General features: G+C 69.0%; 54 protein-coding genes and 1 tRNA gene (2 of these 55 only partly in view). 30 read left to right on the forward strand and 25 right to left on the reverse strand.

Annotated features, from left to right (window positions below; all coding sequences use genetic code 11):
• From ACYVIO_RS04610 to ACYVIO_RS04625, 4 genes are all read left to right on the forward strand, one after another.
• Positions 1-80: the end of a M36 family metallopeptidase gene (locus ACYVIO_RS04610; RefSeq protein ID WP_460649374.1), read on the forward strand. The gene continues 2779 nt to the left of window position 1, outside the view; only the last 80 of its 2859 coding nucleotides appear in the window; its start codon lies off the left edge, out of view; it ends in the stop codon at positions 78-80.
• Positions 81-314: 234 nt separating this feature from the next.
• Positions 315-653: a DUF6204 family protein gene (locus ACYVIO_RS04615; protein ID WP_460649375.1), complete on the forward strand. Its 339-nt coding sequence runs from the start codon at positions 315-317 to the stop codon at positions 651-653.
• A 72-nt stretch (positions 654-725) separates the two neighbouring features.
• Positions 726-2876, forward strand: a complete 2151-nt coding sequence (locus ACYVIO_RS04620) for a (Fe-S)-binding protein (protein ID WP_460649376.1) — start codon at positions 726-728, stop codon at positions 2874-2876.
• A gap of 88 nt (positions 2877-2964) precedes the next feature.
• The gene (locus ACYVIO_RS04625; protein ID WP_460649377.1) at positions 2965-3777 is read left to right on the forward strand and encodes a LolA-like protein; all 813 of its coding nucleotides are present in this window, start codon (positions 2965-2967) and stop codon (positions 3775-3777) included.
• A 46-nt stretch (positions 3778-3823) separates the two neighbouring features.
• Here ACYVIO_RS04625 and ACYVIO_RS04630 read toward each other — a convergent pair whose 3' ends face one another.
• Positions 3824-4618 (reverse strand): SDR family NAD(P)-dependent oxidoreductase, encoded by a 795-nt coding sequence (locus tag ACYVIO_RS04630; RefSeq protein ID WP_460649378.1) that lies wholly within the window; start codon positions 4616-4618, stop codon positions 3824-3826.
• A 110-nt stretch (positions 4619-4728) separates the two neighbouring features.
• Between ACYVIO_RS04630 and ACYVIO_RS04635 the strand changes: the two genes are divergently transcribed.
• The 5 genes from ACYVIO_RS04635 (at position 4729) to ACYVIO_RS04655 (ending at position 9774) form a co-directional block, all read left to right on the forward strand.
• Entirely contained in the window at positions 4729-5514 is a 786-nt protein-coding gene (locus tag ACYVIO_RS04635) for a hypothetical protein (RefSeq protein ID WP_460649379.1), read from the forward strand.
• The gene (locus ACYVIO_RS04640; RefSeq protein WP_460649380.1) at positions 5511-6341 is read left to right on the forward strand and encodes a DUF4097 family beta strand repeat-containing protein; all 831 of its coding nucleotides are present in this window, start codon (positions 5511-5513) and stop codon (positions 6339-6341) included. Before ACYVIO_RS04635 ends, ACYVIO_RS04640 begins: the two co-directional genes overlap by 4 nt.
• Before the next feature lie 48 nt (positions 6342-6389).
• Positions 6390-6608 (forward strand): hypothetical protein, encoded by a 219-nt coding sequence (locus tag ACYVIO_RS04645; RefSeq protein ID WP_460649381.1) that lies wholly within the window; start codon positions 6390-6392, stop codon positions 6606-6608.
• A 146-nt stretch (positions 6609-6754) separates the two neighbouring features.
• The gene (locus tag ACYVIO_RS04650) at positions 6755-8284 is read left to right on the forward strand and encodes a hypothetical protein (protein WP_460649382.1); all 1530 of its coding nucleotides are present in this window, start codon (positions 6755-6757) and stop codon (positions 8282-8284) included.
• A gap of 20 nt (positions 8285-8304) precedes the next feature.
• Entirely contained in the window at positions 8305-9774 is a 1470-nt protein-coding gene (locus ACYVIO_RS04655; RefSeq protein WP_460649383.1) for a hypothetical protein, read from the forward strand.
• A gap of 61 nt (positions 9775-9835) precedes the next feature.
• Here the strand turns inward: ACYVIO_RS04655 and dcd are convergent, their stop codons facing one another.
• A complete protein-coding gene (dcd, locus tag ACYVIO_RS04660; protein WP_460649384.1) occupies positions 9836-10411 on the reverse strand; it encodes a dCTP deaminase in 576 nt (191 codons plus the stop codon).
• A 208-nt stretch (positions 10412-10619) separates the two neighbouring features.
• Positions 10620-11057 (reverse strand): MarR family winged helix-turn-helix transcriptional regulator, encoded by a 438-nt coding sequence (locus ACYVIO_RS04665; protein WP_337925927.1) that lies wholly within the window; start codon positions 11055-11057, stop codon positions 10620-10622.
• 224 nt (positions 11058-11281) lie between these two features.
• Between ACYVIO_RS04665 and ACYVIO_RS04670 the strand changes: the two genes are divergently transcribed.
• Both ACYVIO_RS04670 and ACYVIO_RS04675 read left to right on the forward strand, forming a co-directional pair.
• Positions 11282-11355, forward strand: a tRNA-Gly gene (locus tag ACYVIO_RS04670).
• A gap of 230 nt (positions 11356-11585) precedes the next feature.
• Positions 11586-12803: a hypothetical protein gene (locus ACYVIO_RS04675; protein WP_460649385.1), complete on the forward strand. Its 1218-nt coding sequence runs from the start codon at positions 11586-11588 to the stop codon at positions 12801-12803.
• On the opposite strand, the gene ACYVIO_RS04680 is transcribed toward ACYVIO_RS04675, so the two are convergent.
• Positions 12804-13490 (reverse strand): SDR family oxidoreductase, encoded by a 687-nt coding sequence (locus ACYVIO_RS04680; protein WP_460649386.1) that lies wholly within the window; start codon positions 13488-13490, stop codon positions 12804-12806.
• A 208-nt stretch (positions 13491-13698) separates the two neighbouring features.
• Here ACYVIO_RS04680 and ACYVIO_RS04685 point away from each other — a divergent pair, with 208 nt between their 5' ends.
• Positions 13699-16188, forward strand: coding sequence for a polysaccharide lyase family 8 super-sandwich domain-containing protein (locus ACYVIO_RS04685; protein WP_460649387.1), 2490 nt, complete (start codon positions 13699-13701; stop codon positions 16186-16188).
• Here the strand turns inward: ACYVIO_RS04685 and ACYVIO_RS04690 are convergent.
• A complete protein-coding gene (locus ACYVIO_RS04690; protein WP_460649388.1) occupies positions 16185-16790 on the reverse strand; it encodes a G5 domain-containing protein in 606 nt (201 codons plus the stop codon). The genes ACYVIO_RS04685 and ACYVIO_RS04690 overlap by 4 nt on opposite strands.
• Before the next feature lie 101 nt (positions 16791-16891).
• On the reverse strand, positions 16892-18727 hold the full coding sequence (locus ACYVIO_RS04695) for a hypothetical protein (RefSeq protein WP_460649389.1): 1836 nt from the start codon (positions 18725-18727) through the stop codon (positions 16892-16894).
• Between the two features lie 172 nt (positions 18728-18899).
• Here ACYVIO_RS04695 and ACYVIO_RS04700 point away from each other — a divergent pair, with 172 nt between their 5' ends.
• Genes ACYVIO_RS04700 through ACYVIO_RS04710 form a run of 3 tightly spaced genes read left to right on the forward strand, consistent with a single transcriptional unit; the run spans position 18900 to position 20483 of the window.
• The gene (locus tag ACYVIO_RS04700) at positions 18900-19490 is read left to right on the forward strand and encodes a TetR/AcrR family transcriptional regulator (protein WP_460649390.1); all 591 of its coding nucleotides are present in this window, start codon (positions 18900-18902) and stop codon (positions 19488-19490) included.
• Position 19491: 1 nt separating this feature from the next.
• Entirely contained in the window at positions 19492-20232 is a 741-nt protein-coding gene (locus ACYVIO_RS04705) for a CPBP family intramembrane glutamic endopeptidase (RefSeq protein WP_460649391.1), read from the forward strand.
• 8 nt (positions 20233-20240) lie between these two features.
• The gene (locus tag ACYVIO_RS04710) at positions 20241-20483 is read left to right on the forward strand and encodes a GNAT family N-acetyltransferase (protein WP_460652060.1); all 243 of its coding nucleotides are present in this window, start codon (positions 20241-20243) and stop codon (positions 20481-20483) included.
• Here ACYVIO_RS04710 and ACYVIO_RS04715 read toward each other — a convergent pair.
• The gene (locus ACYVIO_RS04715; protein WP_460649392.1) at positions 20480-21652 is read right to left on the reverse strand and encodes a DNA polymerase III subunit beta family protein; all 1173 of its coding nucleotides are present in this window, start codon (positions 21650-21652) and stop codon (positions 20480-20482) included. The genes ACYVIO_RS04710 and ACYVIO_RS04715 overlap by 4 nt on opposite strands.
• A 95-nt stretch (positions 21653-21747) precedes the next feature.
• Here ACYVIO_RS04715 and ACYVIO_RS04720 point away from each other — a divergent pair, with 95 nt between their 5' ends.
• The gene (locus tag ACYVIO_RS04720; RefSeq protein WP_460649393.1) at positions 21748-22221 is read left to right on the forward strand and encodes an AAA family ATPase; all 474 of its coding nucleotides are present in this window, start codon (positions 21748-21750) and stop codon (positions 22219-22221) included.
• Positions 22222-22342: 121 nt separating this feature from the next.
• On the opposite strand, the gene ACYVIO_RS04725 is transcribed toward ACYVIO_RS04720, so the two are convergent.
• From ACYVIO_RS04725 to ACYVIO_RS04745, 5 genes are all read right to left on the reverse strand, one after another.
• Positions 22343-23095 (reverse strand): hypothetical protein, encoded by a 753-nt coding sequence (locus tag ACYVIO_RS04725; protein WP_460649394.1) that lies wholly within the window; start codon positions 23093-23095, stop codon positions 22343-22345.
• Positions 23096-23113: 18 nt separating this feature from the next.
• Positions 23114-23608 carry a SigE family RNA polymerase sigma factor gene (locus ACYVIO_RS04730; RefSeq protein ID WP_460649395.1) on the reverse strand — a complete coding sequence of 165 codons (495 nt, stop codon included), beginning with the start codon at positions 23606-23608 and terminating at the stop codon, positions 23114-23116.
• Positions 23609-23686: 78 nt separating this feature from the next.
• Positions 23687-24568, reverse strand: a complete 882-nt coding sequence (locus ACYVIO_RS04735) for an alpha/beta hydrolase family protein (RefSeq protein ID WP_460649396.1) — start codon at positions 24566-24568, stop codon at positions 23687-23689.
• A gap of 302 nt (positions 24569-24870) precedes the next feature.
• Positions 24871-26076, reverse strand: a complete 1206-nt coding sequence (locus ACYVIO_RS04740; RefSeq protein WP_460649397.1) for an anhydro-N-acetylmuramic acid kinase — start codon at positions 26074-26076, stop codon at positions 24871-24873.
• A complete protein-coding gene (locus ACYVIO_RS04745; protein WP_460649398.1) occupies positions 26048-27340 on the reverse strand; it encodes an MFS transporter in 1293 nt (430 codons plus the stop codon). The genes ACYVIO_RS04740 and ACYVIO_RS04745 overlap by 29 nt, the downstream gene beginning before the upstream one ends.
• 200 nt (positions 27341-27540) lie before the next feature.
• On the opposite strand from ACYVIO_RS04745, the gene ACYVIO_RS04750 reads away from it, so the two are divergent.
• Positions 27541-28446, forward strand: a complete 906-nt coding sequence (locus ACYVIO_RS04750) for an endo-beta-N-acetylglucosaminidase H (RefSeq protein WP_460649399.1) — start codon at positions 27541-27543, stop codon at positions 28444-28446.
• Between the two features lie 82 nt (positions 28447-28528).
• On the opposite strand, the gene ACYVIO_RS04755 is transcribed toward ACYVIO_RS04750, so the two are convergent.
• Positions 28529-28747 (reverse strand): hypothetical protein, encoded by a 219-nt coding sequence (locus ACYVIO_RS04755; RefSeq protein WP_460649400.1) that lies wholly within the window; start codon positions 28745-28747, stop codon positions 28529-28531.
• Between the two features lie 225 nt (positions 28748-28972).
• On the opposite strand from ACYVIO_RS04755, the gene ACYVIO_RS04760 reads away from it, so the two are divergent.
• From ACYVIO_RS04760 to ACYVIO_RS04785, 6 genes are all read left to right on the forward strand, one after another.
• A complete protein-coding gene (locus tag ACYVIO_RS04760) occupies positions 28973-30832 on the forward strand; it encodes an acyl-CoA dehydrogenase (RefSeq protein WP_460649401.1) in 1860 nt (619 codons plus the stop codon).
• 248 nt (positions 30833-31080) lie between these two features.
• The gene (locus ACYVIO_RS04765; RefSeq protein WP_460649402.1) at positions 31081-32352 is read left to right on the forward strand and encodes a hypothetical protein; all 1272 of its coding nucleotides are present in this window, start codon (positions 31081-31083) and stop codon (positions 32350-32352) included.
• Positions 32349-33011, forward strand: a complete 663-nt coding sequence (locus ACYVIO_RS04770; protein ID WP_460649403.1) for a hypothetical protein — start codon at positions 32349-32351, stop codon at positions 33009-33011. Before ACYVIO_RS04765 ends, ACYVIO_RS04770 begins: the two co-directional genes overlap by 4 nt.
• Positions 33008-34258 carry a hypothetical protein gene (locus tag ACYVIO_RS04775; RefSeq protein WP_460649404.1) on the forward strand — a complete coding sequence of 417 codons (1251 nt, stop codon included), beginning with the start codon at positions 33008-33010 and terminating at the stop codon, positions 34256-34258. Before ACYVIO_RS04770 ends, ACYVIO_RS04775 begins: the two co-directional genes overlap by 4 nt.
• A 116-nt stretch (positions 34259-34374) precedes the next feature.
• Complete coding sequence (locus ACYVIO_RS04780; protein ID WP_460649405.1) at positions 34375-35151, forward strand: DUF4097 family beta strand repeat-containing protein; 777 nt, start codon at positions 34375-34377, stop codon at positions 35149-35151.
• 119 nt (positions 35152-35270) lie between these two features.
• Positions 35271-35516, forward strand: a complete 246-nt coding sequence (locus ACYVIO_RS04785) for a DUF6458 family protein (protein ID WP_460649406.1) — start codon at positions 35271-35273, stop codon at positions 35514-35516.
• Positions 35517-35585: 69 nt separating this feature from the next.
• Here ACYVIO_RS04785 and ACYVIO_RS04790 read toward each other — a convergent pair whose 3' ends face one another.
• The 10 genes from ACYVIO_RS04790 to paaN form a co-directional block, all read right to left on the reverse strand.
• Positions 35586-37364: an NHL domain-containing thioredoxin family protein gene (locus ACYVIO_RS04790; RefSeq protein WP_460649407.1), complete on the reverse strand. Its 1779-nt coding sequence runs from the start codon at positions 37362-37364 to the stop codon at positions 35586-35588.
• A 119-nt stretch (positions 37365-37483) separates the two neighbouring features.
• Positions 37484-37918 (reverse strand): hypothetical protein, encoded by a 435-nt coding sequence (locus tag ACYVIO_RS04795; protein ID WP_460649408.1) that lies wholly within the window; start codon positions 37916-37918, stop codon positions 37484-37486.
• 65 nt (positions 37919-37983) lie between these two features.
• Positions 37984-39615, reverse strand: coding sequence for a hypothetical protein (locus ACYVIO_RS04800; protein ID WP_460649409.1), 1632 nt, complete (start codon positions 39613-39615; stop codon positions 37984-37986).
• A gap of 143 nt (positions 39616-39758) precedes the next feature.
• Positions 39759-40664 (reverse strand): carbohydrate ABC transporter permease, encoded by a 906-nt coding sequence (locus ACYVIO_RS04805; RefSeq protein WP_460649410.1) that lies wholly within the window; start codon positions 40662-40664, stop codon positions 39759-39761.
• Positions 40661-41560: a carbohydrate ABC transporter permease gene (locus ACYVIO_RS04810; RefSeq protein ID WP_460649411.1), complete on the reverse strand. Its 900-nt coding sequence runs from the start codon at positions 41558-41560 to the stop codon at positions 40661-40663. The genes ACYVIO_RS04805 and ACYVIO_RS04810 overlap by 4 nt, the downstream gene beginning before the upstream one ends.
• A 57-nt stretch (positions 41561-41617) precedes the next feature.
• On the reverse strand, positions 41618-42895 hold the full coding sequence (locus ACYVIO_RS04815) for an ABC transporter substrate-binding protein (RefSeq protein WP_460649412.1): 1278 nt from the start codon (positions 42893-42895) through the stop codon (positions 41618-41620).
• A 144-nt stretch (positions 42896-43039) separates the two neighbouring features.
• Positions 43040-44071 (reverse strand): zinc-dependent alcohol dehydrogenase family protein, encoded by a 1032-nt coding sequence (locus tag ACYVIO_RS04820; RefSeq protein ID WP_460649413.1) that lies wholly within the window; start codon positions 44069-44071, stop codon positions 43040-43042.
• A gap of 30 nt (positions 44072-44101) precedes the next feature.
• Positions 44102-44620 carry a flavin reductase family protein gene (locus ACYVIO_RS04825; protein ID WP_460649414.1) on the reverse strand — a complete coding sequence of 173 codons (519 nt, stop codon included), beginning with the start codon at positions 44618-44620 and terminating at the stop codon, positions 44102-44104.
• A 4-nt stretch (positions 44621-44624) separates the two neighbouring features.
• Positions 44625-46010: a serine hydrolase domain-containing protein gene (locus tag ACYVIO_RS04830; RefSeq protein WP_460649415.1), complete on the reverse strand. Its 1386-nt coding sequence runs from the start codon at positions 46008-46010 to the stop codon at positions 44625-44627.
• Entirely contained in the window at positions 46003-47676 is a 1674-nt protein-coding gene (paaN, locus tag ACYVIO_RS04835) for a phenylacetic acid degradation protein PaaN (protein ID WP_460649416.1), read from the reverse strand. Before paaN ends, ACYVIO_RS04830 begins: the two co-directional genes overlap by 8 nt.
• Positions 47677-47754: 78 nt before the next feature.
• Between paaN and paaI the strand changes: the two genes are divergently transcribed.
• Genes paaI through paaK form a run of 3 tightly spaced genes read left to right on the forward strand, consistent with a single transcriptional unit; the run spans position 47755 to position 50722 of the window.
• Entirely contained in the window at positions 47755-48180 is a 426-nt protein-coding gene (gene paaI / locus ACYVIO_RS04840) for a hydroxyphenylacetyl-CoA thioesterase PaaI (protein WP_460649417.1), read from the forward strand.
• Positions 48177-49382, forward strand: coding sequence for a 3-oxoadipyl-CoA thiolase (gene pcaF / locus ACYVIO_RS04845; RefSeq protein WP_460649418.1), 1206 nt, complete (start codon positions 48177-48179; stop codon positions 49380-49382). The genes paaI and pcaF overlap by 4 nt, the downstream gene beginning before the upstream one ends.
• 26 nt (positions 49383-49408) lie before the next feature.
• Positions 49409-50722 carry a phenylacetate--CoA ligase PaaK gene (gene paaK / locus ACYVIO_RS04850; protein ID WP_460649419.1) on the forward strand — a complete coding sequence of 438 codons (1314 nt, stop codon included), beginning with the start codon at positions 49409-49411 and terminating at the stop codon, positions 50720-50722.
• Between the two features lie 60 nt (positions 50723-50782).
• Here paaK and ACYVIO_RS04855 read toward each other — a convergent pair whose 3' ends face one another.
• Entirely contained in the window at positions 50783-51403 is a 621-nt protein-coding gene (locus ACYVIO_RS04855; protein WP_460649420.1) for a TetR/AcrR family transcriptional regulator, read from the reverse strand.
• Between the two features lie 172 nt (positions 51404-51575).
• On the opposite strand from ACYVIO_RS04855, the gene ACYVIO_RS04860 reads away from it, so the two are divergent.
• From ACYVIO_RS04860 to ACYVIO_RS04875, 4 genes are all read left to right on the forward strand, one after another.
• Entirely contained in the window at positions 51576-52373 is a 798-nt protein-coding gene (locus tag ACYVIO_RS04860; RefSeq protein ID WP_460649421.1) for an SDR family NAD(P)-dependent oxidoreductase, read from the forward strand.
• Between the two features lies 1 nt (position 52374).
• Complete coding sequence (locus ACYVIO_RS04865) at positions 52375-53490, forward strand: DUF5938 domain-containing protein (protein WP_460649422.1); 1116 nt, start codon at positions 52375-52377, stop codon at positions 53488-53490.
• 74 nt (positions 53491-53564) lie between these two features.
• Positions 53565-55112: an acyl-CoA synthetase gene (locus tag ACYVIO_RS04870; protein ID WP_460649423.1), complete on the forward strand. Its 1548-nt coding sequence runs from the start codon at positions 53565-53567 to the stop codon at positions 55110-55112.
• Positions 55113-55226: 114 nt separating this feature from the next.
• The gene (locus ACYVIO_RS04875) at positions 55227-55751 is read left to right on the forward strand and encodes a DinB family protein (protein ID WP_460649424.1); all 525 of its coding nucleotides are present in this window, start codon (positions 55227-55229) and stop codon (positions 55749-55751) included.
• A gap of 36 nt (positions 55752-55787) precedes the next feature.
• Here ACYVIO_RS04875 and ACYVIO_RS04880 read toward each other — a convergent pair whose 3' ends face one another.
• Positions 55788-56594: the 3' portion of a serine hydrolase domain-containing protein gene (locus ACYVIO_RS04880; protein ID WP_460649425.1), read on the reverse strand. The gene runs 540 nt beyond the window's last position; only the last 807 of its 1347 coding nucleotides appear in the window; its start codon lies beyond the right edge, outside the window; it ends in the stop codon at positions 55788-55790.

Here is a 56594-nt window from a genome sequence, read left to right on the forward strand (position 1 = left end):
CCACCAACTGCCCCAACGGCGCCTTCGGCGGCTGCCAGTTCACCGACATGACCGAACTCCAGGTCTTCGGCACCAAGTAACACCCAGCACCAACCCGAAGGGCCCCAGCCGGATCCACCGGCTGGGGCCCTTCGGCCGTACAAGAGAAGGGAAAGAAGGACTACAAGGACCAAGGACAAGAACAGAAGACAGAGAAGAACAAGAAGAGAAAATTTGGTGAGGTCGGCGGATGGTTGCTGCCGGCGTTGAGCTGACCGTCGCCTGTGGTGAAAATCGGAGGCACTCGGGCAGGTCGCCGAACTAGGGTCCGAGACATGAGTTCAGATGTCCGCACCTACCGGGTCGTCACCCGCGGCGAGTTCCAGAACCTGAGTGAGGCTCAGCGGGGGAAGCTTCGGGCTGGGCTTGCCGAGCATGATCTGTTGGTGGCGGAGTACACCGAGGGTGGGTCGCTCAGTTACGACGGGGAGCTGCGGCCGTTCACGGTTCGGTGTTTGGTGGTGCAGGGGGCTGAGCTTCCTGATCAGGAGGCAGCGGACACCGGGGCCCTGGTGGCGCTCGAGTTGCTGGGGGCGGCTGGTCTGGACCACCATCGGTTGCGGACTACTGCCAGCTGTCTCGAGGACGTGAAGATCAACCGTCGGAGGAAGTGAGACGGGACACGCTGGCGTGATGAGGGGCTCATCGACATGACTCGTCGGTAACCAACCAATAACATCGCTGGTATGCAGATCTTCGCCATCGTTGTTTCGCTTGCGGTTGCCGCGGTCGGAGTTGCGTTGTTCGGGAAGACGATCGGGCACATGGTGTCGGTGGTCAGGCTCGGGCAGCCGGTGCGGCGGACGGATCGGCCGGGGCAGCGGTCGCTGACGCTGGCCAAGGAGTCGTTGCTGCACACGCGGATGCTGCAGTGGAGCCACATCGGCGTGCTGCACTGGTTCGTGGCGTTCGGGTTCATCGGGCTGTTCCTCAGCCTGGTGACCGCGTTCGGGCAGCTGTTCGACGCGCACTTCGCGCTGCCGATCATCGGGCACTGGTTCGTGTTCGAGTGGGTCAGCGAGTTCCTCACCTGGACCGGGCTGGTCGCCATCGCGGGGCTGATCGCGATCCGGCTGCGGAACCTGCCGAAGGGTGAGAAGGGCCGCTACAGCCGGTTCTTCGGATCGACCGCCTGGCAGGCGTACTACGTGGAGTACACGATCCTCGGCGTCCTGGTCTGCATCCTGCTGCTGCGCGGGCTGGAGTTCCAGCTCGGCGCCGGCGACAAGTTCCACTTCCCGTCGACGTTCTTCATCGGCAGCGGACTGTTCGGCGGGCTGTCCGAGCACGCGCTCGAGAACACCGTCTACCTGGTCGCGATGGTCAAGATCCTGATCTCGTTCGCGTGGATGATCACCATCTCGCTGAACGTCACGATGGGTGTGGCCTGGCACCGGTTCACCGCCTGGCCGAACATCTGGTTCAAGCGCAAGGCCGACGGCGGTACGTCGCTGGGCGCGCTGCAGCCGATCATGGTCAACGGCGCTCCGATCGACTTCGAGAACATCGAGGAGCTCGACGAGGACGCCGCGCTCGGCGTCGGCAAGGTCGAGGACTTCACCTGGAAGGGACTGCTCGACTTCACCACCTGTACCGAGTGCGGCCGCTGCCAGTCGCAGTGCCCGGCCTGGAACACCGAGAAGCCGCTGTCGCCGAAGCTGATCATGATGAACCTGCGCGAGCACGCGTACGCCAAGGCGCCGTACCTGCTGGCCGACGAGGACGACCGCAAGTCGTTGTCCCAGCTGGTGCTCGACGAGCAGGACAAGCCGCTGGTCGGTCCGGCCGACGTCGCGGTGATCGACGAGGAGGCTCTGTGGGCCTGTACGTCGTGCGGCGCGTGCGTGCAGCAGTGCCCGGTCGACATCGAGCACGTCGACGCGATCATGGACATGCGCCGCTACCAGGTGCTGATCGAGTCGTCGTTCCCGTCCGAGCTCAACGGGCTGTTCAAGGGCCTGGAGAACAAGGGCAACCCGTGGAACATGAACCCGTCCGGCCGGATGGACTGGGCCAAGGACCTGCCGTTCGAGGTCAAGCAGGTCGGCACCGACGTGGAGACGCTGGCCGAGGTCGAGTACCTGTTCTGGGTCGGCTGCGCCGGTGCCTTCGAGGACCGCGCGAAGAAGACCACGCAGGCCGTCGCCGAGCTGCTGAACATCGCGGGCGTGAGCTTCGCCGTACTGGGTGACGGCGAGACCTGCACCGGTGACCCGGCCCGGCGCGCGGGCAACGAGTTCGTCTTCCAGCAGCTGGCGATGCAGAACGCCGAGGTGTTCAAGGAGACCGGCGCGAAGAAGGTCGTCTCGACCTGCGCGCACTGCTTCAACACGCTGAAGAACGAGTACTCCCAGCTCGGCGTCGAGCTCGACGTCATCCACCACACCCAGCTGCTCAACCGGCTGGTCCGGGAGAAGAAGCTGACCCCGGTCGCGCCCGCCGACAGCACGCTGAACGGGCAGAAGATCACCTACCACGACCCTTGCTACCTGGGTCGGCACAACCAGGTGTACGACGCCCCGCGCGAGCTGCTCGAGATCATCCCCGGCGCCGAGTACGCCGAGATGCCGCGCAACAAGACCAAGTCGTTCTGCTGCGGCGCGGGCGGCGCGCGGATGTGGATGGAGGAGAAGACCGGCTCGCGGATCAACGTGAACCGGACCACCGAGGCGGTCGAGACCGGCGCGGACAAGATCGCCACCGGCTGCCCGTTCTGCCGGGTGATGCTGTCCGACGGACTGACCGCGAAGCAGGCCGACGGCTCGGCCCGCGAAGAGGTCGAGGTCTCGGACGTCGCCCAGCTGCTGCTCGCCTCGGTGAAGCGCGGCGAGGACTGAACCTGCAACAAGCTGCAACTCCCTTCCCAGGTGGGGCTCCGAGCCCATAGGATCCGGCGTTCGATCCACCTGGGAGGGGAAACGCACTGTGAGGGTTCGTACACGAGCGGCTGCCGCGCTCGCCGTTGTACCGCTGGTTCTGGGGGTCGCCGCCTGTGGTGGTGGCGAGGAGCCGAAGGCCGCCAGTCCGTCGTCCAGCACGACGACAACCAGTACGCCGGAAGCACCAGCCAGTACGCCGGCACCGCCGACCGCCGCGGCACCTGCCGTCGTACGGCTGGACCGGGCATCGTTCCTGCCGGCGATGAACACCGCGCTGGCCAAGCAGACCAGCTACCGCACGACCGGCAAGATGACCGCCGGCGGGCAGGTACTGATGACGATCACCGGCGTCCAGCAGACCAAGCCGCCGGCGATGTCGATGTCGATGACCGGCGCGGCGTTCCAGGGCAAGACGGCCAAGATCGTCATGGTCGGCAAGACGCTCTACATGTCGATCCCCGGGGCGACCCCGGCCGGCAAGTACGCCAAGATCGACGCCTCCGACCCGTCGATGGCCGAGTTCAGCGAGCTGGCCGGCAGCGGCGACCCGACCAAGACGTTCGATTCGTTCAAGGGCGCGCTGCGCGGGGTGAAGTTCGTGAAGTCGGAGACGATCGGTGGGGTGAAGCTCGACCGCTACGACGTCACCGTCGACACCGCCGCCGTACTCAAGGCGCAGGGCAAGAAGATCCCGGCCGGCGTGCCGAAGACGCTGCCGTACTCGATGTGGCTGGACGCCGGCAAGATGGCCCGCCGGTTCTCGTTCAATCTTCAGGGCGTCAGCATGCTGATGACGATGGACCCGACCACCACCCCGGTCTCCATCAAGGCCCCGGCCAAGAAGAACATCGTCAACTGAGATCACCCGGCTCCTTCTCCGCGAGGAGGAGCCGGGTGTCCTTCGCCTAGTGCAGGTACGAGGCGCCGTTGAAGTCGAGGACGGCGCCTGAGGACCAGCCCGAGTCCGGCGAGGCGAGCCAGTGCACGGCGGCAGCGACCTCCTCGGCGGTGGCGATCCGGTTGAACGGGCTCTGCGCCCGGAGCTTGTCGCCCTCCGGGGAGTTCAGCCGCTGCGCCACCATGTCCGTCCCGATGAATCCGGGCGCGATTGACGTCACGGTGATGTCATGTGGCGCCAGAGCGACCGCCATCGACTGCCCGAACGCCTGCAGCCCCGCCTTCGAGGCCCCGTACGCCGGTACGTCGGGCTCGCCGCGGGACGCTCCGCGCGATCCGACGTTCACGATCGCGCCCCGCCGGACGCCGTCGGCGGGCTCCTGGTCGATCATCTGCCGCGCGACGCACCAGGTCAGGTGAGCGGCCCCTTCGAGGTTGACCGCGAGCGTCCGCCGCCACGCCGCGACCCACTCGTCGTACGGCGTCTCCGCGATCGGGTGGCCGATCCGGCGCGACCCGGCGACCGGCTCCTCGACGTACAGCGCCGCGTTGTTGACCAGGACGTCGATCCGACCGAGAACCTTGGCCGATTCCTCAACCAGGGAAGGGATTACGTCCGAGTCCCCGAGGTCGGCTGCGACCACCCCGTGCCCCTCGCCGGGCAGCTCGCGGCGGACCGCCTCGGCCTTGTCGACCGATCCCCGGCAGTGCAGCACGACCCGGTCGCCGGCGGCCGCGAACACCTTGGCCACCGTGGCTCCGACGCCGCGTGACGCACCGGTGACGAGTACTCCTCTGGACACGCTGGTCCCCTCTCGTTGGCAGGCCTTCATTCTGCCCTGACATCACCCTGGCGACAGAGTGACATCAGGAGGGGTTGACAGTGACGTCACTCTGACGTCATGATTGCGTCATGGAACTTGACCACTACCTCGAGTCGGTCCGCCGTAGCGTGGAGAACGCCACCGCGTTGGCCGACGACCAAACTCGCTCCGTGGCACAACGCCTCGGAGCCACGCTGGATGACGCGGGCCGCCTGGCCCTCATCTCAGCCCTGTCCGACGCCGCCGGGGAGATCAGCCGTGAGCTGTCCCCCGGATCGGTCGAGCTCCGGATGGCCGGCGGCCGTCCCGAGTTCGTCGTCACCCCCGCCCCGAGTCAGCTGACCGGCGCGGACGACGACCTGGACGACGACAACGATGACGACAACGACGACACCGGAGCGACCGACCTCGCTCTGGACGCCGACGAGCCGACCGCGCGGATCACGCTGCGGCTGCCGATGTCGGTGAAGAACAAGGTCGACGAGGCCGCCAACGGCGAGGGCATCTCCTCGAACGCGTGGCTGATGCGCACCGTAATGACCGCCCTGACCGGCGACCGCGGCCGCCGCGGTGGCCCCCGGCCGCCCCGGCCCCCGCGCCCGCCGCGCGGTGGGATCTTCGGACCGGACGGCCCGCTCGGGCCCGACGGACCGCTGGGTCCCGACGGAGTCTTCGGCCCCGACGGCGTACTCGGTCCGGACGGACCGTTCGGTCCCGACGGCGTGTTCGGCGACGGACGGCGCGGCGAGCGCGGAGAACGACGCGGTGAGCGGGGCGAACGCGGCGAACGCCGTGAGCGCGGCCGGGACCGCGGGAACAACCACGGCCGCGGCGGACGCGGACCGGGACAGCGGATCACGGGGTGGGCGCAGTGAGCGGCTTCAGCACGCAGTTGATCGGCGAGCCCGGCGAGGTCGACCGGGTCCGGATCGAGATCGGCGCCGGCCGGGTCGAGATCGTGCCGACCGACGGCGACCGGACCCAGGTCCAGATCGACGTCGAGAACGGGACCGAGGACGACCTGCGCTACAAGCTGTCCGGCAGCGAGCTGGTCGTCGAGACCACGAAGAACCAGCGGCGCGGACCCGAGGTCCACGTCGTGATCCAGACGCCGGACGTCCTGGCCGCGCGGATCAAGACCGGTTCGGGCGACATCTCGGCCCGGGCGACGCTGGGCGAGTCCCGGCTGTCGACCGGCTCCGGGGACATTCGGATCGAGCGGGTCGAGGGCACGCTCGCGGCCGGCACCGGCAGCGGTGACATCCGGATCGAGCACGCGGCCGGCGCGGTCCGGGCCAACACCGGCTCGGGATCGATCGACATCGAGCAGGCCGACGGCCAGCTCGGGCTGTCCACCGGGTCCGGCGACGTCCGGGTCGGCGACGCGACCGGTCCGACCACCGTGAAGGTCGGTTCGGGCGACATCACCATCGAGCGGATCCGCGACCACTCGGTCGCCACCTCCGGCTCCGGTGACGTCCGGGTCGAGCTGGCCGACGGACCGAGCGTCCGGGCCGAGACCGCCCGCGGCGACGTGCAGATCGGCGTACCGGACGGCGTCCCGACGTACCTGGACCTGAAGACGGTCACCGGCCAGATCCAGTGCGACCTCGAACCGAGCGAGCAGCCGGCCGAGGGCGAGCGCTCGCTGGTCCTGCGGGCCCGCACGGTCTCGGGCGACATCAGCGTCGTACGGGCCTGAGGCAACAAACCACCAGCATCCACGGGGACGAGTGAGGGGAGAAGCACGATGATCACCGAACACCAGGAAATCGCGCGCTACCAGGTCGCCGAGCAGTTGCGGAACGCCGAGCGGCGGGCCCTGTGCAAGCAGGACCGCGCCGACCGGCGCAGCACCGACGGCGTCAACGCCCCGCGGCGGGAACTGGCCGGCGTCCTGCGCCGGCTGGCCGACCGCCTCGAGCCCCAGCCGCGGCACCGGCGGACCGGCTTGTCCGTGGTCCGCTGAGGTGTCAGCAAGTTTGCAGGAACATGCAATCTCCCCGGCCCGGTCCGAGGGCTTCGGCGGCCCGGTCGCGCTGCTAGCGTTCCGTGAGCGCGGCGGGACACTCGCGTTCCGCTGATTCCTGGTACCGGACTCGGGGAGAACGAAAGATGTTGCGTCAGGTATTCGCCGCCACGGCCGCGGTCACACTGCTGGCCGGGTGCAGCGGCGGGGACGACAAGTCCACCGACACCCCCAAGGACGGCGCGGGACAGACGTCCAGCACACCGACCGTCCCGGCCCCGACGGCGTACGACCCACCGAAGGCCTTCCAGGCCGTGGCCGCCTCCTCACTGCCCGAGGAGAAGGGCCGGAGCTCGTTCATGCCAGAGGTCGCGATGCTCGGAACGACCGCCGTCGCGAACAGCCTGAGCGGCGCCGTGGGGCAGAGCATCACCGGCGAGAAGCCGTGGCAGACCCGCTCCACCGAGACCACCGACGACAGCGTCGTGACCAACGACGCCACCCAGCCGGCCGCCGTGCAGCTGGACGGGAAGTCGGCCGTCGCGGTCGTGTACTACCAGCGGATCAAGGGCGGCGGTACGGCGAAGCCCAGCGTCCAGGCGCTGTTCCGCTGGCTCGACCCGGCCGACGGCAAGCCGATCTCCGAGGTGATGGTCGACATCACCCCGCTGCTCGGCGACGACGAGGTCAACAGCGGCCTTCCGGGCGGCTTCACCGGCCTGGCGGTCGACACGACCACCGGCCAGATGGCGGTCGGCGTCGCGCCGACCAGCCTGATCGGCGCCAAGTCCGGCGTCATCACCGTGATCGCCGACCCGACCACCAAGAAGGGCGTCTCGATCCCGTTCATGAAGCCGGCCGGGATCGGCAAGGGCGTCCTGGTCGGTGCCCAGGGCAAGGAAAACACCAACCGCACGGTCGCCCTCGTCGACGCCGCCACCGGCAAGGTGACCAAGTCCGGGCTGCTGCCCGGGCTGGAAGGCCTCGAACCGACCGGCGTCATCGGCGGCAAGTACGCCTACCTGTACGGGCAGAAGTACACCAAGGGCCTCGGCTCCTACGGCACCGGTGCCTACGTGGGCAGCATCTACGCGGTCGACCCGGCCACCGGCACCATCGTCCAGAGCAAGTCCGCGGTGAAGGAAACCCGGTACCTGTTCGGCTACACCTGCCACGGCGACAGCCAGAAGACGGTCGTCTGCAGCACGGACCCGGGCGCGTCCGAGGACGAGATCGTCGGCTTCGACGACACCACCGGCAAGAAGCTGTGGGGCTACACGGCGAAGAGCCCCGGCCGCGTCGTACCGCTCGTGACCGCGGCCTTCCACGGGATGGTCTACGGCACCGTCCAGCAGAAGCCGATCCTGGTCAACGCGCTGACCGGCCAGGACGTGCCGGCCCCGACGCCGACCACGTCCGCCACCCCCGGCGCGAGCACGACCCCGTCCGAGGGTTCGATGCCGACCGACGACATCACGCCCGGCGAGGTCAGTACGCCGTCCGACAGCAGCACGCCGTCCCCCACTCCCGGCGGCGGCCCGGTGCCCGCCACCCCCGACTACGAGCTGCTCTCCCCGGTCGGCGTCTCCGAGTACGGCGGCGTCTACCTGCGGGAGGCCGACATCTCGACCGACGACGTCATCGGCAACCTCCAGGTCCTGAAAGCGATCGGCTGAACCTCGTGGGAGACAAGCGCATGCTGCGTCCGTTGATTCTGGCAACTGTTGCCGCCACCCTGCTCGCCGGCTGCAGCGGGGGTGACGACAAGGCGACCGACCAGCCCTCCTCGAGTGACGGCTCGCCGTCGGCCTCGTCGACGCCGGCCGGGCCGGACCTGGCGTCCTTCGACCCGCCCAAGGCGTTCGCGCCGGTGTCGGCGCTGGCGGAGGGCAACACCGGTGAGTCCAACCTGTTCAACATCGAGGCCGGCATGGTCGGCGAGGCCTCGCTGTACGCGCTGCGCAGCGGCCTGACCGCGCGCACCCTGAGCGCGAACAGCTGGGAGGTCCCGGCGGCCACCGAACCGACCACGACGACCAACGACTTCATCGCGCCGATCGCCGTGCAGCTGAACGGCAAGGAGGTCGTCGCCACGGCGTACACGCAGATCGTGCAGGGCAGCGGGACGCAGAAGTCGCACGGTCAGGTGAGCTTCCAGTGGATCGACCCGTCCCAGGGTGACGTGCTCGTGAACGTCGTCGCCGACCTGTCCACGCTGCTCGGACCGGGCAACAGCGGCAAGGCGCTCTACGCGCCGGCGTACGACGTGGCGACCGGGCAGATCGCGATCGGCGTGACGGTGTCGTCGCCGGACCGGTCGGCGAAGATCTGGCAGTTCACCGTGTTCGCCGACCCGGTCACGAAGAAGGCGAGCACGATCCCGGGGGTGCGCGCGGCCGGCGTCCTGAACGGGACTGTCGTCGGTCTCAAGGGCCAGGGCGGCGAAGGCGTCAAGGACAACGCGATCGTCCAGGTCGACGCCGTCAGCGGGACGGTCAAGAAGACCGTGCCGGTCCCGACGATGAACTACCTGAACCCCGCCGGATCAGGCGGCAAGCACGCCTACTTCAGCGGCACCGGGTACGTGCAGGACACCAAGTACGAGCACCACTACGTGAACGCGTACTACGCGGTCGACATCGCGACCGGCGAGGTCGTGGAGTCCAAGCAGCCGAACTCCAAGGACCAGGGCGGCGGCGCGGGGTGCTTCTCCGACCACGTGGCCTCGGTGGTGTGCAACGCGTCGATCGGCGACCAGGAGGGGATCGTCGGCTTCGACGACGCGACCGGGAACATCGCCTGGAAGTACGACGAGTCGGCCAACCGGCTCGTGCCGACGGTCACCGCGATCTACAACGGCCTGGTCTACGGGTCGGCCGACGAGCAGGCGATCCTGCTCGACGCCAAGACCGGCCAGGACGTGCCGAAGCCCTCGGCGACGCCGAGCGAGGGCAGCACGCCGGGCGAGAGCACGACGCCCAGCGACGCGCCCTCGTCGTACGGCAACGGCAACCTCGGCGGCTGGGGCGACACGACACTCCTGTACGGCGAGCCGAAGTCGCCGGCGGCGGTGTCGAAGTACGGCAGCGTCTACCTGCAGGACCCGGGCAACAAGGCCCCGAGCAACACCGAGAAGGTCCTGGTCGTCCAGAAGGCTGTCGGCTGACCACTCGACGAACAGCACGAGGGCCCGGCGCGGAATCCGCGCCGGGCCCTCGTCGTACCGCTCAGACGTCGGTGCGGTGGAAGTTCAGGTGCGAACGCGACGGGGTCGGTCCGCGCTGTCCCTGGTAGCGCGAGCCGTACTTCGCGGAACCGTACGGGTGCTCGGCGGGTGACGACAGCCGGAAGAAGCACAGCTGGCCGATCTTCATTCCCGGCCAGAGCTTGATCGGCAGCGTCGCGACGTTCGACAGCTCCAGCGTCACGTGCCCGGAGAAGCCCGGGTCGATGAACCCGGCGGTCGAGTGCGTCAGCAGGCCGAGGCGGCCCAGCGAGGACTTGCCCTCGAGCCGCGCCGCGACGTCGTCCGGCAACGTGACCAGCTCGTACGTCGACCCGAGCACGAACTCGCCCGGGTGCAGGATGAACGGCTCCTCGCCCAGCGGCTCGACCGTGCGGGTCAGGTCGGGCTGTTCCTCGGCCGGGTCGATGTGCGGGTACTTGTGGTTCTCGAAGACCCGGAAGTAGCGGTCCAGGCGTACGTCGACGCTGGACGGCTGGACCATCGCAGCGTCGAACGGGTCCAGCTGGACCCGCTTGGCGTCGAGCTCGGCCAGGATGTCGCGGTCGGAGAGCAGCACGCAGGCACAGTAGCGCAGCCCAGCCTCCAGAGGGCAGGCCGGACCGCCCACGCGCCACTCAGAACACCTTACAGACGGCCCTGGTCGCTCCCCGTCGACTCGGGTGACCCCGGTCCGGACCCCTCAGCTCTCCGGAACACGGCACCCGAACGGGCCGTCGGCAACATCCTCCGCCGCGACTGGTGCGCCGCGGCGACTCCGACCTTCGTCAGGCCAGCTTGTTGAACTTCGAGACCTGGTTGGCGAAGGTCTTCACCTGCGTCGGGGACCAGTCCTTGAGCAGGTCCTCGATCACCTTGTGCCGCTTCTTGCGGGCCGCGGCGAGCTTGCGCTTGCCGTTCGCGGTCAGCGTGAGCAGCGTCGCGCGGGCGTCGGACTTGTCCGCCGCTCGCTTGAGCAGACCTTCCTCCTCCAGACGTGCGCAGGCCCGGCTGACCGGACCCTTGTCCACCTCGAGTGCTGCCACCAGGTCGGCCATCCGCACCGGTGCCAGTTCCTCGACGTGGTTCAGCAACGCGTACTGGGCCGGCTCCAGGTCCGGGTGTGCCTCGTCGGACAGCGTCCGCTGCAGACCTCGCAGCCGGCGCGCCATCGTGACGAGCTCCCGTTCCAGGTTGTCCAGTGCGTCGTTAGTGTCAGTTGCCACCTCTTCACCCCTTCTTTGCAGTTGCCCCGCAACCATCTTGTCCGGTCCAGGTCAGGACCGCATCCTCACGTTGCGTCCATTGTTGCCCCCGGCAACGCGTTCTAATCTGCCAGAGTTCGGGCGCTCTGCCCAGCCCTTGGGCACGGCTTTGTGGAAAACTGCCCTTCGCACCCCCCGTGCAAACGGTCGGGGGAACCAGGTATGATCCTTCGCGTTGCAGGCGTGCGGGTGTAGTTCAATGGCAGAACATCAGCTTCCCAAGCTGACAGTGCGGGTTCGATTCCCGTCACCCGCTCCATCCCAGGGCTCATGTCCTGACCAGCAGCAAAGGCGCTCTCCGAATCCGGAAGGCGCCTTTTCGCTTTTGAAGTGGCCGCGACACGGCCTATTCGAACATCAACTGACCACCGGGTTTGACCGCTCCCAGAGCGGGTAGCCCCGGGCAACAACCGGCATTCGGCCTGTTGGAGCGTCGTCGGCCGGTGACCCGCGCCGCGACGAAACTGTCTCCGACAGGGGGGCGAGAAGATGACACCGGTGATGGCCAGGATGCTCGGCGGATGGTTCGCCGTGGGCACGCTGCTGACCGCGGGCGTGGCCGCGGGCATCGTGCTGAAGCACCCGTTCCGGATCGACGAAGCGAGCGACCTCGGCATCGCGTACGCCGTGCTCGGCGTCTGGCTGGCGGGCCATCTTCTGCTCGGGATGCTCGTCGTCGCCGACGCGGTCCGGCTGACGCGACGTCGCGAGCTCGATGCTCTGCAGCGCGGGGCGGATTTCGTGAAGCTCGTCGCGATCCCGTTCTTCCTGCTGAACTTCGTCGCACTGGCCGGCGCGGTGGTGATCCAGGGTGCCGACGACCGCGATCGGCTCGGGCTCGACGGGTTCGTGGTGGCGCTGCTGTTCGTCGTACTGACTTATCTGGCGTTGCTGCCGACATCGGCGTACGGCGTGGGCTGTTTGGTGGTGCTGCGCAAGGACGAGCGGGTCGGGCCGCTGTTCTTCGGCGTCAATGTCGCGCTGCATTTCCTGTTCGTCGTCGACGTGCTCAGCTCGATCGTCGTGGTCGAGATGGCCACGCATCTTCTCGGCGTCGCCCGCGAGCCCAGAGCCTGGTCGAAGAACTTGATGATCGGCGTGCTCGCCGTGGGCTCCGCGCTCGCGACGGTGTGGCTGATCCTCGTCGCCGTCCTCTACCTGTTCGATCCGGCGGGGACCTTCTTCACCTCCGCGATCTTCTGGCTCGCCTGCGTGCCACCCGCGGAGTTCGTGCTGCTCGTGGTGCTTCCGTTCGTGCCGCTGGTGACGTTCCGGACCGCCGTGCGGCAGTTCCTGGCCGGCGATCTCGACACGCTTCGCCGGTCGGCCAGGACGGTCAAGCTCGTACTGATCCCGCTGTTCGTGCAGAACTTCGTGCTCAGCGCGGTCCTCGTGCTCGGCCTGACACTGCTGCCGATCGCCGTCACCCGCGGGGCCATCCTCCTCATGGGCGCATCCGGCATCGCGTTCGTCGCCGCCTTCACGTCGGCCGGTCTCTTCCCGACGGTGATCGGCACGTACCTGATGCTGCTGCCGACCTCGATCTACGGCGTGACGTGCTTGGCGCTGATGATGCGGCAGCGTGCGGTCAGCCCGCGGTACGGCGTGGTGAACACGCTGCTGCATCTCGTCTTCGTCGCCGACATCGTCAGTGCGCTGGCAGTGTTCAGCGGCAGACCGCAGCGCGCCGTCGTAGCTGCTCCCTGATCAAAGGACCCGGGTGCCGCCGTCGAGCTCGAGGTCGACGGCGTTGACGGCGCCGTTGCGGAGCAGGAAGTCGACGGCGTCGACGACCTCGTCGACGGTCACCGTGCGGCCGATCGGCGTGCGGTTGACCACGTGGGCGAGGTCGGAGCCCTCCCACTTCGGGCTGTCGCCGACAACGCCCGGGTGCAGCACGTTGACGCGCACCGGCGCGAGCTCGACTGCCATCGTCCGCGCGAGCGCGGAGACGCCGCCGTTGGTCGCCGTCACCATCGTCGACCCCGGGTAGGGCCGGTCCTTCGCCAGACCACCGAGCAGTACCACGGACGCGCCGGGGTTGAACCGGCTCGCCAGCACGCGCACGGTCTCGGCGTACCCGACGAGCTTCACCGTCGCCGCCGTCACCGCGTCCTCGAGGTCGAACCCGGCGATCGTGTTCCCGCTCTGCGCGATCGCCGTCACGACCAGGTGATCGACCGCGGTGATCTCGCCCAGCGCCTCCTCGATCGTTGCCGGCTGCGACAGATCGACCGCGAGCCCACGCGTCGAGCCGCCGACCAACGCGGCAGCCTCGTCGGCCCCGGTCTTGGTCCGGCTCGTCACCACCACGGAGTCGCCCTGCGCCGCGTACTTCCGGGCCACTGCCAAGCCCAGTCCCCCGCTACCCCCGACCACCAGCACCTCGGCCACTTGCCTGTCCCGCCTTCCGCTCGTCGCCGGCGCCGCGCGCCGGACATCGCTCACCACCAACCGCGCCGCCCACCGATCTGTTCCGCGCCCTCCCTTTTTCCGCGACTTCGAGACGGCGGCGGGAAATCGGCGGTAAACGGTTGCCGGAAGATAGTTTCGGCTGGTTGACTCGGGCCGTGAGGTTCTTCCCTTTCGCCCGGGAGTTGCTGTGGAGCTCAGTCGTCGCCGCCTGCTGTCGTTCGTCCCCGCCGCCGCCCTGCTGACCGCGGTGCATCCCGCGCCGGCGTCAGCGGCCGGTTTGTCTGCTTCAGGAGCAGTTGCCGGTCCCGAGCAGTTGCTGGCCAACCTGGCCGGCATCTTCACCGGGACCGCCGAGTCCAACGCGCGCCCGGAGGTCGCCGCCAAGCTCGCCGCGCTCGACCAGACCGCGCGCACCTGGCTCGCGGCGATGGATCGCGCCGGTGCGACCGAGGCCTTCGCCGGGCTTCCGCTCGGGACCAGCGACCCGAACCTCAGCGCGTCGTACCAGCACCTCTACGAGATCGCGCTCGCCGTACGACGTCCTGGCCCGGCCTCCGATCTCCAGGGCAACGCCGCCGTCCGGGCCAAGGTGCTCGAGAAGCTGACCTGGCTGCACGCGAACTACTACGGCGACCAGTCGAAGGGGTACTACGGCAACTGGTTCACCTGGGAGATCGGCATCTCCGGCTTCGTCGGCAAGACGCTCGCGCTGCTCGACGCGCCGCGCGACCTGGTGACGACGTACGTCACCTCGATGGACGCGTACCTGCGCAACGGCACCAACGGCGACGTGAACCTCGACTCGCGCTTCCACACCGGCGCGAACCTCGCCGACATCACCACCAACCGGATCGTCCAGGGCGCGCTGCTCGGCGACGACGCGCGGATCCGCAAGGCCCTGCAGGACCAGTTCACGGTCTTCGCGACGATCGATCCGTACGACCTGCGGCACGGCGTCACCGACGGGTACTACGCCGACGGCTCGTTCATCCAGCACAGCTCGGTCGCGTACACCGGCTCGTACGGCAAGGGCCTGCTCAGTCGCGTCGTCCAGACCGTCAAGCTGCTCGACGGTACGGCGTACGCGACCAGCGACGACCTCGTGAAGGTGGTGCAGGGCTGGGTCGAGACCGGGTTCGCGCCGCTGATCTTCGAGGGCTGGATGATGGAGATCGTCAAGGGGCGCGCGGTCTCGCGGCCGGGCACCGGGTACGACGACGTGGCGGTCGTGATCGAGGCGGTCGTCGACCTCGCGGACTACGCGTCCGCTGCTGATGCGGCGCGGCTGCGGTCGTACGTGAAATTCACCGCGCGGCCGACGCTGAACCCGAACAGCTTCGTCTCGCCGGTCAGCGTCGCGCGGCTGGCGGAGATCGTCGCGGACTCCTCGATCGTCGCCGCGGATCTGAACCCGGCGGCGTCGTCGGTGGCGTTCAACGCGATGGACAAGACCGTGCACCGGCGGCCCGGCTACGCGTTCGCGCTGGCGCGGAACTCGGAGCGGATCAGCAAGTACGAGTACATGAGCGGCGAGAACCTGCTGCCGTGGTTCCAGGGGGACGGCGCGTACTACCTCTACCTGGCCGGGCAGGACCAGACGCAGGCTTATGGCGTCGACTACCTCACCACCGTTTCGCCGTACGGGCTGGCGGGGGTGACCGCCCCGGTCGAGACCCGGCAGTCGATCCCGGCGCTGTACGGGACGGCGTACTACGACAACCCGACGCACCCGCTGAACTTCACCGCGTCGTCGGAGTCGCAGAACACGTACGTGTACTTCCCTGTCGGCACCAACCGGCACTCCGGCGGCGCGACGCTCGACGCGTTCGGCGCGGTCGGGTGGGTGCAGTCCGACGACTACGCCTACGCGCACCGGGCCGAGCTGCCCGACGATTTCGTTGTCTACCGCAACGCTTCGGCGACGAAGTCGTGGTTCCTGCTGGACGATGAGATCGTCGTACTGGCTGCTGGTGCCGGCGATGCGTCGCGCGCGGCGACGACTACTCTCGACGCCCGTCCGTCGGTTGCCGCCCCTGTTGTCGAAGGCGTCCTCCGCAACGGCCGCCGCTGGTCAGGCGCAGGCACCGCCGACCTCCGCTGGCTCCACTACTCCAACGGCGCCCAGTCGGTCGGCTACTACTTCCACGCCGGCGGCCGAGCTCGGGTCGGTCTCGACCAGGTCACCCGCAGCCGCCGAGTCATCCGTACGTCGAACCCGGACACCGCGGTCACCCGCAACGTCTTCTCCCTCACCCTCGACCACGCGGCAGGCGCTCTCAGCTCCCACGCCTACTCCCTGCTCCCCAACGCCTCACGCTCGCAACTGGCCACCCACCGCCCGCCCCGAATCCTCACCAACACAACCCGAGCTCAAGCCATCCAGTCCGGAACCCTCACCGCCGCCAACACCTTCACCTCCGGCCCGCACCTACTCCCCGGCCTGATCATCGACGGCCCCGCCTCCACCCTCACCCGCACTACCGGCCGTCACCTCACCGTCGCCGTCTCCGACCCCACCTTCACCCGCGCCACCATCACCCTGACGCTCCCCGCCCGCTGGCTGACGCTGGCGGTGGCCAACCCCGCGGTCCGCGTCTCCCACACCCTCCTAGGCACCCGCCTAACCTTCACCACCCACCACCTCCACGGCGCCACCCTCACCGCCGAACTGCGCTAGTTGTCCTCGCACCCCACGCCGTCGTCGTCCGCGTCGAGCCCGTAGACATCGGACCCGAGTACGTCCACCGGCCCCTCGACGTACTCCGGTCCGTTGCCACTGCCGCCTGCGCAGTCGACGTCACTCGCGATCGGCACGCAGCCGCTGTAGTTGGAGTCGCAACCGCTCTCCTCCTCGACGACAACGGCCTTGGTCCCGACCGAGGTCACCTCGCTGACCGGCTTCCGCGTCACCACCTGCCGGACCAGCCGCTTGCCCACCTGCACGCCATCGGTGATCGTCACCTCGTACGTGAGGCGCTGTACGCCGGCCCGCCCGCGTTTGGTGACCTCCCGCGTCCCGACCTCGAGCGACGCGTCCTGCTTGGTCACCCGCTTGAACGCGACTGCCCGCGTCACCACCACCAACCGGCGTACGGTCACCGGCTTCACCACGGTTGTCGCCAGCGGCGTGGTCGGCACCGCCGTCGGTGTGCTCGTCGGCTCGGCCGTCGGCGTGCTCGCCGGCGCTTGGCTCACCGCCCCCGCGACGGGCGCGATGTGCGCGCCCTCCTTCTCCCCTTCGGTCGCGCAGCCCCCAGCTGCTAGTACCAGTCCCACCACACAACAGATCCATCTCCCACCCATCCCCACACCCTGGTCCTGCGGCGTGGACGTCACAAGACCTCGCACCCGGCGGGATGGGAGGTCTTGGTGAGGCTGGATCAGCTGCCGCCGGCTCCTACTAGTTGGCCGTCGAGGGAGAGGATTTGGAGTTTTCCTTGGCCCTTGGGCGGGATGACGACCGCCAACTGGTGGAGGTAGTCCTGGTGGAGGGTTTGGGTGTACTTCACGTAGCTGCTGAATGCTGTCGGGGGTCCGCTGGTCCAGTACGCGTTGGAGCCGGGCTCTACGTGTTGGAGGTACTGCTCGGTGAGGGCGAGGAAGACCAGTGCGTGGCCGTCGGCGGTGATGAAGGTGAGGGGGTCGGCGGACGGGCGGAAGGTGTCGGTGGCCGTGGCGATGTAGGGCTTCTTGGCGTCGTCGATCTTGTCCTTGGCGCGCTGGTTGAGGAGGGTGACGGTGCCGGGGGACGGTGTGAAAAGGCTCGCCTTGGGGGACGTCGGGCCGCCGGAGAGATAGGCGGCCAGGTTCGCGGCTGCTGATTGCGGGAGGCTGGCGAGTTTGTTCATGTCGGTCTTGGTGGGGGCTCGGAGGCCCTCGAGCGCCGGGAGTTTGACGGTCGCGCTCGGGTAGACCGAGTACTTGAGCACCCACGGATCGCCCGCGGTCGTGCGCTCCCAAACGCCGAGCTGCTTGCTGTCGGGGCTGGTCGAAACGCCCGACGCGACGACGAAGCGCATCGGGTACGCCCCGTACTGCGGCGCGCCGACCACCGGTTCGGTGTACGTGAACGGCTTGACCTTGTCCTTGCCGGCCTCGTCGGTCTTCCGGCCGATCTGGTACCCGGCGCGGGTCATCGCGAGCGTCGGATCAGCCTCGATCGCCTCGGACAGCTTGGGGTCGCGCGCCTGGTTGGCCTGGTTGTTCAGCGCGTTGTACTTCTGTACGACGGCCAGCCCGTCCGCCACGGTCACAGCCGCCCGGGTGACCGGCCCGGTGCTGGTGTTCTCCTCCGGTACGGCGACACAACCGGTTGCCGTCAGCAACATAATGCCGCCGGTCAGCGCCGACGCCACCCGCTTCACCCGCGGCGGCGAGTACGCCGGCGCCTGGTACTGCGGCGGCATCCCCGGCACGGGAGCCGGGCGCGGCGCGGGCTCCTCCTCGGGCTCGTCGACAGGCTCGGGCCGAGGCTCCTCAGCCACCGGCGCCGGCGGAACCGGAACTGGCGGAACCACCGGAGCAGGCGCACTCGGACGACTCGGAACAGTCGGTACGACGTACGGCATCGTCTGCTGCGTCGTCTCCGGCGTACTGGACTGCTCGGTGCGCCGCTTGCGAGGCATCACCAGCCAGATCCCCAGGAACAGCAGGATCAGCCCGACCCCGAGCACCACCAGGCAGATCCCGAACAGCCCCTTCAGCTCCGCCCCGAACGTCACGGTCGCGTCGACCCCCGGCGTACCGTCCGCGTTCATCACCACCACGTCGTACGCGCCGTCCTGCGTCTCCCACGCGGCGGACTGCTTGCCGGCGCCGCCCGCGTCAGCGACCCACCAGTCCAGCCCGGTCGGCGGGTTCAGCCGCTCGGAGCCGCCCTTCATCTCCTGCGTGCCGAGCTCCGACGGCAGGTCGAAGCGCACGACCCGCGTGTACGCCGCCCCGCCCAGATAGCTGCTGACGTCCAGATCGTGGCCCACCCCAACAAACACCGGCCGCGCGCTCGACGCCGTCACGTGCAGCGTGAAGCCGTGCCGGTCGAGCAGGTCGGGTGCAGTGGCGACGGCGAGGCCGCGGCTGGACAGCGCCTGCTCACCGGTCTCGACGGTGCTGTCCGGGCCGACCAGCCAGAACGCGGAGGCGGCCCCGGCAAGCGTGACCACCACCCCCGCCAGGGCGAGTGGCAGACCAAGGGCGGTGCGGGCGAAGCGGCGCATGAGTGGGGCTCCCGTTGACGACTTGTCAGGTCCAGGGCGGAGGACCGACCGGCACAGACCCTAACCACAGGCGGAGGTCGGCCGTCGTTCACGAATAACTGATCGGGCAGCGATCTGTTACTGTCTTCCGAGTTAGTGAACGGCCATTTATAAACGACCGAGGGGGTACGCCGTGGCCCGCCCACGCCTGATCGACGACGACACGATCCTGGACGCGACGCGCGTCGTACTGGCCGAACTGGGCCCGGTGAAGCTCACCCTGGCCGCCGTCGGCGCACGGGTCGGACTGGCGGCGCCGACCCTGATCCAGCGGTTCGGGTCCAAGCGCGGGCTGCTGCTCGCCTCCGCGGCCCGGTCCCCGCTGATGGTGATCCGGGCGGCCGAGCAGGCCGAGGCGCGCAACACCTCGCCGATGGCCGCGCTGCGCGACTTCGCGCTGTCGAGTGTCGCCCACATCGAGCGGCGCGAGGAGCTCGGCAACGGGCTGGGGTTTGTCCAGCTCGACGTCGCCGATCCCGAGTTCCGCGAGCACGCATTGGCGCACTCGGCCGCGATCGTCGACACCACCGCGCGGCTGTTCCGCGCTGCCCAGACCGCCGGCGAGCTGAAGCCCTCGGCCGATGTCGACGCGCTGGCCCGCCTCACCCTGGTCTGCTTCAACGGTGCCCTGCAGGTCTGGGCCGTGAACGGCTGGGGCTCGTTGACCGACTTCCTGCGCGACCAGCTCGACCTGCTGCTCGCGCCGTACCTGATCGAGGAGTGACATGTTCCTGCGCGTAGCCGTCTTCTACGTCGCCACGCTGCTGTTCTCGGGCCTGCTGATCGCGCTCCAGGGCGGCATCGGACCGAATCCGGACCTGCTCGAGCTGGTGCAGTTCGCGCCGGCGCTCGGGGTCGGGCTGATGTTCGTGCTCTTCCGCCGTACGACGCGCGTGGGGGCTCGCTTCACGCCGGTCGAAGTGGTCGCGCGCAAGTCCGCGCTGGTCGCCGGGATCGTCGTCGCGGCGATGGCCGTGTCGGTCGTCGTCCACGTCGTCGCCGGGCAGCCGCTGCACTTCGACCAGCAGAAGTACCCGCTCTGGGCACTGACCCTGACGATGCTGATCGGCTCGGCCGGCGAGGAGCTCGGCTGGCGCGCGTACCTCCAGCCGTATTTGCAGACCCGGTACGGCGTACTGCGCTCGTCGCTGACCGTCGGTGTCCTGTGGGGCGTATGGCACGTCGGTGGGTTCGCGAACGGGCCGGTCTTCATGGGCGCGTTCCTGGTGATGACGATCTCGCTGTCCGTCGTACTCGGCGCCGTCCTCCAGTCCGCACGCGGGACCAACCTCGCCGTCGCGACCGTCGCTCACACGGTGGTCAACCTGTCCATGTTCGCCCTGTTCGACGAGGAGTCGGGCCATGCTTTCCCGATGGTCGTGATGGGCGCAGCCTGGGCTGTTGCCGCCGTCATCACGCACCGGGTCCTGCGGCCGACGGTTGCCCCGGTGCTGGTGACACGCTGACCGCATGCCTGCGCGCCGGGCGGCGGCATCAGGGGCGATTGCACGACCTGTACGTCGAGCCAGGCGTTCGCCGTACTGGGGTTGGGCGGGAGTTGGTCGCGGCGGTGGTGGAGTGGGCCGCGTCGGAGGTGCGCTGGCTGGAGTGGCAGGCGCACCACGAGCGGGCGGCGCCCTTCTACGAGCGCCTGGGGTATCGAGGGGCGGCTTGCCCGCAGCCGGAGTACCCGACGTTCGAGATCGACTTCGGTTAGAGGCGGTTGGGCATGACCAAGGTGGTGAAGGTGCCCTGGTCGGCGGAGCGGATGACGACGGGGCGGTCGGGGGCGTGGATCTCGAGCAGGACGTCGGGGCCTACGCCGGTCGCTAACGCTTCGGCCAGCAGGCGGGTGGTGAAGCCTATGCGGTGTGGGGTGCCGGTGGTGATCGCGTCGAGCCTTTGGTTGCCCACTACAACCGCTTCGTTTTTGATGTCCAGGGCAACTACCTCGTCGGTGCCGAGGAGATCGGCGAGAGCCGCGCGGTCGACCATGACGCGGCAGGCGGGTGGTTCCAGGCCGTCCAGGATCACTTGGTAGTCGGGGTACTCGGCGTCCATCGATGCGAGAGTCCGGGTCTCGTCGGCGGTGGAGAGCGTGAGGTCGCTGCCGGCCTGCAGGTGAACCGTGTCTGCGGCGGCCAGCCAGCGCGTCAGCTCGGTCAACGCCGGGGCTGGGATCAGGATCGCGCCGGGAGTGCCGTCGAAGGACTGGGGGTGCAGCTTGCGTACGGCGAGCCGGTATCTGTCGGTGGCGACGAGGGTGACTTCTGTTTCGCTCAGCTCGATCCGCACGCAGGTCAACGCGGGAAGGAACCGCTCAGCGTCCGCAGCCGAGGGCGTGCTCGATCGCTCAGCCGCGTCCGCCGCAGGTTCAGCCGCCGAAGCGGCGTTCGACCGATCAGCCGCCCCCGGCGTGGGCCCGCCCGCTGGCGCTGATCCGATGTGAGCGATCGCCTCGGGGCTGGGTCCAGCAGCCGACGGGGTGACCTGGCGGATTGCGCTGGCCAACTCCGGGCCGCCGAGGGTGACCTGGGGCGACTTGGTGGTCGTGCCGGAGAGGCCTGCGAGGATGCGCTGGGCCGCCTGCCGAGTGCTGACTGCCTTCTGCTCGACTGTCCGCAGATGCGCCTCGACCACCGCGGCCGCAGCGGTCGGCTCGCCGGCGAGCACTCGGCGTACCTCAGGAAGCGGCAGGTCGATCTCCCGCAAGTCCCGCAACAGGCGGGCCCGTGGCTCCTGGTCGGGCGCGTAGTACCGGTAGCCGTTGCCCTCGTCGACCACAGCCGGGCGCAGCACCCCGCAGTCGTCGTAGAAGCGCAGCGCGCTGGGCGTCAGCCCCACCCGCCGCGCGAACGCGCTGATGCTCACCAGGTCGTCCACCACCCCCCGATCCAACACCTTCCACCCACTCGAAGGTCAACCGCCGACGCGCGGGAAGCCGGGCGACAAGCCGTCGACGGCACGGAGAGAATAGGAGTATGTCGAGGCTTTTCGTCGTGACTGGTGCGCCGGGGGCGGGCAAGTCCACTGTCGTGCCTGAGCTGCTGCGGCTCAGCGCCGGTGGGCTGGTCGTGATGGACATGGACGAGCTGCTCGACCACGACGGGCGCCTGCTCGGCATCAAGATCGACGAACAGGCCGCGGAGCCGCACTGGCCGGCGTACAACACGATCTGGCTGCGGATCACCGAGCTGATCCGACGATCCGGCGTCCCCGTCCTCCTGCTCGGTCCGCTCACGCCGAGCGAGCTCCCGGAAGGCCGCTGGCTGCACCTGGACTGCCCTGACGACGTACGCCGTACCCGCCTGACCGCCCGCGGCTGGTCCGCGGACGAGGTCGAGGACGCGATCCACGACGCGATCGAGCTCCGCAAGCTGGTCCCCCGCTCGGTCCAGGGGGACGGCACCCCGGAGGACTCGGCCCGCGAGATCCTCATCTGGACCAAGGAGTAGCCAGGCGGGCCTGGCGAGCGCCGCGCTCCTCTCCGGGGGGAGCATCGTGATCTGGACCTGGCCCGGGCTGACCGCCGAGGACCGGGGCACCCGGGGGCGGAGACCGGGTCACGCGCCCGAGTCAGCGGGTCGGCGTACTGCGTGAACCGGCCGGCATCCACTCCGGGTGCGACGCCCACTCGTCGACCAGGTCGAGGAAGGCAGGCTTCGACACCACCGCCAGCAGCTCCTGATCGCTGATCGTCACCGCCGAGCCCGAGGCGAAGAGCGGGAAGATGGTCAGTTCCACCTCGTTGCCCTGGTAGAGCATCCGCGCCGCAGGGATCACGATCGTCCGGCCGTCGTTGGTGTGCGCAACCCCCTGACTCGCTTCCACCGGATAGCCGCCGGGCTGGATGGTCTTGGCGACGCAGGACTGCACCGTCTGGTCCTTGGCGCAGGTGGGAGTTCCGGAGCGCTGCGGCGTCCCGACGCGGAAGGTGATCGGGAAGTCCGCATCGGCCACCCGCACTCGGTACCCGTCGAAGTCCGAGTCGGCGGCGACCTTCCCGAACCGCGCCGGCAGCAGCCGGTCCAGCTCCGCCGCCACCCTGCGCTGGAACTGCCGTTGCTCGGAGCTGATCGGCGGCTCCTGCCACGGCGTCGCGGCCGGCGAACCGGCGAAGCTCTGGTCACCCCCGCCGACCTGGTTGCCTATAGCAACCACCCCGACCACCACCAGCGCCCCGGCGACCAGGCCGGCTCCGGCCACCGCGCCTCGCCTGCGTCGTACGCTCCGACGACCTCGCACCAGGCTCGTCGGTACGGCGTCGTCCATGTCCGGCACCGGGTCCGTGACATGCACGAGCAGGTCCTTCAGTTGCTGGTCGCTCATGGTCTTGTCCTCCATCGTTCAGTGCCCCTGCAAGATGTGGAAGTCGCCGCCGAGCCGCTCCCGCAGCAGGCGCAGCGCACGGTTGCTCTGCGACTTCACGGTGCCTTGACTGCAGTCCAGCGCCTCCGCCGTCTCCTCGACGCTCAGGTCGTCCCAGAACCGCAGTACGACGACTGCCCGGGCTCGACGCGGCAGCCCGTCCAGCGCGGCGAGCAGGGTGAGGCGGAGGTCGGTCGGATCGGCGACCCGGGCGGGGTCGGGCAGGCTGTTCAGCTCGCGCTCACGGCGCCACTTGCGGCGGCCGTCCAGGAAGGTCCGGACCAGGGTCTTGGAGCTGTACGCCTTGAGGTACTCCGCCTGGGAAGCGCGCGGCCAGGCCCGGTAGAGCTTCAGCAGCGTCGTCTGCACGAGGTCCTCGGCCTGGTGCAGATCGCCGGTCAGCAGATACGCCTGCCGGTACATCCGCTGCTGGTGGGTCGCCGCGTACTCGGCGAACCCCTGGTCCCGTTCCATCCGGCCTCCTCGCCGTGTTCCTGCCGACACCCACCTCAGAGCGCGCTGCCGACGGAAAGGTTGGAACCCGTGCGTGGATCAGTTGCTGAACCAGTCCTGGAGGATCTTCGTGTACGCCGGGCTGATGCCTTCGCGGGTGCGGTCGGGGGTGCCGGGCCAGTGGCCGGCGTTGGGGACCTGGACGTGTTCGATCTGGTGGTTGCCGGAGGTGGCGGCGGCTCGGCGCCAGACCTCGAGGGTCTCGGGGACCGGGAGGTTGGCCTCGTCGGCGCCGTGGATCAGGAGGACCGGGCAGTGGACGGTCGCGTAGAGCCGCTCGGAGTCGAAGTCGAGCTCGTGCCAGGCCGGTAGGTCCTCGCCGAGGTCGTCTGCCGTGAGTCCGACCAGCCCGAACCACGGCTCGTCGGCGTGCTGCTCGAGCAGGTCGATCGCCTGTTGCCGGTCGGCGTTGCCGCGGAGGAGGTCGGCCACCGCGTCACGAATCCCGACGGCGTGCCCCACCGCCTCCTCGTCGTACCCAGCCCGCCGGACCGCCTCGGCCGTCGCGTGCCGCATCTGCTCGGCCGGGCTCACGCCGGAGCATCCGAGCAGCACCAGGGACGCCGCCTCCCGCTGCTGCGCCGCCAGCGCCGCGATCCAGGTCCCCTGACTGACGCCCCAGAAGCCGATCGGCACGTCGTACAGGTCCCGCAGTACGTCGTACGCCGCCACAGCCCCCGCCGCCTGCACGTCGAACGGAATGTCCACGTCGTCGTGCGGCCAAGGCGCCCGCTCGAAACTCACCACCGCGATCCCCAGCGGTGCGACCGTCTCGGCCAGGTGCTCGAAGATCACCTGCCGGTACGACGAACTACTCGACCCGTGCAGGGCGACCACCCCACCCCGCACCACCCCATCGGCAGGAACGCTCAGCAGCCCAGGCCGACCGTCAACCACGATCTCAGAGGAGGAGATGTCCATGCGCCGGATAATCACACGCCCCGAAGGTCACCGACATGCAGGCGGCTGGGCGATGCGGTCCGGTGGGTGAGGCGGTGGGCGGACGAGTGGGTGAGGTAAAGGGTGGGCGAGGCGGGGTGGTGGGTGAGGCGGAGCGGTGGGTGAGGCGGAGAGCGGTGGGTGAGGCGGAGCGGTGGGTGAGGCGGAGCGGTGGGTGAGGTGGTGGGCGGTGGGTGAGGTGGTGGGCGGGTGAGCCGAGCCGCCCCGAGCTGCTCGGCGCTCCGCGCCTGCAGTCCTCCGCCGCGCCAGCACGGGGGCGGGCGCTAGTTGGTGCCGCCTTCGATGCGGAGGGCGGTGGGGAAGGTTGCGGGGGGCGTCTGGGGCAGGCCGCCCTGGCCTGGGGTGATCGAGCCGAGGACTGACGCATGTCTGGCACCTGTGCAGCTGGGGACTGTGCCAGCCAGCCCGTGGAGGGTGAGGAAGCCCAGGACGGCGAACGCATAGGCCTCCTTGGCGGCTGAGGGGAGGCCTAGGTCGTCGGTGTTGAGGAGGGGGATGTCTCCCAGTTCCCACGCTAGGCGGTGCATGAGGGCTGGGTTGCGGATGCCGCCGCCGGCGGCGATCACCTCGGTGCCGCCGTGGGACTTGACGGCGTCGGCGACGGTTCGGGCGGTTAGAGCCGTTACCGTGGCGACTACGTCGTCGGGGGCGATCTCGGGGAGGCCCTGCATGAGGTCGGCCAGGTAGGCGAGGTGGAAGAGTTCCTTGCCGGTGCTCTTGGGCGCTGGACGCGAGTAGTACGGCTCGGAGAGCAGGCGGTCGAAGAGTTCGGGGTGGATTCGGCCGCGGCCGGCCATCACGCCGTCGGCGTCGAAGGTGAGGCGGCCCGCGGTGAGTTCGCCGACTACGGCGTCGATCAGGGCGTTGGCGGGGCCGGTGTCGAAGGCGACGGGATCACCATCAGGCGGTACGACGGTGATGTTCGCGATCCCGCCCAGGTTGAGCGCGACCGGCGTACCGGTTCGCCCGCGCAACCACAGCACGTCGAACAGGCTGACCAGCGGCGCCCCCTGCCCACCAGCCGCGACGTCACGCGACCGCAGGTCCGACACGACGGTCGTCCCGGTCGCCTCCGCGATCCACGCCGGCTGGCCGACCTGCAGCGTCCCGCGCACCACGCCCGAATCGACCCAGTGGAACACCGTCTGCCCGTGCGACACGATCAGATCGGCCGAACCACCGCACAACTGCTCGACAGCCTGCGCGGCAACCTCAGCGAATGCTTGCCCGACGCCCGTATCCAACTCGGTCACCGCACCCAGCGAAGTATTTGCTGGCGGCAACGAAGCAGCCAACAAGGCATGCAGTGACGAGGAGTACGGCCGGCTCAGCATCCCGAGCGGCTGCAGCACCAACTCGTCGCCCTCGAACCGCAACTCCGCAGCCGCAGCGTCGATCGCGTCGTACGACGTCCCGGACATCAACCCAATAACGCGCATGTCAGTCCCGAAGCTCCCGCTGGTGATCATCGCCGCGCAGCGTCAGCAACGCGACCACGCTGATCGCGCACGTCACCATCACATACCAAGCAGGGATGTCGATGTTCTTCGTCCGCTTGATCAGCTCGGTGATGATCAACCCGGCCGACCCGGAGAAGACCGCGTTCGACAACGAGTATGCCAGCCCCAGCCCGGTGTACCGCGCCCGCGTCGTGAACATCTCCGACAGCATCGCCGGCCCGGGCCCAGCCATCAATCCGACGACCAACCCGGCGACGAACACCGCGATCCCCTTGGCCGCGTTCGAAGATTCCTTGTCCTGCAACAGATTCATCAACGGGAACGCCAGTACGACGACCAGCGCGGCCCCCGTCATCATCACCGGCCGCCGACCGATGCGATCGCTGATCCACCCCGCCGGCATGATCGAGACCGCGAAACCAAGATTCGCCAGCACGGTCGCCACCAGCGCCTGCTGGAACGTCGCGTTCAGCGTCGACTGCAGGTACGACGGCATCACCACCAGGAACGTGTACCCGGCCGCGGACCACCCCATCAACCGACCGATGCCCAGGGCAATCGCCTTCGCAACCTCACCCTTTCCCACAGGTTCAGGCAAAGAAGACTGCACCCGCGCGAAGTTCGGCGTCTCCTCCAACCGCAGCCGCAGGAACAACGCCACCAACCCCAGCGGCAGCGCCAGCAGGAACGGCACCCGCCAACCCCAGTCGTGCAAGGCCTCGGTGCTCAACGCAGTCGCCAGGATCGCCGCCAGCCCGGCACCGACCAGCAGCCCGAGCGCGACGGTCAGCGACTGCCAAGCGCCGTACAGACCGCGCTTGTTCCGCGGGGCGAATTCAGTCATGATCGCGACCGCGCCGCCGAACTCACCACCGGCCGACAACCCCTGCAACGCCCGGACGAGCGTGAGCAACCACGGCGCAGCCGCACCGACGGTCGCGTACGTCGGCAGCAACCCGATCAGCGTCGTCGACAGCGTCATCAGCAGCAGGACCAGGATCAGCGTCGGCCGCCGCCCGATCCGGTCGCCGACCCGGCCGAAGATCGCCGCGCCGATCGGGCGGAAGAAGAACGCCAGCGCGAACGACGCGTAGGTCTTGATCAGACTCTCGGCGTCACTGGTCGAGGTGCTGCTGAAGAAGTTCGCCGCGATCACCGTGGCGAAGAACCCGTACGCACCGAACTCGTACCACTCGACGAAGTTGCCGACCGTCCCGGCCACCAGCGACCGGCGGCGCTGCCGTAGGTCAACCGTCCCTGCAGAGCTGCTCATCGGGTCCTCTCCCAGCTCGCCCCCGGTAACTTTCCTCCCACTGACACCACCATCTTGGTCCACAAGTTCCCAAATCGCGAGTCCGGCCCGGCGGCCACTCACTGCCCGTATCCGAACCTTGACACAGCTCGCACGGGACCCGATGATCGGGGAGCTATACCGGTTTATCTCCCTCCGTTCCCGCCCTGAAAGAGGTAGAGATGAAGGACCAGCTCATGCGCCGCCGGACCCTGCTGTCGGCGGCCGCCGTCGCCGGCGCGGCCGTCGCGACCGGCGTCCCCCTGACCGCGTCGGCCGCCGAGTGCAAGCCGCGCGCGAAGAACGGCCCGATCTCGGTCGCGTACGTCGAGGTCAACAACAACAGCATGGTGAACGTCGGCAAGTACACGCTCGCCAACGGCGGCGCCCAGGTCTTCGACCTCGCGGTGATCTTCGCGGCGAACATCAACTACGACGGCTCGAAGGCGTACCTGCACTTCAACGAGAACGTCCAGCGCGTGCTCGACAACGTCGCCACCGAGGTCAGGCCCCTGCAGCAGAAGGGGATCAAGGTCCTGCTGTCGATCCTCGGCAACCACCAGGGCGCCGGCTTCGCCAACTTCCCGTCGCAGGCCGCCGCGAGCGCCTTCGCCCAGGAACTGGCCGACGCGGTCAACCGGTACGGGCTGGACGGCATCGACTTCGACGACGAGTACGCCGACTACGGCGTCAACGGCACCCCGCAGCCGAACGCCAGCTCGTTCGTCTACCTGGTCCAGGCGCTGCGCCAGAAGCTGCCGAACAAGCTGATCACCCTGTACGACATCGGCCCGGCCGCGGCCCGCCTGAGCTACAACGGCCAGAGTGTGGCCGAGACCTTCAACTACGCCTGGAACCCGTACTACGGGACGTGGTCGGTGCCGCGCGGCCCGAGCGCGAAGTCGAAGCTCTCCCCCGCCGCGGTCCAGATCAACGTCTCGTCCAACGCGGCGAGCCTGGCCACCCGGACCAAGACCGAGGGCTACGGCGTCTTCCTCACCTACGACCTCGGCGCCGGCAACGCCAGCAGCTACATCTCCGGCTTCACCAACCCGCTCTACGGCAGCACCACGGTCTACACGCCGTAGGCGCTCCGCCTGACGCGGGAGCTGAAGGGACGGCCCTGCTGGCCCTTCAGCTCCCCGCAAGCATCACCAGGAACGACTGGATCTAGCGACCGTCATTCCGGCCGCCGTCACTACGGCCACCCTTCTCGCGGATGTTCTTGGCCGCCTTCGCCGCCGTCGAGTCGCCCTTCGCCGCCCGCTCGTCGAGCTTGGGCAGCACCTTGTTGTGGGCGTTCTGCAGGTCGATCGCCTTCTGGCCCGCCCGGTCGTCCCGCGATCCGGCCTCGGGCTTGTTGTTGCCCAGCCACTTGCTGATCCCCATGCTGCCTCCTCAGATCGGAACGAGGCCGCACGCACGGCCTCGTGACACTTCCGCAGCATCGTAAATTCACCCGAGGTCCACCTCCGGGCTTGTCCGGAACCGTGACCGGCACCTCATCGCAGCACGCCCTGACACCTTGCCTTCGTTACCGACGGGTATATACTCGAAGTTACTCGTGAGTATCGCCGTACGGGACAACGTCAGCAACCAGGCAGGGGCAGCCACGTGAGCCACTACAAGTCGAATCTGCGGGACATCGAGTTCAACCTGCTCGAGGTGCTCGGGCGTGACCAGGTGCTCGGGCAGGGCCCGTACGCCGACATGGACGTCGACACCGCGCGCGAGGTGCTGAGCGAGATCGACCGGCTGGCCAAGACCGAGCTGGCCGCGTCGTTCGAGGACGCCGACCGCAACCCGCCCGTCTTCGACCCGGCCACCCACGAGGTGAAGATGCCGGCGTCGTTCGCGAAGAGCTACCACGCCTACATGGACGCCGAGTGGTACAAGCTCGAGCTCCCGCCGGAGCTGGGCGGTCAGCCGACCCCGCCCTCGCTGCGCTGGGCCGCGGCCGAGATGGTGCTGGGCGCGAACCCCGCCGTGCACATCTACGCCGCCGGGCCGAACTTCGCGCATGTGCTCTGGCGCAACGGCACGGACCGCGACAAGTTGATCGCGAAGCACATGATCGACCGCGGCTGGGGCGCGACGATGGTGCTGACCGAGCCGGACGCCGGCTCCGACGTCGGCGCCGGGCGGTCCAAGGCGACGCTGCAGGACGACGGCACCTGGCACATCGAGGGCGTCAAGCGGTTCATCACCTCGGGTGAGCACGACATGACCGAGAACATCGTGCACCTGGTGCTGGCCCGCCCGCAGGGCGTGGACGGCGTCGGCGGTCCGGGCACGAAGGGGCTGAGCCTGTTCGTCGTACCGAAGTACGACTTCGACCTGGAGACCGGCGAGCTGACCGGGGAGCGCAACGGCGCCTTCGTGACGAACGTCGAGAAGAAGATGGGCATCAAGGTCTCCACCACCTGCGAGATCACCTTCGGCGAGACCGTCCCGGCCAAGGGCTACCTGCTCGGCGAGGTGCACAACGGCATCGCGCAGATGTTCCAGGTCATCGAGTACGCCCGGATGATGGTCGGCACCAAGGCCATCGCGACCCTGTCGACCGGCTACCTGAACGCGCTCGAGTACGCCAAGGAGCGGGTCCAGGGCGCCGACCTGACCAACGCCGCGAAGACCGCGCCGCGGGTCACCATCACCCACCACCCCGACGTACGGCGTTCGCTGCTGACGCAGAAGTCGTACGCCGAGGCGCTGCGCGCGCTGGTGCTGTTCACGGCGACGTACCAGGACCGCGCCGAGCAGGCCCGGTACGCCGGGGAGCACGACGAGCTGGCCGAGCGGGTCAACGACCTGCTGCTGCCGCTGGTCAAGGGCTACGGCTCGGAGAAGTCGTGGACGCTGCTCGGCACCGAGTCGCTGCAGACCTTCGGCGGCTCCGGCTTCCTGCAGGACTACCCGATCGAGCAGTACGTCCGCGACGCCAAGATCGACACCCTGTACGAGGGCACGACCGCGATCCAGGGCCAGGACCTGTTCTTCCGCAAGATCATCAAGGACCAGGGCCAGGCGCTCGGTCACCTGGCCGAGCAGATCCAGGGCTTCGTCGCCTCCGAGGCCGGCAACGGCCGCCTGAAGGAGGAGCGCGGCCTGCTCGCGAAGGGCCTCGAGGACACCAACAAGATCCTCGGCGTGATGGGCCAGGCGCTGATGGCGAGCAACCCGCAGGCCGAGAACGGCGACCCGCGCAACATCTACAAGGTCGGCCTGAACACCTCGCGGCTGCTCTACGTGCTCGGCGACGTGGTCTGCTCCTGGCTGATGCTGCGGCAGGCCGAGGTCGCGCTCGAGCGGCTCGGCGGCGAGCTGTCGCCGGCCGACCAGGACTTCTACACCGGCAAGGTCGCCGCCGCGCAGTGGTTCGTCCGCTCCACGATGCCGACCGTGCGCGCCGAGCGGATCAAGGCCGAGCTGACCGACCTCGACGTGATGGACCTCCCCGAGTCCGCCTTCTGAGTTGCCCCCGGCCGACGTCCTCCGCGGGTACCCCTCCCCGCGGAGGACGTCGATCTTTGCACCGGGGCAGATCGCGATCTGGCCTGGTGAGCACCGCCCTGCTGTAGCAACGTTTTCGCCCTGAGTGACTGGCGTCCCTGGCTCGGTCTCCCCTGTCCGAGCCAGGGCCGCCGCTTCCGTGGAACCTGAAGCCACCGGTTCACGTCAGTGCAGGCGTGAAGGCATCCCGTCGTCGTAAGGTGAGCGCGATGTCCGCCCGTCTCCGCGCCCTGGCCGTGCTGCTCGCCGTACTGGCGTTCCTTCCGGCCGGTACGGCGCACGCCGCCCCGCCCGACCTCTCGGACCAGATCGCCACCGCGTGGCGGACGGACCGGATCTTCGTCGACCCCGGACTGCGGGTGGCCTTCCCGAAGGCCGAGCTGGACCGGATCCGGACCGCCTCGGCGGCCGCGGGCATCCCGGTGTACGTCGCGCTGCTGCCGCGGACGCCGTACGTGCGCGAGCTCTACTTCGACATGCCGACGTTGCTCCAGGCCCGCGTCGGGCAGCCGGGGCTCTACCTGGTCTGGACCGTTTCGGACGACTACTGGAACGGCAGCGAGGAGCTGTTCCGGCCGGCCGGGCTGAAGGGCCGCGACCTGACCAGCGTGCAGCTCGACGACAAGCAGGACAACGACATCGTCAACGACCGTCCGGCGCCGAAGATCGTCCGCACGATCCAGCAGGCGGCCACGGCGTACGACGGCCGCGCGCTGCCGGAGATCCCGAAGAGCGATCTCGAAGAGCCGTACGTGCCCCGGAAGGGCCTGTCGACCACCGACAAGGAGGACCGCTCGGTCTTCGTCGGGATGGGAATCGGCGGGCTGATCGGGTTCCTGCTCGTGCTGATCCTGGTGGCGCGCAGCCGCGGAAAGGCCGCGCGGTCGACCAGCAAGGCCAAGCCGAAGCCGGGCCGGAGCTCTGCCAAGCAGTCCTTGCCGGCCGCCGAGATCACGCTGCGCAGCGTGCGTACCCAGGCCACCCGCTGGATCACCAAGGCCGACCGCACGCTGAAGAACCTGGAGAAGCGGCAGGAGCTGAGCCGCCTGCAGCTCGACCAGCGCGACGACGCCCAGCTGCGCCTCGACGCCGCCCGGACGCTGCGCAAGGCCGAGCCCGACGACCTGCTCGCCGTCGCCGGCGCGCTGATGCTCGCTCGTCAGGCCCACCAGGTGGCCAGTGGCAACGACCTGCTGCGGCCGTGCTTCTTCGACCCGACTCACCCGTTCGGGACCAGTACGGCGGCCTGGTCGGACGACACCGAGGTCCCCGCCTGCCGGACGTGTGCGCAGACGGTCAGCCGCGGCGAGACGCCGTACGGGCTGCGTGTGACGCCGAAGCCGGGACTGCTCAGCGGTGCCCGCGCTTCGGAGCCGTACTGGACGCTCGACCCCGAGAACCCGATGGTCGCGACCGGCTTCGGCGCGCTGTCCGACGACCTCGCCGAGCGCGTCGAGCGGGTCTACGGAGGTGTCCGATGACCCGCCGTACGGGCTTCCTGGTGCTCGTGGTCGCCGCGCTGGCGCTGTGCCTGCCGGTGAACGCCTGGAGCGTCCAGACGGACCCACGCATCACCGCAGCCGTGGCCGCTTGGAAGGACCAACCCGTGTACGTCGACCCGCAGTACTCGGAAGAGGTCGACGCGGCGCAGGTCGAGAAGATGGTGGCCCGCATCGCGACGTCGCCGGTGCCGGTGTTCGTGGCCGTCGTACCGGCCGGGGCCTGGTACCAGGAGAAGGGCGACACCGCGCTGTTGGCCGGCTGGTTGGCCGCCGCGAACGGCAAGCCCGGGATGTACCTGGTGATCGACGACAGCATCACCACCGGCGTCGACCACCTGGTCAAGGCGGGCGGACCGGGCAAGGTCTACGGGACGTCGGCCAAGGACCCGTCGGCGCAGATCAGCGAGTACGTGGACAAGATCAGGCTGAGCGACCGGTACGACGCCGAGCCGGCCCGGACGACGCCGCTGCCACCGCGGGAGGACCGGCACTCGGAGCCGGAGCCGTTCACCGTGGGCAAGGCGATCGGCAACGGGCTGGGCGGGGCGACGCTCGGCCTGCTGGGCGGATCGATGCTGGCCGGAGTAGTGCTGGGAGTGGCGGCTCTGGTCGCCCGACGAGGTGGAGGACGGTCGTGAAGGCCAGGTACGCGTTGACGGCAGTCGTGGCGGTGGTGCTCTCGCTGGCCGCCGTACCGGCTGGAGCCCGGACGACTCAGACACCGGCCGAGCGGGCGCGTGAGATCGCGACCTCGCTGGCCAAGGACCCGCTGTACGTCGACCCGGCGTACAAGAGTGGGCTGCCGGAGAACCTGCGGACCGATCTCCGGACGAAGGCCTCGGCGCTCGGCTTTGCGACGTACACGATCATCTTGCCGCTGACGCCGAGCGACGCGTTCCAGGGCAAGGAGACGAACGTCCTCACGCTGGTGATGGACGCGTTGAAGAAGCCCGGCCTGTACGTCGTGGTGGACGGCGGGCAGCGGTTCCCGTACTTCAAGGTGCAGGACCTGCCGCAGTTCGGCGAGGACAACGACCAGCTGAACAACGCGCGGTCGCACGCTCTGGAGGACACCGGGTACGACGCCGGGCCGACGGAGACGGTGGCGAAGTTCTACGAGTTGCTGGCGGGGCCGGCGCTCGGGCCGGTCGAGACCAGGAAGCCGGTGCGGCCGCCGGTGTCGCGGTCGGACGATTCCGGGGACTCCGAGGATTCCAACGGCGCGACGGTGTTCCTCATCGTGATGGGGTCGATCGCGGCGCTGGTCGTGCTCGGTCTGGTGATCGGGATGCGCGGGCGTCGGCCTGGTGGTCGTCGGGAGAAGGCGTTCAGCATTCCGCCGCACGTCGCGCAGACCGTTGCTGCCGAGCGGCGTCGGCGGTTGACTCGCGAGACGACGGCCGAGCTGACCACACTCGGGTCGGAGCTCGCCGCGCTGCCGTCGACGGCTGGTCAGGGGTTGGCCCACCAGCAGGCTGCGCTCGACGCGCACCACGCGGCCGGGAAGGTGCTGGACTCGTCGCGGGACCTGGTGGATCTGGTCGGCGCGATGGTGCTGCTCGACCAGGCTCGGCGGGAGTACGACCAGGCGGTGGCGATCTCCGAGGATCGCAAGGTGGTCGTCGTACCGGGGTTGTGTGCGTTCAATCCCTTGCACGGTAGGGCTTCTGGGCGGCTGACCCAGGTCGAGAGCGACGGTACGACGGTCGCGCTGCCGTTGTGCGCGGAGTGCCGGCGGGCGTTGAAGTCCGGTACGGCGCCGAAGTCGTTGCCCGGTGAGGACGGCCCGTACTGGCACGGGGACGACCTGTGGGCGCGGACGTTCTTCGGGAACCTGACCGACGATCTGCCCGCCGCGGTGATGCGGGGTCAGCACAAGTCCTGAGTGCTCCCTGAGGGGCTGTTCAGGGGTTGGTGGGGGTTGGCGCCTGATCCAGCGGGCCGTCGTACGGACCTACTGTCGACACGACGGTTCGGGGCGGGACGAGGATTGGACGGACGATGGCTGACGTCAAGCAGGTCGGTGCTTTGCTGCTGGTGACCGGGATCGGCCTGGCCGTCTGGACGTGGGGTGACAAGCAGGCCGACGACACCCACGAGGTGAGCGAGCGGATCTCCACGGTGCAGCTGGACTCGCCGAACTCCGACATCACCGTGAAGGTCGGCGACGGGTCGGAGACGACCGTGCAGGTGAAGCGCAACTACTGGCTGCTGAAGCGCGACGACGGGTTCTCGGTCGACGGGGAGACGCTGAAGCTCGACGGCGACTGCGGCTGGCAGTGCCGGGCCGACTACGTGGTGACCGTGCCGCGCGGGACCAAGGTCACCGGCGACAACGGCAGCGGGGACCTGCAGCTGAGCGGGACCGGCGCGGTCGACCTGAAGTCGCGCTCGGGCGAGATCGAGCTGTCGGACGTCGCGGGTGACGTGAAGCTGGACCTGACGTCGGGAGACGTGAAGGTCGACCGGCTGAGCGGGCGGTTCGACGTACAGTCCACCTCGGGCGACATCGAGGCGCGCGGGCTGAAGGGCGGCGCGGTGAACGTCCGGACGACGTCCGGCGACCTGACGCTGGACCTGGACGAGGCGAACGACGTGACCGCGGACGTGACGAGCGGCGACATCGAGGTCAACGCGCCGAGCGGGGCGTACCGGGTGGAGACCGACACGCGCTCCGGCGAGGTCGAGAACGGCCTCGGCGACGCGATGCAGGCCGACCACACGATCCGCGCGAAGACGGTCTCCGGGGACGTCGAGCTCACCGCCCACGGGTCCTGAGGTTTGCTCCCGGGTACCTGGCCTTCGCAAGTGGCGTGATCGACACCCTTTGTTGATGGATTCCGTCCTCCGGCCGGAGTAGCTTCAGAGGTGTCGAACGACTTCACGAGGAGGCTCGGATGAGCATCGGTGTGGGGATCTTCCTGATGGTGGTGGGCGCGATCCTCGCGTTCGCCGTCCGCGACTCCTGGGAGGCGGTCGACCTGACCGTCGTCGGTTACATCTTCCTGCTCGCCGGAGCACTCGGCATCGTGCTGAGCTTCTACATCACCAACCGCCGCCGGCGCGTCCCGAACGAGTCCCTCGACCCCGCGGTCGAGGAGGAGTACCGAGTCGTCGAAGAACACCGCGACGTCAAGGAGTAGCACTCCCGCTGGCCAACGGCCGGTCGTTCCGGCGCTCAGGTGGGCGCCCCGACGACCGGCCGTTCGCGTTCAGTTGCCGCCGGACAGGACGAGCTCCAACCGCGCCGGTCCGTCGGCGGTGACGACCACCGGCACGCCCCAGTCCTGCCGGTGCATGTGGCAAGCGGGGAACTCGACAGCTGCCGAGTCATCGCACGAAGCAGCTTGTACGGCGACGTGCAGCACCCCGTCTCCGACGCGCTCGTCGATCACCAGCCGCCGCGTGAGATCGGTCGTGTCGCCGGCGCCCTCGCGCAACAGGTTCTCCGGCGTCGACGACACCAGCAGCCGCGTCGACGGCCCGTACCGGTCGTCCAGCTTCTGACCCGGCGGCGGCGTGAACACCACCTCCAGCGTCACCTCACCCCCGGCGATCTCCATCGGCGGCCGCTGCGTGCGCGTGCTGAACTCGTCCACCTGCGCGGACGCGCCGAGCGGCACCCTCGTCAGCCGGTGCGCCGCCGACTCCACCACGAGCAGTTCGTTGCCCACGACAACCGCTCCGCTGGGCTCGGCCAGGCCGGTCGCCATCGTCTCGACGACGTTCTGGCGTACGTCGTACCGGCGTACGGCGCCGTTGTAGGTGTCGAGCACCGCGACCGACCCGTCCGGCAGCGCCGTCACGCCGAGCGGGTGCTGCAGCAACGCCTCCTCGGCCTTCCCGTCGCGCAACCCGAAATCGAACAGTCCCGTGCCTACGGCCGTGTGCACCTCATCGTCGACCCACCGCAGCGCGGAGATCTCCGAGTCCGCCAGCCACAACCGGCCCCCGTCCGCCGCGAGCCCGCTGGTCTGCGCGAACCAGGCCTCCTTGAGCGCGCCGTCCCGCAAACCCTCGTTGGTCGTCCCGGCGGCTACCTCGGTCGTCTTGGTGAGCGGGTCGAACGTCCACAGCTGGTGAACGCCCGCCATCGCGATCCAGACCTTGCCCTCCCACCACGCCACGTCCCACGGCGAGCTGAGTACGTCGGTCCCGTCGCCGTCCATCCACTGCTTGCCGGTCCCGACGAGCGTCCGGGTCTCGCCCGTGCTCGAGGTGATCCCGCGCAGCGCGTGGTTGACGGTGTCGGCCACGACCACGTCGTACCCGACGGTGTTCGCCACCTCGTCCGGCAGGAGGGTCAGCCCGTTCGGCTCCGAGAAGGATGCTTGTTCCGGCCCGCCGTCCTGGAAGCCCCTGGCCTTGCTGCCATACCGCCGTACGACGGTCTGTGCGTCCTCCGCCAGCTCGACCACACTGTGGTTCCCGGCGTCCGCCACCAGGAACCCGTTGCCCTTCGCAATCACCTTGGCCGGGAACCGCAGCTCGGTCGGCTCCGCCACCGGCGCGACGTACGGCGACTTGCCGCGCGTCAGGGTCCCCTTCTGCTCGTGCTCGGCGATCAGTTCCTCGAGCAGCGCGTCGAGCGCGTGCGCGTGCCCCTCACCGGAGTACTGCGCGACGATGTACCCGTTGGGGTCGACGAGGACGAGGGTCGGCCAGGCGCGGGCCGTGTAGTTCTGCCAGGTCACCAGCTCCGGGTCGTCGAGCACCGGGTGGCCCACCTCGTACCGCTCGACAGCCGCCTTGACGGCCGCCTCTTCCCCCTCGTGAGCGAACTTCGGCGAGTGCACCCCCACGATCACCAGCGCGTCGCCGTACTTCTCCTCCAACGGCCGCAACTCGTCCAGCACGTGCAGGCAGTTGATGCAGCAGAACGTCCAGAAGTCCAGCAACAAGAACCGCCCCCGAAAGTCCGCAAGCCGAAGCTCCGACCCCCCGGTGTTCAACCATCCCCGACCCTTGAGCTCTGGCGCGCGCACATGCATACCCCCATCATCCGCCCCGACTCAACGCCACCTTCGAGGGCCTCCCACCACCCGAGACAGGCTCTCCGGCGGTGGCATCCATCGGTAGCAGAGCAGATGCGTTCTGCGAGCGGGGTTCGCTAGCCCAGCCGGCGTACGCCCGGCCCGGTCTCGCCCTTCAACCAGCCGGTGAACTGCTCCTGCTCGCGGGCCGGCATCGGCCAGGTCGCCGGCTCGATCCAGACGACCGTGCCGAGCCCGCACACCCGCGGCCCCTCGTACATGCGAAGGACCTCGCCGACCTCGACCTTGCGCCAGCCCGGGAGGTGGTCGGGGATGGTCGGTACGAGGACCGCTCGCACCGTGTCGCCCGGCTGGATGTCGTCCGCTGAGAACCCGAGCACCGGACCCGCCGTCTGCTCACCGACACCCCAGACAGGCAGCCCCCAGTTCGGGCGGTAGGTGAACCGGTCACCAGGCGCCGACCCACCCTTGAGCGCCGTTTCCCGCCCGCCGTCCCCGGTCGGCACGAGCTGAAGCTCAACACCAATAGCCAACGTGCCGACTGCTTCCATACCCGCAGCGTTCCACATCAGCCCCCGCACCGCCTGCACCCGGGCCGCCCGCCGGCCCTCCAGCCTTACCTCGGGAGGACGAGGGTGTCGGTGAGGAGCTTGGTGGTTTTGCGGAGGGTGGGGGCTGAGGAGGCCAGGTCCGCGGCCAAGGAGTGGGGGGTCAGGGGTTCGCCGGGGCCTACCAGGCGGTGGTGGTGGGCCAGGTGCCAGACGATTGCTCTGGGCCACGTCGACAGGCGGGCCTTGGTGAGGAGGTCGGGGGCTTCTCGGACCAGGCGTTCGGCGATTTCGAAGGCGTCGGTGGCGTAGGCGATGCCCAGGGTTTCGCCGGCCAGGAGCCAGGCGTGGGGGGCCAGGACCGAGAGGGTGGCGGCTTGGGACTTGTCCAGGCCGTCGAGGTCGGGGCGCGGCGGGGAGCCCAGGCCGGAGAGGGTGCGGTAGGCCTCGTCGAGGTCGGTGCTGGTTTCGTCGAGGAAGACTCGTTCGCCGGAGATGGAGCCGATGGGCTCTTCGAGGGCGGCTGCTTCCAGGGCCGGGGTCCAGACGTCGACGGCGTCTACGGCCTCCTCGATCGCGTCGAGGTCGAGCTGGGTGCGGTCGCCGGCGAACGCCAGCCACGCCTTGACGACGAGCGGGACGTGGCCGAAGTAGGTGCTGTCGGCAAGGACCTTCTGCGGGAGCCAGTTGGCGAGGAAGAGCTCGACCAGTACGGCGCTGACGCGGAGCGGGCCGCCGACGGTGCGGTCGACGGCGTGGTCGATCCACAGGCGGGCGATGTCGCCGGCGTCGCCCGGCAGGCTCGCGGCGTACGACGACTCGAGGAACTCCTCGACCAGCTGCTCGCGCTGCCTCGGCGACAGCGACGGGCGGATCGGCGGCCGGACCGGGCGTTCGGGGAGCTGGGTGAGACGGTTGACCAGCAGGCCGGAGAAGAACTCGAAGTCCTCGGTGACCGGTGGTTCGTCGTGGTCGTGGGTGTAGCCGAGCGCCTGCAGGATGATGCCCGCGGCGGTCGCCGGGCGGACCGTGCGCACGGTGACCCGCCCGCCGCGCTGGTACGCCTCGACGACGCGGTCGACCGGTGGGCCGACGAAGACGTCCTTGGCGATCGCGCCCAGGTTGTTGTCGACGAACACCACCAGCGTGTGCGGGTGCTGGTCGTCGTCGTAGTCCAGTACGACGCTGAGCCCGTCGCCGGTGACGTCCTCGGAGACGATCGCGCTGGTCAGCCGGAAGCCCGCGATCCGCGAGACCCAGTCGGGGACGTCGTCCTGCGTGCGCCCGCGGGACAGGTGCGCGCGCTGCAGCGGCAGTCGGCCGGCCGGGCCGACCGTGCGGGCCAGACTCGTCAACAGGACAAAGGAATCCACGTCCCGGCGTTCACCGAGGACGCGGGCGGCGTCGGCCCAGAAGAAGCGTTCGACCTCGCCGATCTCGTCGGGGCGCCCGGCCGGCCAGAGCTGGTCGGCGAGCAGGGCGGCGGACCGGGCCACCGAGGCTTCGGCGATCACCGGGTACAGGGCGGGCGGCGCCGCGGCCAGGTCGAGCAGCAAGGTCTCCTGCAGGGTGTCCAGCACAGCGACGCTCGGCGTGGTGTCGGCGTCGACACCCGCCGGGGGCGGGGGATTCGGTCCGGGAGTGGAGCCGACCAGCCGCAGGTGGCTGCCGCGTCCGTCCCGGTCTCGTGACTTGGTCACCTTGGCGAGATTACCGCCGAAGCGCACCCGCCCGCAGGGCACTGCGCGAGTCCTGTGGACAACCTTTACGACACGCCGTGACATAAGTACTACGGCCCGTCGCTCCACGAGGGAGCCACGGGCCGCGACACAGCCGTCAAGACTTAACCCTTCAGCGCACCGGCCATCAGTCCACCGATGAACCACCGGCCGAGCACGATGTAGACCAGCAGCGTCGGGAACGACGTGATCAGCGCACCGGCCATCGATGCCGCGTAGTCGACCTTCTGCCCGCCGGACAGCGCCGCCAGGCCGAGCGTGACCGGCCCGTTGTTCTGCTGGGTCAGGAACAGCGCGAACAGGAAGTCGTTCCAGACCGAGGTGAACTGCCAGATCAGCGTGACCACGAACCCGGAGATCGAGATCGGCAGGATGATCCGCAGGTAGGTCTGGACCAGCCCGGCGCCGTCGACGCGGGCCGACTCGATGATCTCCATCGGGACGACGGTCGCGTAGTAGTTGCGGAAGATCAGCGTGCAGATCGGGAGGCCGTAGATGACGTGGGTGATCAGCAGCGTCGGGATCCCGCGGGTGACGTCCAGGTCCTGGTAGGTCTGCCGCAGCGGCAGCATCACGGCCTGGTACGGGATGAACATGCCGAACAGGATGAACGCGAACACCAGGTTCGCGCCGGGGAAGCGCCAGCGCGCCAGCACGAACCCGTTCGCGGAGCCGATCAGCGACGCGATGATCGCGGCCGGTACGGCGAGCGACAGCGAGCGGACCATGTACGGCTGCAGCACGTCCCAGGCCTTGCGCCAGGGCTCGAGCGTCCAGGTCTCCGGCAGCGACCACTGCGCGGCGGCGGTGGTGTCCTGGGAGGTCTTGAAGCTGGTGATCAGTACGACGTACACCGGCGTCAGCACGAACAGCAGGAAGAGCAGCAGCAGGATGTACCGCACGGTCCGGCTCTTGCGGGTCGAGCCGTCGCTGACCGCGTTGCGCCGTGGCTTGTTGGCGACCGCCGCGGCGGCCTTGCCGGTCGCCTGACTGGCGTCGACGACGCTCATTCTTCGCTCTCCTGCCGGACGGTGTACGCGACGTACGGAATGACGAGAACAGCGACGACGGCGAGCAGCACGATCGCGATCGCGGCCGCCTTCGCCATGTCGCTGCGGAGCAGGGTGTTCCACATGTAGACCGACGGCACTTCGGTGCGGAACTGGTTCGGCCCGGTGATCGCGTAGATCAGGTCGAACAGCTTCAGCGACATGTGGCCGAGGATGATCAGCGCGGACAGCGCGATCGGCGACAGCTGCGGGAACAGCACGTACCGGTAGAGCTTGAACTCCGACGCGCCGTCCACCCGGGCCGCCTCGCGCAGCTCCGGCGGGATGCCGCGGAAGCCGGCCAGGAACAGCGCCATGATGTAGCCGGACAGCTGCCAGACCGCCGGCAACGCGATCGAGGCCATCGTGGTCCAGCGCGAACCCGCGGTCCACCACGGGTTCTCGAGGAAGTTCAGGTGCAGGATCGAGAACAGCCGGTTCAGGCCGCGCGCGTCGTCGCCCTGGGACGGGTTGAGCAACCAGCCCCAGACGACGCCGGACGCGATCATCGACACCGCCATCGGGAACAGGAAGACCGAGCGGAAGATGCTCTCGCCCGGCACTCCCTTCTCCAGCAGCAGGGCCCAGAGCAGGCCGAAGATCAGCGTGCCCACGATGAACGCCACCGTGAGCACGCCGAGGTTCTTCAGCGAGTTGAGGAACCGTTCCTCACCGAACAGGTTGACGTAGTTCTCGAAACCGACGTGGTTCGTCGGCACCGGCCGGGCGTTGTGCTTGTCCGTCAGCGACGTGTTGAACGTCCAGGCGATCAGCCCGTAGACGAAGTACCCGAGCAGCAGGACCGTGGGCAGCAGTACCAGTGCCCCCGGACCCCAGGTACGGATCCTTCCGTGCATGAGACTCAGGACTCCGAATCGTTGGTCGGCCGGTAAGAACTAAGAACTACGTGCGGATCAGTTCGGCTTGGCCGCGGCGACCAGTGCCTTCTGCAGTACGGCGACGTCCATGCCGCTGCTGAACTGGCCCATCGCGGACAGGATCGAGTCGTTCTGGCCGAGGGTGCACGCGGCACCGTGGGCGCAGGACGGGACGATCTTGTTGGCCTTCCAGTCGGCCATCGCGGCCTGCTGGTACTTCGGGTAGTCGGTCACAACGGCGTCGGAACGCGCCGGGATCGAGCCCTTCTTGGTGTTGAACGCCTTCTGACCGTCGGCCGAACCGACGACCTTCAGCCAGCACTTGGCGCCGTCCGGGTCCTGGCCGTTGGTCGGCAGGGTGAACGAGTCGGCCAGGTACTGGAAGTTGCCCGCCGTACCGGGAGCCGGCCAGTAGGTGTACGCCGAGTCCGGCACCTTGTCGGCGAGCTGCTGCGCGGCGACCCAGTCACCCATCACGGTGTACGCCGCCTGGCCCTTGTTCACGTACTGCAGCGCGTCCGGCCAGTCGATCGCCTCGCGGTCGGCGTTGCTGAACGACAGGATCTTCTTGAACTTCTCCAGCGCGGCGGTGACGTCGGCCCCGGCCATGTCGGTCTGACCGTTCCACAGGCCGGTGAACTTGTCCGGGCCGAGCTCGGCGAGCAGCACGACCTCCATCACCATTTCCTCGGCGAAGCCCTTGGAGGTGGCCAGCGGGGCCTTGACCCCGGCCGCCTTCAGCTTCTCCATGTCGGCGATCCAGGCGTCGACCGAGGCCGGGGCCTTGGTCGCGTCGAGGCTGGCCTTCTTGAGAACGGCCGGGTTGGCCCAGACCACGTTGGCGCGGTGCACGTTGGCCGGCACCGAGTAGATCTTGCCGTCGACGGTCAGGTTGTCGATCAGGCTCTGCGGGAAGGCCTTGTCGAGACCGAACTCCTTGTACAGGTCGCTGACGTCGTCGACCTGGCCGTTCTTGATGTAGTCGCCCAGCTCGGCGCCGGCGTGCGCCTGGAACGTCGACGGTGGCTTGCCCGCCGCCAGGTCGTTCGCCAGCACCTGCTTGGCGTTCGAGCCGGCGCCACCGGCGACGGCCGAGTTCACGAACTTGAAGTCCTTGCACTCGGTCGCGAACGTCGAGACCAGGCCGTCGAGCCCGGCCTTCTCGCCGCCGTCGGCCCACCAGGTGAAGACGGTGACGTCCTTGTTCGCCGACGAGTCCCCACTGCCACCGTCGTCACTGTTCCCGCAGGCACTGACCGCGAGAAGACCCGCGGCACCCAGCACCGCGACGGTCTTGCTCCAACCACCACGCATGTTTCACTCTCCGATCAGCTGAAGGAGCTGTCTGACAACGAACGCCCCCTTGACGGGCCAACTCTGGGCACCAGCGTCACGAGGTGTCAACGCTCAGCCCCAGCACGTTGTGCACATGTGACACCTTTTGTGTGGATTTGTAGATCAGGGCCACAGTAGGGTCTTGATCGCGCGGCGCTCGTGCATCGAAAGGTAGCCCTCGGCCACCTCCGCCAGCGGCAACTGCTGGTCGAACACGCGTCCCGGTTCGATCTCACCGGCCAGGACGGCGCCCATCAGCTCCGGCAGGTACGCGCGCACCGGCGCGACCCCTCCGGCCAGTCCGACGTTCTTGCTGAACATCTTGCGGATCGGGACCTCCACACCGTGCGGTACGCCGACGAACCCGACCGTCGCGCCGGCTCGTGCGACGTCGAACGCGGTCTTGAACGACTGGTCCGTCCCGACACACTCCAGTACGGCGTCCGCGCCGACTCCGTCGGTCAGCTCCAGTACGGCGTTCTTCGCGTCGTCGCCGCGTTCGGCGATGATGTGCGTGGCGCCGAAGGACTTGGCGAGTTTCTGACGGGACTCATGCCGCGACAGGGCAACAACTTTCTCAGCGCCCATCCGGACCGCGGCCAGTACGCCGCACAGCCCGACCGCACCGTCGCCGACCACCACGACGGTGTCGCCGGCCTTCACCCGCGCCGACCGGGCCGCGTGCCAACCGGTGCCCATCACGTCGGACAGCGTCAGCAGCGACGGGATCAACGCGTTGTCCGGGACCTCGGGCGTCGCGACCAGCGTGCCGTCGGCGTACGGGACCTTGGCGTACTCGCCCTGGCCGCCGTCGGCGCGGTCGCTGCCGATCCCGACGATGTTCTGGCAGACCGACTGGTACCCGGCCAGGCAGTTCGGGCAGGTGCCGTCGCTGGCCACGAACGGCGTGACGACGAAGTCACCCGGCTTCACGGTCCGGACGTCGGCGCCGACCTCTTCGACGATGCCGACGTACTCGTGCCCGATCCGGCTGCCCGGCTTGATCTTGTTCTCACCCCGGTACGACCAGAGATCCGACCCGCAGATGCAGCCGGCGACGATCTTGATCACCGCGTCGGTCGGATCGACGATCACCGGGTCCGGCACCTCGCTGAGCCGAACGTCGAACGGGGCATGGATCGTGGTGGCTCGCATGCCCGCAGCATAAGCCTGGTGGTTGAAGATTCAGATGACGGTGTAGCGGCCTCGGCGGTGGACCAGCGGCGGTACGTCGTCGGCGAGCAGCTCGACGTGCTCGATCGCGAGCTGGACCTGCAACGACCAGCCGGCTTCGGGCGGGTTCTCGGTCACCAGGCGGCAGCCCGCCCAGGTGCTGACCCCGACCGGCGCCGGACCCCACGAGGTCTCGGTCCAGTCGAGCATGCGGAACGGGCCGCCCGGCGCGGGGGCGACGTACCCGAAGGCGTCGGCGAGTTGCTGGTGGGGGCCGCCGAGCAGACCGACCACAGCGGTCTTTGCCTGGAGCAACGTTTCCCACAGGTCGGAGTCGGGGTCGATCAGGCCGACCACGACGCCGGGGTCGCCGTCGCCGACAACCATCGAGGAGACCGTCAGGCCGGCCCGCTTCCCGGCGTACTCGCTGGTCCAGAGGCCGACCGGTGAGGCCAGTCGCCCGCGGAAGCGCCGGACCGGACTCCGGTCGCTCTCCGCGGGCAGGAACGGGTGGTCCCCGTGAATGGTCATGCGGTTACCGTACGGCGGTCACGCGATCAGGCAACGAGTACTGCTCGATCGGGCGGCTGACCAGACCGCTTCCGCCGCGCACCGACTCGACCTGGCCGTCGGCACCGAAGACGAACCGCAGGTGTTCGCCGTACGCGCCGTAGCCTGAACCACTGGTCACCCGGAGCGTGGTGTCATCGGTGAGTTCCAGCGTCGTCGGCTCGGCCGTCGGGTCCGCCGCGGTCGGGTCGATCTGGTAGAGCCGCCCACCGAGCAGCGCGATGTCCATCACGGCCCACAGGTTCGCGAAGCGCCCGGTGAAGCGGGCCAGGTCGCCCTCGCCGCGGTCCTTCGACTCGGCCAGGTCGATCAGCTTGTGCAGCCCCTCGGTCAGCTGCGCAGCCGGGCCGTCGATCGCGTTGGTCAGCACCGACACCGCGATCCGGCGCTCGGGGTCGACCATCGAGCGGGTGATGTGCCCGGGGTAGCCGCCGCCGTGCCCGAAGACGTCCCGCTTGGCGACCTGGTTGATCATCAGGCCGAGCCCGTACCGCGGCCCGTCCTCGTCGGTCGTCTTCCACAGCCCGTGCTGCATCTGCCGCTTCGACGCGTCGCTCAACAGCCGCGCGTCGCCCATCAGGTGGGCCGACCAGTACGTGACCAGGTCCCGCGCGCTGCCGTAGAAGCCGGTCGCGGACGCGAGCGCGCGGGTGTCGACGTGCTCGATCGGCACCCGCTGATCGGCGTACGCGTAGGCGCTGTAGCCGGCGGCGTACTGCGCGCTCCGGCTCGGGTCGAGCTCGGGACCGAGGTCGGCGAGGCCGAGCTTGGCCACGATCGCGGTCTGCACGTGCTCGTTGTACGACGTCCCGGTGACCGCCTCGATCACCAGGCCGAGCAGGCCGTAGCCGATGTTGGAGTACTTGAACCGGTCGTTGTCCTCGAGCACCGCCGACGTGTCCGTCGTCAGTACGCCGATCAGGTGCTCACGGTCCGGGAACGGCGTCGCGAGCTGCCAGTGGTCCGCCTCCAGACTGTCCCGCGTGATCCCGCCGGCGTGGCTGAGCAGGTCGCGCAGCGTGCGCTCCCCCAGCGTCGTGCCGACGATCTCGGTGACGTGCGCCGACGCCTTGTCGTCGAGCCGCAGCCGGCCCTGCTCGACCAGCTGCAGTACGGCGGTCGCGGTGAACGTCTTCGAGTGCGACGCGATCCGGAACAGGTGCTCCGGGGTCAGCGCGACGCCGCCCTCGACGTCGGCCTGCCCGTACGCCGTGGACAGCGCGACCCGGTCCCCGGCGTACACGGCGGCCTGGATCCCGGGGACCCGCTGGTAGCGCTGGTTGAAGGCCAGCCAGCTGTCGTAGTACGCGAGGACCTCGGTCAGATTCCGGTCATCCACAGGGTTAGGCATGACGCCTAGATTGGATGACGCGGAAGCGACTCGCAACGTAGGCACCGTCGGTGTACGTCGCGTTGGCGGCCGGGTTCGCACCGGTCCCGTGGAAGTCGCTGAACGCCGCCGACTGGTTCACGAACACCTGGCCGGTCAGGTTCTCCGACAGCGCGACGCCGACGTCCAGCGCGGTGTCGCGGGCCAGCTCCAGCACGCCCTCGTCGGTCGAGTAGATGCCGGCCGTCATCGCGCCACCCTCGGCGACCGTGCGACCGAACAGCTCGATCGACTCCTTGGTGTCCGCGGTCTTGACCAGGAACGAGACCGGACCGAAGCACTCGCGGCCGTAGACGCCCTCGTCCTTGGCGTCGATCGCGACCAGCAGCGGCGTCCGGACCACGGCGTCGTCGTACGCCGGGTGCTTGATCGCGCGCGACTGCAGCACGACGTCGCCGTACTCCACGGCCAGGTCGAGCCGGCTGACCACGGCCTGGTTCACGATGCCGCCGAGGATCTCGACCGCGCGGGCGTCGTCGCCGAGCAGCTTGCCGATCGAGGTGGCGATGCCCGCGCCAACCTCCTCGAAGGACTTGTGCCCCTCGTCGGTCTCGATGCCGCCGGCCGGGACGAACAGGTTCTGCGTGGTGGTGCACATCTGGCCGGAATACAGCGAGAGCGTGAAGGCCAGGTTGTTGCACAGCGCCTTGAACGAGTCGGTCGAGTCGATGATGACCGCGTTGACGCCGGCCTTCTCGGTGAACACGGTCGCCTGGGTCGCGTTCTGCTCGAGCCACTCGCCGAACTCGCTGCCGCCGGTGAAGTCGATCAGCTTGACCTCGGGGCGCTGCGCGAGCGGCTTGGCCAGGCCGTCGTCCGGACGCTCGGCGACCAGGGTGACCAGGTTCGGGTCGAGACCGGCCTCGGCGAGCACCTCGCGGCAGACGTCGACGGTGATCGCCAGCGGCAGGACGGCCAGCGGGTGCGGCTTGACGACGACGGCGTTGCCGGTGACGAGCGAGGCGAACAGGCCCGGCCAGGAGTTCCAGGTCGGGAACGTGTTGCAGCCGATCACCAGCGCGACGCCGCGGCCGGTGACGGTGAAGTTCTTGGTCATCCGGATCGGGTCGCCCTTGGCCGGCTTCTCCCAGAGCGCCTCGGCCGGGTAGCGGCTCATCTCCTCGTACGCGTAGGCGACCGCCTCGAGCGCCCGGTCCAGCGCGTGCGCGCCGCCGGCCTGGAACGCCATCACGAAGGCCTGACCGCTGGTGTGCTGTACGGCGTTCGCGAGCTCGAAGATGCGCTTGTGCAGCCGGTCGAGGATCTCCAGCGTGACGCCGGTCCGGCCGTCGATCCCGGCCTTGCGCCAGTCGGTCAGCCCCGCCTGGGCGGCGGCGAGCAGCTCGTCCAGGCCGCTCTCGGTGGTGCGCGGGTACTCGACGTTCAGCTCGATGCCGAACGGCGACTGCTCGGTGACGACCGTCCCGTTCGCGCCGGGGGTGGGCAGCGCGTACTCCTTGCCGAGATGCTGCTCGAAGGCGGCCTTGCCGTCCGCGGCCGCCGTCTCGCCGTACACCCGCGGGCTCGGCGACTCGGGGAAGGCGGAGAAGTAGCCACGGCTGCGGATCGCCGCCAGCGCCCCGTCGAGGCGGTCGCGGTGGGTGGCGAGCCAGTCGGTCGATGTCATGGGGTGCGCTCCAAGCTGAGATGGTCGACGAGGCTGATGTTACAGTCGGCAGACGAATCGGCGATAGGGTGTAACAGCATGGGCGAGAACCTGCCGTCCCGCGTGGCGGCCGCGATGTGGGCCGAGGACACCGCCAGTGCGATGCTCGGAATGCGCCTGATCGAGGTCGGAACCGGCACGGCGCGTCTGGAGATGACGGTGCGCGACGACATGGTGAACGGCCACGGTATCGCCCACGGTGGCTTCGTCTTCACGCTCGCCGACTCCGCGTTCGCGTTCGCCTGCAACTCGCGCAACCAGGTCACAGTCGCGCAGGCCTGCGACATCGTCTTCGTCACGGCCGCCCGGCGCGGCGACGTCCTGGTCGCCGAGGCGGTCGAGCGGACGTCGTACGGGCGCAACGGGATCTACGACGTCACCGTGCGCCGCGGCGACGAGGTCGTCGCCGAGTTCCGCGGCCGCAGCCGCCAGTTGTCCGGAACCGTCATCAAGGAGGACTCATGAGTCGCGTCGCCTACCTCGTCGACGGCGTACGGACCCCGATCGGCCGGTACGGCGGGGCGCTGGCCGCGGTGCGGCCCGACGATCTCGCGGCGGGGGTGATCCGGGCCCTCCTGGCAAAGCACCCGTCGCTCGACCCGGCGTCGATCGACGATGTCGTGCTCGGCTGCGCGAACCAGGCCGGCGAGGACAACCGGAACGTCGCCCGGATGGCCGTACTGCTGGCCGGGCTGCCGGAGAGCGTGCCCGGCTCGACGATCAACCGGCTCTGCGGCTCCGGCCTGGACGCGGTCGCCTCGGCCGCGCGCTCGATCGTTGCCGGTGACAACGACGTGGTGATCGCCGGCGGCGTCGAGTCGATGTCGCGGGCGCCGTTCGTGATGCCGAAGGCGACCTCGGCGTACTCGCGCTCGGCGGAGATCTTCGACACCACGATCGGCTGGCGCTTCGTGAACCCGGTGCTGAAGAAGCAGTACGGGATCGACTCGATGCCGGAGACCGCGGAGAACGTCGCGGCCGACTTCGGCATCGCCCGCGAGGACCAGGACCTGTTCGCGCTGCGCAGCCAGCAGCGCGCGGCCAAGGCGATCGCGAACGGGCGGCTGGCCGAGGAGATCGTCGCGGTCGAGGTGCCCGGCAAGCGCGGCGCGGTGACCGTGGTCGACACCGACGAGCACCCGCGCGAGACGTCGCTGGAAGCCCTTGCGGGGTTGAAGACTCCGTTCCGCGACCCGGGTACGGTGACCGCCGGCAACGCGTCCGGCGTGAACGACGGCGCGGCCGCGCTGCTGGTGATGAGCGGCGAGGCGGTCGAGCGGCTCGGCGTCACCCCGCTGGCCCGCATCGTCGGGACGGCGGCGGCCGGCGTACCGCCGCGGATCATGGGGATCGGGCCCGCGCCCGCGACCCGCAAGCTGCTCGACCGGACCGGCGTCCCGCTCGCCGACGTCGGCGTGATCGAGCTGAACGAGGCGTTCGCGTCGCAGTCGCTCGCCGTACTGCGGGAGCTCGGGCTGTCCGACGACGCCGAGCACGTCAACCCGAACGGCGGCGCCATCGCCCTGGGTCACCCCCTGGGGATGTCCGGCGCCCGCCTCGCTCTGACCGCCGCCCTGGAGCTTCGCCACCGCGACGCCGGGTACGCGCTGACCACCATGTGCATCGGCGTCGGGCAAGGGATCGCGACCTTGCTGGCGCGGCCCTGACGACATCCCAGAGAGGTCTCCCGCCAATGACCGAGCGCTTTCTCGGTGAAGCTTGCCCGCCTGAGCTGCAGGACGCGGGCGAGCGGATGTCCGTCGACGAGCTGCGGGCGCGGCAGCTCACCCAGCTGCAGACGACGGTGCGCGCGGCGTACGAGAATGTGCCGCACTACAAGGCGGCGCTGGACGGGGTCGGCTTCACGCCTGACGATCTGCGGGAGCTGTCGGACCTGAGCCGGCTGCCGTTCACGGCGAAGAAGGATCTGCGCGACAACTTCCCGTTCGGGATGTTCGCCGTACCGCGGTCCGAGGTCGTGCGGGTTCACGCTTCCTCCGGTACGACGGGCAGGCCGACCGTCGTCGGGTACACGCGCGGCGACATCGATCGGTGGGCGGACCTGATCGCGCGGTCGATCCGCGCTGCGGGTGGGCGCGCGGGCGATGTGTGCCATGTGGCTTACGGATATGGGCTTTTCACCGGTGGGCTCGGTGCGCACTACGGCGCCGAGCGGCTCGGGTGCACGGTGGTCCCGGTCTCGGGCGGGATGACCGAGCGGCAGGTCGACCTGATCCGCGACTTCGGCGCCGAGATCGTGATGGTCACGCCGTCGTACTTCCTGTCGATCCTGGACGAGATGGAGGCGCGCGGGCTCGACCCGCGCGACACCTCGCTGCGGATCGGGATCTTCGGCGCGGAACCGTGGACCGAGCAGATGCGCCTCGAGGTCGAGCAGCGGACCGGGATGCACGCGGTCGACATCTACGGGCTGTCGGAGGTGATGGGCCCGGGTGTCGCGCAGGAGTGCGTCGAGACCAAGGACGGGCTGCACATCTGGGAGGACCACTTCTACCCGGAGATCATCGACCCGGTCACCGGCGAGGTGCTGCCGGACGGGTCCGAGGGCGAGCTGGTGTTCACCACACTGACCAAGGAAGCCTTTCCGGTCCTGCGCTATCGGACGCGGGATCTCACCCGTCTGCTGCCCGGTACGGCGCGGCCCGGGATGCGGCGGATGGAGAAGATCACCGGACGCACCGACGACATGATGATCGTCCGAGGCGTGAATGTGTTCCCGACACAGATCGAGGAACAGCTCCTGCTGGTCGAGGGACTGACGCCGCACTACCTGTGTGTCCTCACCCGCCCGAACCGACTCGACGAGCTGACTGTTCAGGTCGAAGCTGCTCCTGGGTTGGTCGACCACACATCGGCCTCCCGCGAACTCGCCCACCGGATCAAGACACACATCGGAATCAGCGCGACCATCGAGGTGCTGGCGCCGCATGCTCTGGAACGCTCACTGGGCAAGGCGAAACGGATCAACGACCAGCGGAAGCTCTGAGGCCGGCACCCTGGCGGAGACGACAGGATGATCGGTGGTGCCGACTTGTAGGTCGGTGGGTCAGGGCTCCAAGAGTTTTGGCAGGGTTTGGTGAGCCGCTGCGGCCAGGTCTTCGGTGGCGGTGGGGACTCCGGCTAGATGGCGGAGCAGGGCCTGGGTGAAGAGGCCGTCGAGTAGGCCGTACGCCGTTGAGGGCGTGACGGCCAGTGGGCGGTCGGCGAGGTCGGCGTACGTGGTGACCACTCGCCAGATCATCAGCTCGAGGGTCTGGTCGATCTCCAGGACGTCCTTGCGGAAGGACTCCTCGAAGAGGGCCTGGTTGCGGAGGTCGTACCAGAGGCGGTGCATGGAGGCGTCTTCGCGGCAGGTGGTCGCGAGGGCCTCGGCGAAGTCCTTGCGCAGGCCTTCGGCGGTGGTGGCGGTGACGACGATCTCGTCGTACCGGGTCACGCACTCGGCCTTGTACTGGCGGACGCAGGCGGTGATCAGCTCGACCTTGTCGCGGAAGTAGTAGTGCAGCACTCCATGCGAGAACTCGGAGTTCTGGGCGATCTCGCGCAGGCTGGTCCGGGCGTACCCGAGCTCGGACAGCGTGCGGAGCGCCGAGGTGGCCAGTTGTGCGCGGCGTTCCGCGAACTTGTCCACCTGCCGGCGCGAGATCCGGTCCGTCACCTCGGTCATCGGCGAGCCTCCTGCCCACGATCCTACCCGGACCTCCGGGATTTCCTTGACAGGTGTCCAAGAAAGTCTTGACGACTGTCCAAACTTCGATGACGCTGAGTTCCATCGCCCGGTCACCGCCTCACCGGTGACCGTGGCGTCAAAGCATCCGCACCGTCTGAGGGGAGATGCCATGTACGACCTGACCGGACGCAAGGCTCTGGTGACTGGGGGCGCCCGCGGCCTCGGCGCCGGGATGGCCGCGGCACTCGCCGCCGCCGGAGCGTCGGTGGTGATCGCCGACATCCAGGAGGACCTGGGCAGCGCGACCGCCGACGAACTGAAGCAGACCGGCGCGAACGCGGTGTTCGTCAAGCTCGACGTGACCGACGACGCCAACTGGGAGACCGCGATCAGCGCCGCCGTCGGCGAGCTGGGCGGTCTGGACATCCTGGTGAACAACGCCGGCGTCGAGCTGTCCGGACTGGTCGTCGACCTCGAACCGGACGACGTACGGAAGATGTTGGAGATCAACGTGCTGGGCACCGCGCTCGGCATCAAGCACGCGTTCCGGGCGATGCGCCCGGGCGGACCGGCGGGGTCTGGTGGCTCGGTGGTCAACATCTCCAGCGTCGCGGCGACGATCCCGTTCCCGGGCATCGCGGGCTACTCCGCGACCAAGTCGGCGGTCGACCGGCTGACCCGTGTGGCGGCGATGGAGTCCGGCAAGCTCGGGTACGGCGTACGGGTGAACTGTGTCTACCCAGGGCTCGTCCCGACCGAGATGGGCATGAAGCTCGCGGCGGACATGGTGACCCTCGGACTCTGGCCGTCGGCCGAAGCGGCGGTCGGCGACGTGATCGGGCTGACGCCGCTGGGCCGGCTCGGCGAGGTCGGCGACATGGCCGACGCGGTCGTGTTCCTGGCCTCCGACGCGGCGAAGTTCATCACCGGCGCGGGCCTGCCGGTCGACGGCGGAATGGGGATGTGAGATGACCAAACCCGTCGTCGTGTACGGCGCCTCCGGCTACACCGGCCGGCTGGTGTGCGAGTACCTGCGGGAGTACCACGTCCCGTTCATCGCGGCCGGCCGTGACAAGGCCCGGATCCAGGCGGTGCTCGACAAGGTCCCCGGGATCGAGACCGTCGAGCACGAGGTGGTCGAGGTCGACCACGAGGTCGGCGCGCTGACCGAACTGTTCAGCGGCGCGCAGGTGGTCAGCAACATGGTCGGCCCGTTCGTGAAGTACGGGCCCGAGGTGGTCGAGGCGGCGCTCGCGGCCGGCTGCCATTACCTGGACACCACCGGCGAGCAGGACTGGATGCTGGCGGCGCAGGAGAACTGGGGCGACAAGTTCGCGTCCCAGGGGCTGCTGCTCGGCCCGGGCATCGCGCAGATGTACACCACCGGTGAGATCGCGGCGAACATCTGCCTGGAGACGCCCGGCCTGGACACGCTCGACATTCTCGTGCTGTGGAAGGGCTTCCCGACGTACGCGTCGACGCAGACGATCTTCACGATCCTGAAGGCGGACTGGCACTACTTGGAGCAGAACAAGCTGGTGAAGTGGGACCCGCTGACCACGTTCGAGGTGAACGTGCCGGGTCAGCACGAGTCCGCGCTCGCACTGCCCTGGGGCGGCACTAGCCACCCGGTCTGGTTCCGCAACGACCCGCGGGTGGCCAACGTCAAGGTCGCCGGTGGCGTCTTCGACCGGGCTGTCATGCAGGGCGTGGTCGAGGCCGTGAAGATGGTCGAGACGCAGATCAAGACGCTGCCGGCCGACCAGCAGGAGTCGGCGCTCGCGGATGTGGCCGCCTCGGTCCAGGCCAGCATGCCGCCGCGGGAGAACCCACGGGTCAACACCTCGCTCGACTCGGTCTATGCGACCGGGCCGCTCGGGCGCGCGCACTGCGTGATCTACGGCAACAGCAACTACAAGCAGACCGGCGCGCTGCAGGCGTACGCGGCGTACTCGCTGCTGCAGCAACCGCCGCATCGGGCCGGGCTCGCCTCGGCCTGTCAGGCCTTCGGGCACCGCGAACTGCTGGGGGTCCTGCGGAGCTTCGGGCTGGTGCTCGAACCCGTTGTGACCGTCCACCACTGAGACAAGGCGCGGGGGCGTCCCTCTCACCCCCCTCGGATCGCTCCCGCGCCTGCTCCACTCGCTGAGGAGTTCGCGTGCGGTTGTACGACTATCTGGACAAAGGGGCGTCGCTCGGTCCGGCGGCGCCCTGCCTGACCATGGACGGGACCAGCCTGAGCTACGGCGAGGTGCAGGAGCTCTCGTACCAGGTCGCGCGGGCGCTGGCGAAGTCCGGCATCGGGCCCGGTGACAAGGTCGCGATCCTGTCGGCGAACAATCCGATCGCGTTCGCCTGCGTCTTCGGGATCTCGCGGGCCGGCGCTGTCTGGTGCCCGGTCAACCCGCGCAACGAGGCGGCCGAGAACCGGGATCTGCTGGACGCGTTCGACTGTTCGGTCCTGGTGTTCCAGCGAGCGTTCCTGCCTTTGGTGCAACGGATCCTGCCGGAGCTGCCGAAACTTCGACTGGTCGTCTGCCTGGACGATTCATTGCCCGAGGCAAACAGTCTGGCGGAGTGGCTGGACGGCGTACCGGCGGAGCCGTGGCAGGCCGAGCCGGTCGACGACGTCGCACTGCTGGTCGGCACGGGCGGTACGACGGGGCGCCCGAAGGGCGTGATGCTGACCGGGCGCAACCTGGAGACGATGTCGGCGATCACGCTGATGGCCTACCCGTTCGAGGGCCGGCCGGTCTACCTCGCGCTCGCTCCGCTGACGCACGCGGCCGGCGTACTGTGCTTCCCGGTCCTGACGCTGGGCGGCGAGATCGTCGTGATGCCGAAGCCCGACCTTCCGCAGTTCCTGGGGTTGGTCGAGCGGCACCGGGTCACGCACACGTTCCTGCCGCCGACGCTGATCTACATGCTGCTGGCCGAGGATTCCTTGCCCAGCACGGATCTGAGCTCCCTGCAGTGCTTCTGGTACGGCGCGGCGCCGATGTCGGCGGCCCGCCTGGAGGAGGCGCTGGAGCGGATCGGGCCCGTGATGGCCCAGCTGTTCGGCCAGAGCGAGGCGCCGATGATGATCGCGACGATGGCGCCGGCCGACCACTTCCACCCCGACGGTTCGCCCGCGGTCGAGCGGTTCGCGTCCGCGGGGAGGCCGAGTCCGCTGACCCAGGTCGCGATCATGGCGGACGACGGGCGGCTCCTGGATCACGGTGGACGCGGGGAGATCGTGGTCCGGGGGTCGCTCGTGATGGCCGGGTACTACCAGGATCCCGAGGCGACCGCGGCGGCCTCGGCGTACGGCTGGCACCACACGGGGGACATCGGGTTCCTCGACGACGACAACTACCTCTACATCGTGGACAGGGCGAAAGACATGATCATCACCGGTGGGTTCAACGTGTACTCGGCCGAGGTCGAGCAGGCGCTGATGACGTACCCAGCGATCCAGGACTGCGCGGTCGTCGGGCTGCCCGACGAGAAGTGGGGCGAGCGGGTCACCGCCGTACTGCAGCTGCACCCGGGGCTGACCGTGTCGGAGTCGGAGGTGCGCAACTACGTGAAGAGCCGGCTGGGGAGCGTGAAGACGCCGAAGCAGGTCGTGGTGTGGACCGAACTGCCGCGCTCGAAGGTCGGCAAGGTGCTCAAGGCCGAGGTGAAGGCAATCCTGTTGGGCTCCGGACCCTCGACGCGCTAGGGTTCGGTTCAACGACGAGAGGAGGTGAGCGCGATGTCTGGTAAGACCTACGTGCCGCCGACTCGTCGTACCCGCGACTGAGCGGTGGCTCCAGTTCCACTCTTGGAGTCGTGAATGACCGAAGTAACCCGTCCGCCGCTCACCGCGGACGAGCGCACCCAACTGATCGGCTGGCTGGATCTTCAGCGGTCGTTCGTGCGGATGAAGTGCAAGGACCTCAAGCCCGCCGACGAGCACCGCAAGGTGCTGCCGACGTCGCCGCTGATGACGATGGCGGGCCTCGTCGCCCACCTGCGCTGGAACGAGTACTCCTGGTTCCAGCTGAACGTGGCCGGCGTGCCCGACACCGGGCAGACGCCGTGGACCGACGACGGGCACGTCGACGCCGAGATGTTCGTCGACGACGTCCCGCTGACCCAGCTTCTCGACGAGTACGACGAGGAGTGCGCCCGCTCGAACGCGGCCATCGCGAACCTCTCGCTCGACGCACTCGAGCAGGGCCCGTCCGTCCGCGAGGCCGGCGCGGCCTCGGTGCGCTACGTGCTCTGCCACCTGATTGAGGAAACGGCCCGGCACGTCGGGCACCTCGACATCATCCGGGAGATCCTGGACGGCAGTACGTCGTACGACAAGCTGTAGGACGTGGACAAGGGGGCGCCTCGGCGCCCCCTTGTTTCACAGGTGCTGGCCGAAAGCCAGCGGCTCGCGGGTGCACAGGTACGTTGCCCAGTTCAACTTCACCGGGGTGCCGTCGGCGTTGCGGGTGATGCGGAGGAGCTCGCCGGTCTCGCGGCCGGAGACCGTCCGGTAGACGTCCGGGGACATCTGCTCGAAGACGGCCGGGGCGACGTAGTCCGCGGCGACCGGGGACTTCGCCTCCAGGTGGCCTTCGCGGACCGAGAAGACGAAGGGCGAGCCCTCGGTGAACCAGGTGCCGAGGACGCCGGCGAGCTCGGTGGGGATCGTCGTGCCGGGGGTCCAGGGCTCAGGCAGGACCGGGTCCTCGTCGAGCACCTTGACGGCCAGCTCGGTGGCGATGGCGGCCGGGGACGGCGCGGCGGAGGTGTTCATCAGCGCGATGCCCGCCGTACCGGACGGACGGTGCAGGAAGGTGCCGGTGATGTGACCGGGCATGCCACCGGTGTGGCCGATGAAGACGCGCTCGCCGACGCGGAGCAGCATGAACCCGAGGCCGAAGCCGAGCTGCCAGCGGTCCAGGTCGGCCATGATCTGCGGCTGGCACATCTCGTCGAGGGTGTCCTTCGACAGCACCTCGTCGGTCGGGTCGGCCAGGAACGAGGTCCACCTGGCCAGGTCCTCCGCCGTACTGGCGAGGCCTCCGCAGGCGTCCATCGCGCCGAGGGAGAGCAGCGGCTCAGGCACCGGTACGTCGCTGAACGGGGGAACGTAGTACCCGGAGGCGGCCGGGCCGCCGTCCATGCCGACCGTGGTCCGGCGCATCTCCAGCGGCTGCAGGATGCG

It is taken from the genome of Kribbella endophytica, assembly GCF_054781295.1.

Coding starts and splice junctions, on each gene's coding strand:
- ACYVIO_RS04615 (WP_460649375.1), top strand. CDS start 315: ATGAGTTCAGATGTCCGCACCTACCGGGTCGTCACCCGCGGCGAGTTC.
- ACYVIO_RS04620 (WP_460649376.1), top strand. CDS start 726: ATGCAGATCTTCGCCATCGTTGTTTCGCTTGCGGTTGCCGCGGTCGGA.
- ACYVIO_RS04635 (WP_460649379.1), top strand. CDS start 4,729: ATGGAACTTGACCACTACCTCGAGTCGGTCCGCCGTAGCGTGGAGAAC.
- ACYVIO_RS04645 (WP_460649381.1), top strand. CDS start 6,390: ATGATCACCGAACACCAGGAAATCGCGCGCTACCAGGTCGCCGAGCAG.
- ACYVIO_RS04650 (WP_460649382.1), top strand. CDS start 6,755: ATGTTGCGTCAGGTATTCGCCGCCACGGCCGCGGTCACACTGCTGGCC.
- ACYVIO_RS04655 (WP_460649383.1), top strand. CDS start 8,305: ATGCTGCGTCCGTTGATTCTGGCAACTGTTGCCGCCACCCTGCTCGCC.
- ACYVIO_RS04675 (WP_460649385.1), top strand. CDS start 11,586: ATGACACCGGTGATGGCCAGGATGCTCGGCGGATGGTTCGCCGTGGGC.
- ACYVIO_RS04695 (WP_460649389.1), bottom strand. CDS start 18,727: ATGCGCCGCTTCGCCCGCACCGCCCTTGGTCTGCCACTCGCCCTGGCG.
- ACYVIO_RS04705 (WP_460649391.1), top strand. CDS start 19,492: ATGTTCCTGCGCGTAGCCGTCTTCTACGTCGCCACGCTGCTGTTCTCG.
- ACYVIO_RS04720 (WP_460649393.1), top strand. CDS start 21,748: ATGTCGAGGCTTTTCGTCGTGACTGGTGCGCCGGGGGCGGGCAAGTCC.
- ACYVIO_RS04725 (WP_460649394.1), bottom strand. CDS start 23,095: ATGAGCGACCAGCAACTGAAGGACCTGCTCGTGCATGTCACGGACCCG.
- ACYVIO_RS04730 (WP_460649395.1), bottom strand. CDS start 23,608: ATGGAACGGGACCAGGGGTTCGCCGAGTACGCGGCGACCCACCAGCAG.
- ACYVIO_RS04735 (WP_460649396.1), bottom strand. CDS start 24,568: ATGGACATCTCCTCCTCTGAGATCGTGGTTGACGGTCGGCCTGGGCTG.
- ACYVIO_RS04740 (WP_460649397.1), bottom strand. CDS start 26,076: ATGATCACCAGCGGGAGCTTCGGGACTGACATGCGCGTTATTGGGTTG.
- ACYVIO_RS04745 (WP_460649398.1), bottom strand. CDS start 27,340: ATGAGCAGCTCTGCAGGGACGGTTGACCTACGGCAGCGCCGCCGGTCG.
- ACYVIO_RS04750 (WP_460649399.1), top strand. CDS start 27,541: ATGAAGGACCAGCTCATGCGCCGCCGGACCCTGCTGTCGGCGGCCGCC.
- ACYVIO_RS04755 (WP_460649400.1), bottom strand. CDS start 28,747: ATGGGGATCAGCAAGTGGCTGGGCAACAACAAGCCCGAGGCCGGATCG.
- ACYVIO_RS04765 (WP_460649402.1), top strand. CDS start 31,081: ATGTCCGCCCGTCTCCGCGCCCTGGCCGTGCTGCTCGCCGTACTGGCG.
- ACYVIO_RS04770 (WP_460649403.1), top strand. CDS start 32,349: ATGACCCGCCGTACGGGCTTCCTGGTGCTCGTGGTCGCCGCGCTGGCG.
- ACYVIO_RS04780 (WP_460649405.1), top strand. CDS start 34,375: ATGGCTGACGTCAAGCAGGTCGGTGCTTTGCTGCTGGTGACCGGGATC.
- ACYVIO_RS04785 (WP_460649406.1), top strand. CDS start 35,271: ATGAGCATCGGTGTGGGGATCTTCCTGATGGTGGTGGGCGCGATCCTC.
- ACYVIO_RS04790 (WP_460649407.1), bottom strand. CDS start 37,364: ATGCATGTGCGCGCGCCAGAGCTCAAGGGTCGGGGATGGTTGAACACC.
- ACYVIO_RS04795 (WP_460649408.1), bottom strand. CDS start 37,918: ATGGAAGCAGTCGGCACGTTGGCTATTGGTGTTGAGCTTCAGCTCGTG.
- ACYVIO_RS04805 (WP_460649410.1), bottom strand. CDS start 40,664: ATGAGCGTCGTCGACGCCAGTCAGGCGACCGGCAAGGCCGCCGCGGCG.
- ACYVIO_RS04810 (WP_460649411.1), bottom strand. CDS start 41,560: ATGCACGGAAGGATCCGTACCTGGGGTCCGGGGGCACTGGTACTGCTG.
- ACYVIO_RS04815 (WP_460649412.1), bottom strand. CDS start 42,895: ATGCGTGGTGGTTGGAGCAAGACCGTCGCGGTGCTGGGTGCCGCGGGT.
- ACYVIO_RS04820 (WP_460649413.1), bottom strand. CDS start 44,071: ATGCGAGCCACCACGATCCATGCCCCGTTCGACGTTCGGCTCAGCGAG.
- ACYVIO_RS04825 (WP_460649414.1), bottom strand. CDS start 44,620: ATGACCATTCACGGGGACCACCCGTTCCTGCCCGCGGAGAGCGACCGG.
- ACYVIO_RS04830 (WP_460649415.1), bottom strand. CDS start 46,010: ATGCCTAACCCTGTGGATGACCGGAATCTGACCGAGGTCCTCGCGTAC.
- paaN (WP_460649416.1), bottom strand. CDS start 47,676: ATGACATCGACCGACTGGCTCGCCACCCACCGCGACCGCCTCGACGGG.
- paaI (WP_460649417.1), top strand. CDS start 47,755: ATGGGCGAGAACCTGCCGTCCCGCGTGGCGGCCGCGATGTGGGCCGAG.
- pcaF (WP_460649418.1), top strand. CDS start 48,177: ATGAGTCGCGTCGCCTACCTCGTCGACGGCGTACGGACCCCGATCGGC.
- paaK (WP_460649419.1), top strand. CDS start 49,409: ATGACCGAGCGCTTTCTCGGTGAAGCTTGCCCGCCTGAGCTGCAGGAC.
- ACYVIO_RS04855 (WP_460649420.1), bottom strand. CDS start 51,403: ATGACCGAGGTGACGGACCGGATCTCGCGCCGGCAGGTGGACAAGTTC.
- ACYVIO_RS04860 (WP_460649421.1), top strand. CDS start 51,576: ATGTACGACCTGACCGGACGCAAGGCTCTGGTGACTGGGGGCGCCCGC.
- ACYVIO_RS04865 (WP_460649422.1), top strand. CDS start 52,375: ATGACCAAACCCGTCGTCGTGTACGGCGCCTCCGGCTACACCGGCCGG.
- ACYVIO_RS04875 (WP_460649424.1), top strand. CDS start 55,227: ATGACCGAAGTAACCCGTCCGCCGCTCACCGCGGACGAGCGCACCCAA.